This is a genomic window from Mucilaginibacter sp. P4_A11 (assembly GCF_056402535.1).
Genome location: NZ_JBFUHE010000004.1, coordinates 403,700 through 461,370, shown reverse-complemented (window position 1 = coordinate 461,370; position 57,671 = coordinate 403,700). Strand labels below are relative to the sequence as shown.

Genomic DNA, 57,671 nt, shown 5'->3' with positions numbered 1-57,671 from the left:
CCCGGCCTCCTGAAGGGAGGAATGATTGATATTAAAATCCTGCTTTCTGAAAAAGGAAGCAGGATTTTTTATGAGTATCTGTCGTAGGCTTTGTGGTGCCTTATTGCATAAGTCTTCAGCTTAAGCTTAATCAACTATCCTCGGTTTTCTACTTTTAGCGGCACGTGTTTTTAACATTAACTCGCGTTTCCCATAATCGATCACTGCTTTATACTTCATTAAAATATCCCCGCCCAAAACGCCCAGTACCTTCGGATACCCCATTTGGCCATAAGCCACATTAATGGTAGACAGGTCGAGTACAGCTGCTTCAAATTCGGCAATAACTAATTCACCAATGTACATGTCACTTACCGTTGCAGTGAAAGATTCCATTGTATTAGTGCCAAGGCCTGTTGAAAGTTTCTCGCTGGCTAATATATTCATGGTTTCATTGGCCTCAGTTAACGTTGTTTGATCAAAAGCGGTTTTGGAAGCGCCTGTGTCCAGTACCATAATAAAAGCTTTTTCAAACAGTGAAACTTCCACCAACGGGTGAAAACCATCATCATGCAGGTCGATAATGCGGAGGGGGACAGATATGATCATTGTAGATATGCAAATTACAGATGTGCAAAAGTGCAGATTAAAGCAGTGGATTCATATTGCTGTTATTGAAAAAGCGCCAGTAATTTTAAGATTTATAAAGTTCCGATATTGGGAAATGAAACGCTTTTAAAAAAAAGGTAAGCACAACCGGATAGTCCGGTGAATTTTTAAAGTGATAAGGTTTAGGTTTTAAAATCACTACGAGGTAAGTTAATTTAACATCGGCCTTTAGTTTTTTTATAACGCTAAATTAGTTTTAACCTTTAGCCTCCACAATACTGAAAAAGTGGTATATCAAATTGCCCTGAATTTATTAATGGCTTCTACTTTGTTTTGTACCTGTAACTTAACATAGGTATTGCGAATGTGTTTTTTAACAGTGCCTGTAGAAATTTCAAGGTAATCAGCAATTTCTTTATACTGTAGGCCCCGCGCCAGATGATTAAGTACTTCTATTTCGCGCTCTGTCAGGTTTTCGGCGGCGGGGATAAATGGTTTTGCGGTAGCAGTATTAAATGATGCTATTACCCTGCGGGAGATATAAGCGCTCATGGGCGAGCCGCCCGCCGCAATTTCGGTAATTGCATTTCTGATCTCGTCGGCTGATGATTCTTTGAGCATATAACCTGTTGCGCCGCTCTTTAATGATTCAAAGATATTGGTATTGTCGTCGTTTATGGTACATACCAAAAATTCGGTATTGGGCAGTAAGGGTTTGGCCCGTCGTATAAATTCAATGCCCGATATACCTTCAAGGTTTATGTCAACTATAAAAATATCAGGTTGTAGCTGGTTTATCTTTTTTAATACAGCTTCGGCATTAGTGTACGATCCCATTAAACTTACGCCACTCATATCATGAATAATTTGTTCCAGCCCGCGCCGGTAATGTAAATTATCCTCTAACAAAATTATCTGGAGCATGCTTGCAGTAAATATAAAATGCTAATCTCCTAAATTATCCCGGCTTTCTTTATACCTATTATGGGGTATCTAAAGGTTCAATTTGAGGCTAATTGATGTACCCTTGCCTGGCGCAGTGTCAATTTTTAATTCGGCATTTAATCTTTTTGCACGTGCGTAAATATTACGGATACCCATGGTTTCATGTTTGCGAAGGTCTGGATCAAAGCCCCGGCCATCATCCCGGATGCTGATATGTAACCGGTTTTTGTAAAGACCGATTTCAAGAAAAGCGTTTTGCGCCTCCGAATGTTTAACAATATTGTTTAAAACTTCTCTCACAAGGAGGTATACCTGCCGCCTTTTTTCGCCATTTATGGTAATTATAGTTTCGCCAACCGAAGTACTTTCATGAAGACGGATGTTGCTGAAATCAAATATTTTAACGGCTTGTTTATGAATGAAATTTGTAAGGTTACTTACCTCATCGTTTTCAGCATCAAGGCTCCATATAATTAACCTCATTTGGGTTGAAATATCTGTAATGCCTTCATGAATAGCGTCTATTTCTTTAAAAGCGGGTTGATCGGCAACCTTTCGGCTTAGTAATTCGGTCCGCAGCTTAATGCCCGATATGCTTGCCCCCAAATCATCATGTACCTCACTGCTGATACGCTGCCGTTCACGTTGCAGGGCAAGCGCGTTTTCGTAGTCCTTTTTTTGTAAGCCTATGATGGACTGATAATATTTTCGTACCAGTAAAAAAGCCACAACCACAGCACTTAAAACAGCCAAAACCTGTAACCATAGCTGCTGGTACCATAAAGGCATAACGGTAAATTTAAAAATAAGCGGTGAGCTCAACTGGTTAAAACGATCGGCAGCTACCGCTTCTAACTCATAATTACCCGGGGGCAACAGGTCGAACCGCTTTTCACCGGATGGCGCAACACTCCAATTTTTGTCAACCCCTCTGAGCCTGAACCTGTATTGTATTTTACCCATGCTTTTATAGGATAGGGCAACGCAATTAAATACAACAGGTCGCCCGTAGGTGAAGCTGTTTTGAATTCCTGATCTTCCGTCATTAATTAATACCGGGCGGGGTAGGTTGGTGTTCCCTAAATTTTGCGTAACTGCTATTCCCTGATCTGTGGCTATATAGTAATCATGGCCGTTTTGCACTACGTCGGCAACATTATCTGAAGGAAGCCCGTTGCTGGTGTTTAGCAAGCTGATCCGGTAATTTTGATAATTATTATAAAACCTGATAATGCTTACGCCATCTGCTGTACAGGCCCATAATGTATTGGCATCTGTCCATACCAGTTTGCGGATATCGCCTGAAGAAATAATCGGCTTATTAAATTGAACAATTTGTTTCCCAGCCCACAAAAACACCCCCTGAGATTCGGTGCCAATTGCACATACTTCATTATTTGCAGCCAGGCATTTAACAATATTTATCCCGTTTTCGGCCAGTATCCGTATATAGTTAACATCATTAGTGGTTGGTTTTAACCTGTATAAGCCATAAAGTGAGCCTATCAGCATGCTGTTTTTATACCAGGTAAGTGATGTCATGCGTATGGGCTTGAATCTATAACCTTTTAAACGGTTGAGCTGATTTGACAATACGACAACGGATTCTTGTGAGATAAAACACACTGTATCATGTAGATGGGTAATTCCTTTTATAGGGCCATCATATTTTACGGACCCATCAAAATAACTTTCAGAATGCCATAGCGCCGGGTTCTTACCCGAAACATTTAATCTGAATAGGCCATTATCGGTGCCAATCATGAGCCTGTTGCCCGGAATTGTAAGCAGATTGGTTATCCGGTTAAAGTCAGACCGGTTTTGATTTATCGATATGGTGTCTATTGCTGATATCTGATTTACCCCAAGCTTCATATAACTGAGCATGCTTAAAACGTGCCCGGCAAAAAGATAGCCTCCCGCAATGTCCAATCTTAAAACATCTTCATTTGCCAGGCCGCTTTCTTTATTAATGACTTTTACTTCGGGGTTGGTACTTAAAAAGAAGCCTTTGTCATAGCTGCCAAACCATAAGTTGTTTTCCTTGTCTATAAGCGTTGATGTGGTGATGTGGTTATCAAGATAGTTTTTTCGCTCGCCGGTAATATAGTTGATAATGTATGTGCCTTGTTTTACTGTGGTAACGGCAAAAGTTTTTTTACCGGTGAGGTAAACCGAGGTTACATTCCCGGTGAAATAGATTTTATTGAGTGGAATAATCCCGCTTTTCTGATACTGATAAACGTGTACCCAATCTTTAGTTATTAATAACAAATGATTTTGCTGTATTGCCAGCCGGTAAGGTTTGGTATTGTTTTTGGCTGTTTGATAACTTAACTGCCCAGCCGATAGCTCTTTTTGGAGTATATCGATGTCATTTCGAGATAAGGTGATGTCCTCGCCATTCTCGCCATAAATATCCCCGTTTAAATATTGGATGGTGTGCCTTCTTGAATTTAATTCATCAAAATGATATACTTTAGTACTAAGCCTGTAATTTACGCAAAGCTCATTATAACGGTTAAAAAAGAAATTGGCAAAAGGTAATACTGTTACCTTTTGAGGTGAATTAAATTTGTGTATACGTCCGTTTTCATAATAACAAACCCGGTAGTTATTACAGTAAAAAAAAATCCTGTGGTAATTATCCTCAGCTATCCGGAAACATTCATTGCTTTCAAGCCCATCTACCGATGTGAAGTTTGTAAAGCGCTGTCCATCAAATCTGCTCACACCTTTATCGGTAGCTAACCAGATAAATCCCCTGCTATCCTGCATTAAATAATTAACCCTTGAGCTGAGCAGGCCATCAGCAGCGTTATAATTTTTCAGATAGACTACCTGATAGGGGGTGCTGGCATATACGCCCGAAAATAAAAACTGAATTAATATTAAAAGTTTAAAAAAAGGGTTTTTTAGCTGCATTTTATTATTTACGTCGGTTTGATATCGCTGCCGTTTCGATTATGTTCAATGATACGATTGTTAGGGCTTGTCAAGTGATATCATCTGATAAATATAAAAAGGAATGATCATATTTTGAAAATATGATGTTTAAACGTCCTTTTTTGCTCTCAATAATCAGCTGCTGAAGTTTGTGATAGTCATAGGTTTTATTAGAACAAAGCAGCACAATCGGTTTTTACAATTATGCTGCTTGCTATGTATGCCTGCTTATACGGCAAGCGGGTGTTGTTGTGTTGCGCAAACCAAATTAAAAAGGATAGCCAATTGCCAGGTTAAATACGCTGCGGTTAAAGTTAAAATCCCAGCGCGGCTCATTGGCACGGACATATGGCGTGCGAAGTGGGATACCAAGATCAGTACGCAACACCAGCACTGTTAAATCAAACCTTAAACCAAAACCGGCATCGACTGCCAGGTCGTTTAGAAAGCTTTTGGTAAACACTGCACCGGGTTGTGAGCCATTGGAGTGCAGCAGCCAGATATTACCGGCGTCAACAAATAATGCCCCGCGTACTATGCTAAATAGCTTTGGACGATATTCAATGTTGGCTTCCACTTTGATATCGCCCGATTCATCAGCAAGGAACCCGCCGGTGCCCGCACCTGTACTGGGATCAAACGAGCCCGGACCGATAGCTCTTGCCCTGAAACCGCGTAAACTGTTTGGGCCACCGATAAAGAATTGTTGGCTATAAGGTAATTGGGTTGAGTTACCATAAGGCAGGCCGACACCTACTATGAGCCTGCTTGCTATGGTGCTGTTTTGCCCGGTTTTGTGAAAATACCTGAGCTCGTTTTCCAGTTTTACAAACTGGTTAAAAATAGCTCCGAACAATTTTTTAGGCTTTCCGCCTGCACTGTCGGCACCGGTAACCAGGCCGTAAATATTATTTGAAAGGCTGATTTTGCCGTTGTAGTAAATGGTGTTAGTGCGGTAATCTTCATTGGTATTGGTGTAGGTAAAGCTATAGCTTGGGCCGAGGATAAACTGTTTATCAATAACGTGTTTCAAAGCCGGGTTAACCGGAACATTTTTCTTGTTGATGCTGTCAAGATATAATTGCGATACGCTCAGTGGGTTCACAAACTGGAAGTTGATAAGGTTAAGTTCATGCGAACGGTGTTCTGTTTCGCGCCACTGGTAACCAAACGATAAATTAAATGAATTTAGATTATACAGTTTTTGGCGGTTTACGACAGAGTAACCTAAGCTTAGATTAGTATGAGGGATATAGGCATCGGCTGCTTTTGGGTAGATAGGTCCGATAAAGCGCGGCCATGTAAGTGTTGTCTGAATACCGGCCTGGTACACGTTGTAACCGGAGTTTTGCCCGCCTACCTGCACATCGGTACTCCCGAATAAGGTTATTTTTAAAGCTTCAGCACCTTTAAATGCGTTGCGATTAAGCCAGTTGAGGTTTACCTGTGTACCTGTATAGTTGGCCGAAGTGGTGCGACCTAATATATCGAGCGACAGCGATTTCTTTTTGTACTGGGTTAAAAAGTAGTAAACATCAAGTTTTGACGAATCGGCAGATACGTCCTCAAACCTGTTTTTTACAAACTTGTAAGGGCCAAGGTTAATGAAGCGGTTGAGTGAATTGTTATGCGCGGTACGATTGTAAACCTGGCCGGGCCGCATAAGCACTGTATTGGCAAAGGTGTAGGTGTGTACCGTGTTGCGGCGTTCAACAATGTTGTACCATTTGTAAGGAATGGCCTTATCCTTCATCAGTGACGTATCCCTCAATGAGTAACTTGGGTATACATAAATTTTATTGATAGTATAAATATCTTTGGCCCTGCCCGGAGTTTCATTTTTAACGGCCACAAAAATATCAACCTGGTGACCGGCTATGGTGCTATCCACGTGCATGATCAAATCTTCAGGCGAAAAGTAATAAAAGCCTTCTTCTTTTAATCGTGCATCAATGCGCAGGCGTTCGGTTTTAATAATATCAAGGTTGTACTTATTGCCAACTTTTAACAATGTTTTGGCTGATGTGCCTGCAACCGCGGTATCGATGGTTCCTTTACCTTGTGGAAATACTACTTTTCTGATCTTATATCCCGGTCCGGTTACTGCTGTGTAGACCGCTTTGGCAACTTTAGATGTTGGCTTTTTACTTACGGTATCGCCGCTTACCTGTGCCTGAAAATAGCTTTCGTTTTGCAGGCGGTTTTGTAAGATCTTGCTGTTTTGCTCCAGGTTTACTGCTGTTATGAGTACAGGTGGCTCGCCTTTTTTGTTGAGCCAGTGTGCAAGCCCTTTGGTTTTGTTAGTTTTGGTTTTAAAGTACAGCCATAGTTTAAATCTCAAACCTAATATCGAGCTATTGGGCACTGGTCTTAGCAAAGTACCAAGCTCTTCGCTTAATGCACTCTTCTCACTTTTTTTCAGGGTTGAGTCCTTGATCACTACTTCGCCGCCTGTGTACAGTTTTTGGCCGGGCGCCAAAAACTTAGTGGTACTGCAGGCACTCAGTAAAACAGATGATGAAAGCAGTATATATTTTAAATGTTTGGTCATGGGCTTAGTTTGAAGTAGTTTGCGGTTTGTTGTCCTGTTGCTGCTGCATGTTCTTTTGCTCCAGCGCCTTGTCTGCTTCCTGTTGTTTTTGTTTTTCGTCTTTTTGCTGCTGTTGATATTGGCGRCGCAACTTGCGTTCTTCAGGGGTACGTTTGCGGAAGATTTCCCTGAAGCGGTTATAATCAACCGTTAAAGTAAAGCCTACACCGGTTTCAATGATCTGCCCTTGTATCACAATAAATTCGTCGCGGCGGTAAGCACGTAGGGTATAGCGGCCATCCTTACTAAGTTTATAGGCTATAGATACGTCCCCCGCTATGTTGGATGCTTTTTGACCTGGCTGATTGCCCTCCAGGTTAAAGTTGTTGCCAACGCTTACTGTAAGCCGGTCGCTCAGGAAGCGCTTGGATAGGCCCACATTTAAATCAGTACGGTTAGTAGCGGTTCCGGATGAGTAATCTTCGCCAGACGACAGGCCGAAGTTCAGGTCCACACCCGAAATCAGGCTGCCTGCCAAACGGTTCAACTGATCGGATAATAAACTGCTTACGCTGTTACGGATAGTGCCTTCAATTGATGTACCTGCACCCTGGCTTTGCAGCGGGTTATCGCCAATGAAGTGGCCAAGTACCAATACACCTAATACCTGTTTATTAAGTTCATTAGGATCCTGCCGTATCTGGGTCAAACGGGTGTTTACAGTACTTACCACATCTGATGATACAGAATAAGTACTATCAGGCAATACGATATCAAAGCTGATAGTTGGTGTAAGCAGCTGGTCTTTCAGGTTAAGGTTAACGTTGAACGGCAGCTTTTGCTTATACATGGTTGTATTTTGTGCGTCTGGAAGCTGGTTGGCAACCAGGTCAATCGGCGGTACGTTGGCAACGTAAATCGCTGTAAGGTCGATATTGGCACTGGTTGGGTCGCCCGTCCAAACAATGGTGCTGCCTTGCTTAAAGTTGAAGGTACGTTTTACGGTTGCGTAAGCCAGGTTATACGATCCTGAATTAACCACATAGGTACCGGTTAGGTTGATCTTGCCGCTTGGGTCGATGCCGCCATTCAGGTTGGCTTCACCTTTCAGGTGCACTACATCGCCGTTGCGTTCATCAATAACAATGGTAAAAGCAGCGTTTTTATTAACTATAATATTAGCGGATACGTCCAGACCGGTAACATCCGATTTTTTGAGCGAATCCAGTTGCCGCGCCAGCATGATAGAGTCTAATTTAGGTGCATCTTTATCAATAAAATCAACAACGCCTTTTCTATCTTCCACGGCAGGGTCATTAGTGGGCAGTACAAAGGTCATATCAGTTTTATCGTTTACCGTAAGATTGGCATCAACCACAGGTTTAGCCATATTTCCGCGGATCTTGATTCGGGTATCCACATAAAGCTTACCGTAATAAAGTTTATTATCAGCCTGGGTTGAGTTTGTAACTCTGAAGTTGGTGGCATTAATATCCATACCGAAAGCGAAGTCGGTGTAAGTTTTGGTGTAAATACTTCCGCTTACCACTGCTTTGTTGCCTGTTGAATCAACCAAAGTGAAATCATTAAAGCGGATGCCCTCGTTGTTGAACGTGATACTTTCCTGCGGCATCCTGAAGTAGGAGTTAAGCATGGCTACGTTGAAGCCTACCTTGTTAAAGTTGATATCACCCCTTACCGAAGGCGCGGTTGTGGTGCCGGATATTTTAAGGGCACCCGTAATATTTCCCGTGGCGTTACGCAGGCTGCCAAAGCTAAAGCCCTCAATACTCTTCATGCTCAGGTTAACAATGTTCAAGTCGAGATCAAAACGGCTTTCGGGAGATGTATAATAAGTACCGTTCAGGTCAACCTGGTTGCCTTTACCCGTGATACTCATTTGGGCGGCATATGCGTTGGCGGTTTGGTTATTTACCTTAAGGGCGATGTTGCCTACGGTATCTCCCTTAAAATTGAAATCATTTACATTGATGGCCGCTGTAAACAAAGGTGCGGTCTGGAAATTACTTACGGTAGCATCCCCGTTAATGGTACCACCTACCTGTAAGGAATCCTGCTTGGCCATTTTGGTAAGCGCCTCAATATGGAAATTGTTAAACTTGATATTGAGCGGACTGTTAAACTCCTGTGTGCTGCTGTTAACGCTCAGCACCTGGTTGTTATTGGTAATGGTAAAGTTATGTGCCAGAATACCTTTTGTTCCGTATTGTAAAAAGTTATCATCACTAACCGCCCATGGCAGGTAATCAAGCAGCAGTCCATCCTTGTTAAAGCTAAACTGATATTCATCCGGCAGTATACTAAAGGTACCCGCAATGCGGAAACGCTCTTTCTTAGCCGCGTCGCGGATTTGGATACTTACACCCGCTTTATTATCCTGTGCTGCACCGGAGATACTGGTGTACAACAGATCAACAGATGAGCCAACTTTAACTTCATCGACAGAAAAATTATAATTAAGGACGTTGTTACCGGTATTGATATTAAGCGATGCTTTGTTAATGGTGTTAGTACCATAAACCACTTTTGGTATAGAACCTTTAACTACCAGTTCGCCGGTTTGACTGTTGAAGCTGCCATTCAGCAAAACAGGATCAAGCTGTTTCAGGTCGGGCGCAAACTGGGTTAGCAAAGGGGTTTTAACCAGCCGGGCTTCAAACTTAAATTGCTGTGCATCGTACTTAACTACCGGTGCAGGTTTGGTTTTAACCGTTTTGCCTCCTTTAGTTTTAACTGCCACCTGCTGGCCACCTGCTATAGCGGTATTGAAATATTTGTTGATCACATCCTGCATGGCCGGGGCTATCTGGGTAAGCTTGTACTTACCGGCCATATGTGCAGTCATGATAGGCGTTGTTAACCGCAATGTGCTGCTATCGGCACTGGCTGTTGAAATGAGGCTGATGGTATCCATCTGGATCCGCTGACCTTTGTTAACTACCAACAAGTCGGTGGCTTTAATATTGGCGTTCAGGTAATCCGGATCGGCAGTTGGCACATCGGCAACGATCTTACCATGAAAGCGCATGTCATCCGCAACAAAGTGCAGGTTTTTAAGGTTGATGCTATCTACATTTAAAGTGGCTTTAACCGCCGGGTATTTCTTATTCAGGTTGGCTTTAGCATCTAAACTAAAATTAATGTTAGGGTCTTTCATACGGGCAACAGCCGTATATGCGCCATTGCTTGAGGTGCCTTTCATTATAAGGTTTTGATAGCTGTAACCTTTAACATAAGCCTTTGCTACAGTGCCATTAAAAGCTATGCTTGCTTTTTTAGGGTCGAGGTTTGTGCCTTTTAAATTGGCATTCATGGTAATGTGGCCAACCATTTGCGGTTGTTTGGTGAGTGCCCCAACATTAAGCTCGTTAGCCTTAATGCTTGCGGTATAGGTTGCTGTGTTCTTATTTTGCCCGTTCTTTAAAGCAGCTACCAGGTCAACTGCGCCGTAGCTTGAGCGCAGGCCTATTTTGGTGTTGAACGTATACATGCTGCCTTTAAAGTTACCTTTCAGGCTCATTTTTTCGGGGATGCTTACATTCGGCGGGATGCTACCGGCAGGAGCAAGCTTGTATATATCGCTGCGACTGGTGCTGAAGTCGGCGATGTTGACATCAAAGGTCGCCTTATTTACATTGGGCAGCCCTTTCATTTTAGCTGATGCCTTAATGTGGGTGCTGCTAAGCCCGGTTACTTCAAGGTTAGGAATGTCGAGGTTATTCACTTGTCCGCTTACCCTGCCATTGATCTTGAACACTGTGCCCGGCGATGATTTGAAAGGCTCCATGGTGGCCATGGTTGGCATCAGTAGTAAAACGTCTTTCAGACCTAAACGGCTGCCGTCTAAATTGGCATTGATGCCCAGCGCGCCAATGTTTTTGGTGATGGCATCGATAGATGGGTAACGTACCTGTACCGATTTTTGCAAGGTAGTTTGCGGGGTTTCCAGCAGCAGATCGTTCATGTAGGCATTGGTTGGCCCGTACAGGAACGCCGTGTGAAACTTATTGATCTTCAAGCCACTTTTTTCGGTAAAGGTAAAAGAGTTGATCTTGCCCGAAATGGTATCAGTGCTATATGAAATTTCTTCAGCTTCGGCATTCAGGCTGCGGATGTCCATGTGTCCAAAATCCAAACCTTTGGGTATTGCTTTCTGCGCCTCATTATCAAACTTAATATTATCGTTAGTGAAGGTAACTTTACCGATGGTTGCCCTCCATGCCGATTTGGTAGGAGAAGATACCAGTGTATCCAGTTTTTTTACAGCCTTTACAACAGCTTTGACTACTGTTTTGGGTTTGGCTAAACTAAGGCCCGCTTTGGTATCGCTTAGTTCGATGTTTTTAATGCCTACCCTTTGGTTTTTCAGATCGATCTTATCCATCTCCACCAAAAATTTGCTCAGATCTACCTTGGCACCCATCTCGGCACTTTGATAATCGACTTTAATTTTGGAGATATCGATAACACCTAAATTCAGGTCCATGTTTAAAGGTGCAGTAGCGGTATCGGGCGGCGGCGGACCGGTTGGCGTTTGGATGATCTTTGCGTTTACATCGCTCAGGGTAATTTTTGGTATGGTGAACTTCATTTTATCCATATCAAAATCCTTAACGCGGGTATCAAAATGGCCCAGCAAGAATTTCACGTCGTTGCCGGTAATGGCGTCCTTATATTTTAGGTTGATCTTATCGAGGATGATCTTATCAACAGAAAACTTCATGGTTGAAGTAGTATCGGTAGGTTTTACTTCTTTCTTTTGTTCGCCAACAAAAGCCTTCATAATGTAATCGAAGTTGAATACACTATCGGCTCCACGGCTTACGTTGGCGGTAATGCCCTGCAAGTTTATCTCGTTCACCTCAACCTGGCTGTGCAGCAGCTTAAGCATGCTGATATCAACCTTTAGTTTTTCGCCGGCAATGAGGGTGTCTTTTTTCTGGTCTTCAAAATAAACATCTTCCAGTACAAGCAGCTTAGGCAAGCCCAAACTGATATGCCCAATTTTAACTTTGGTATGGATCTTATTTTGTAAAAAAGTTACGGCTTTATCTTTTGCGAAGTTTTGTACGGCAGGTACCTGTATCAAAATTACTACAAGGATAACCAGCAGAACTACACTTACCAGTATCCAAAGTATCGTTTTAAGGGTTATTCGTAGTATTTTTTTCAATTGTATGTGTATTTCAAAGGTGAAGATCGTGATGGTTAATATAAACAAATAACATGCTAAGTATAGCTGTTCGCTGTGTGTTTTGTATAATTTACAAAATGGGGGACCGGCTTAAAAGAAAATTTCACAACGCTATTTTTTAACATTCAATAGCCGAACTTGTTTTAACTCATCAACTTGTTTTAACTTTGTATTTCATAACGATTTTGCTGAAACGGATTAACTATGCCTGATTTTTCTCATCTCCACGTACATACCCAATTCTCATTGCTCGATGGTGCAGCCGATATTTCCAAGCTGTATAAAAAAGCCGCCAAGGATGGGATGAAGGCCCTGGCAATAACCGATCATGGTAACATGTTTGGTGTATTTAAGTTTGTGGCCGAAGCCGGTAAACACAATGTGAAACCCATTGTAGGCTGCGAATTTTATGTGGTTGAAGACAGGCATAAAAAACAGTTCACCAAAGAGAATAAGGACGTACGCCGCCACCAACTGATGCTGGCTAAAAACCCTACCGGGTACAAAAACCTGGTAAAGCTATGCTCATTGGGTTATATGGAAGGGCTGTACAGTAAATGGCCCCGTATTGATAAGGAGCTTATTGTAAAATATCATGAAGGTATCATCGCCACTACGTGCTGTATTGGTGCATCAGTTCCACAGGCTATTTTAAGAGATACGCCCGAAAATGCAGAGAAGGAATTTAAATGGTGGCTTGATTTGTTTGGCGAGGATTTTTATATCGAGGTGCAACGCCACGAGATCCCCGAGCAGCAAATCATCAATAATGTTTTGCTCACCTATGCAAAAAAATATAATGTTAAAGTGATCTGTTCAAACGATTCACACTATGTGGATCAGCAGGACTCGAACGCGCATGATATTTTGCTTTGCGTTAACACGGGCGATATGCAGAGTACCCCCATTGCAACTGATGAGGAAGGTGGTAAAGGCTATCGTTTCGGTTTCCCAAATGATCAGTTTTACTTTAAAACACAGGCAGAGATGGGACAGTTGTTTCATGATTTGCCTGAATCACTGGATAATACCAACGAAATTGTTGATAAGGTAGAGGTACTGAAGCTAAAGCGCGATATCCTGCTGCCTAACTACGTTATTCCCGACGAATTTAAGATTCACAATACACCCGATGCTGATACCCTTAACCAGTGGGAGTACCTAAAGCACCTTACTTTTATGGGGGCTAAGGAGCGTTATATAGATATTAGCCCGGAGACTGAGGAACGCATCAACTTTGAGCTGTTCACCATCCGTACGATGGGTTTTGCCGGATACTTCCTTATTGTGGCCGACTTTATCAGGGCCGGGCGCGATATGGGCGTATTTATTGGTCCGGGCCGTGGTTCGGCAGCTGGATCGGTAGTGGCTTATTGTACAGGGATCACCAATATCGATCCGATGAAGTATAACCTCCTGTTTGAGAGGTTCCTGAACCCCGACCGTAAATCGATGCCCGATATTGACACGGACTTTGACGATGCCGGCAGGCAAAGGGTTATTGATTATGTGGTTGATAAATACGGTAAAAACCAGGTAGCCCAGATCATTACCTATGGTTCAATGGCTGCGCGTACCAGTATCCAGGACGTGGGCCGTGTGCTTGATATGCCACTGGCCGATGTAAGTGCCATGAAAAAGCTTGTGCCCGAAACATTGGGTATCACCCTGAAGGATGCTATTGAGCAGGTTCCAGAACTAAAAGAGATCCTGAACGGGAACGACCTGAAAGCACAGGTACTGCGCGAGGCCGAAAAACTGGAAGGATCGGTACGTAACACCGGTGTGCACGCTGCGGGGATCATCATTGCCCCTTATGACCTTACCGATATTGTACCGGTAGCCACCGCTAAAGATTCGGACCTGCTGGTTACCCAATATGACGGCCGTGTAATTGAAGATGCAGGTGTAATTAAGATGGACTTTTTGGGTTTAAAAACCCTTACCATTATTAAAGACGCCCTGCGGATGATCAAACAGAATCACGGTGTAGTGATAGATATCGACTACATACCGCTTGATGACCTTAAAACTTATGAGCTTTATCAGCGTGGCGATACCAATGGTACTTTCCAGTTTGAAAGTGATGGTATGCAAATGTATCTGCGCGAACTTAAGCCCGATAGGTTTGAGGATTTGATTGCCATGAACGCGCTTTACCGTCCTGGGCCGATAGAGTACATACCTAACTTCATCAGCCGTAAACATGGCCGCGAACCGGTAGTGTTTGACCTTCCGGATATGGAGGAATACCTTGGCGAAACCTATGGTATTACCGTATACCAGGAACAGGTGATGCTTCTGTCGCAAAAGTTAGCGGGCTTTAGTAAAGGCGATGCCGACGTTTTGCGTAAGGCGATGGGTAAAAAGCAGATCGAGGTACTGAACAAAATGGAAGCTCAGTTTATGGATGGTGCCGTTGCCAAGGGTCACCCCAAAGATAAGCTTACCAAAATCTGGACCGACTGGAAAGCATTTGCTCAGTACGCGTTCAATAAATCGCACTCTACCTGCTACGCTTTCGTGGCATATCAAACTGCTTATTTAAAAGCGCATTATCCGTCAGAATATATGGCGGCGGTTTTAAATAACCAGAACAATATTGAAAAAATTACCTTCTTTATGGAGGAATGCCGCCGCATGGGTGTTGAGGTTTTAGGGCCGGACATCAACGAGTCGGACATGGCTTTTGCCGTGAACAAACGGGGGCAGGTACGTTTCGGTTTAACCGGTGTAAAAGGTGTGGGTGACAAAGCGGTAGAAAGTATCATTGAAGAGCGTAACGCCAATGGTCCGTTTGAAACGGTTTATGATTTTGCACGGCGTTCAAACACCCGCAGCGTTAATCGCAAATCGTACGAAAATTTGGTATATGGTGGTGCCTTTGATGGTTTTGAGATTCCCCGGGCCAAATTTTTTGCCAAAACGGAGTTGGGTGTTTTAACTGGTGTTGAACGCCTCATCAAATATGCCAACGATTATCAGAACGTACAAAGCAGTTCACAATCATCGTTGTTTGGCGGTTCGGTAGCATCATACGTGCCTGAGCCGGCTATGCCAGATGTTGAGGAATGGGCACTGATAGAAAAGCTGAAGTACGAGAAAATGGTTATCGGGATCTATTTAACCGGTCACCCGTTGGATAATTATAAAGTTGAACTTAAGCGTTTCTGTAACGCCAACATCAGCGATCTGAAACTGATGCAAAAAGCCCGCTCAGGCGAAGGCGGTGAAGATGTAACAGCGGCGTTTAATGAGCTGCGCCGTCGCGGTGAATTGCGGATAGGTGGCCTGGTATCAAGCGTTCAGCATAAAATGACCAAAACCGGCAAGCCATTTGGCACGTTTGTGTTTGAGGATTATAATGAATCGTACGAGTTTGCCCTGTTTGGTGATGATTATGTAAAGTTCCGTAACATGATGATGGAAGGTTACTTCCTGCATATTAAAGGAAATATTGAAGAGAAATTCCGCCAGAAAGATAACTGGGATCTCCGGATCATGGTGATGGACCTGCTATCAGAAATGCGTGATAAGCTTACCAAATCATTAACTGTTTGTATTGATGTGCAAATGCTTAATAGTAAGCTGTTGGATGATATTCAGCACATGATAGATGATAATAACCAAAAGTACCCGGTAAAAAACTGTAAGCTCCGTTTCCAGATCAAGGACAGGGAAGAGGTTATGCTGGTTGAGCTCTCATCCAAATCATTCAAAGTAAACCCAAGCGATGATTTTATGGCCGGGATCCATAGCTTGACTAATGAAGAGCCGGTGTTGAGTTAGGATATTTCCTACTTGTATATACACCCGTCATTGCGAGGAACGAAGCAATCCCCGATTAGCAGAGCCGCTGTGTAAAGTTCGCGATTGCTTCGTACCTCGCAATGACGCGGTGGAGATGTTCGACTTGCGCTCTCCTTTAACTCGCGCTCGAGTTGTAACGAGTGCGTAACCTGGGTTTGCGTTTGTAACGCAACGGGCGATACAATCACCAAACCATATTAAGCACTCGTTATAAACGAGAGCAAGGATCTTAAAACTGTGTTACACTTCCACTCTCACTACCTCATCATCCTGCTTAATCAAAGTATAACAAGTATAATCAGGCTTGATTACTTCGCCGTTAGCGTTGGTTACAGTCATGTAATGGCTGCCCCAGGTTTCGAGGGTGTAAAATATAGACGATAGTTCCTGGCCGATGGGAGTGAGGGAATATTCAACCCTTGGCGGTACTTCAGGAAAAATATGGCGGGTTACGATACCGTCCTCTTCCAGTTCGCGGATCTGTTGTGAAAGCATCTTTTCGGTCATGCCCGGAATGGCCCGGTTTATTTCGCTGTATCGCTTCTGCCCGGATAATAATTGGTTTATTATACTCAGTTTCCACTTACCGCTGATCACGCTGAGGGCCGCTGCCATCGTACAGGAATGATCAGAATGTCTGTTTTTTGTCATAATGAAAAAGGCGATATAGCGATTGCATCAAACCGGCCCATAACCTACCAAAAAGTATGTTGCACACAAAATGGTGCATTCTTGTGGGGCGCTGTAACCCGGTGTATCTTTGATGTATCAAAACAAAGATAATGAAAAAGTTACAAGGAAAAACAGCAGTAATAACAGGCGGAAACAGTGGTATAGGCCTGGCCACAGCACAGGAGTTCATTGCACAAGGTGCTAAAGTGATCATCACCGGCAGGAACCAAAAATCAATTAATGAAGCAATTGAAATACTTGGTGCCGATGCTCAGGGTGTAATTGCTGATAGCGGCGACATGAACCAGGTTAAACAGCTTGGCGAAAAAGTAAAAGCCATTGCCGAAAAAATTGACATCGTATTTGTTAATGCAGGTATTGGCCAGTTCAACTCAACCGAGCAAATGAGCGAACAGATGTTTGACGATATCATGAACATCAACTTTAAAGGTGCTTACTTCAGCATTCAGCAGTTATTGCCTTTAATTAACGATGGCGGTTCTATCATCCTGAATACTTCAATCAATGCACACATAGGCATGGCTGGCGCAACTGTTTATGCAGCAAGTAAAGCAGCATTACTTTCATTAGCCAAAAACATCTCAGCCGAATTATTACCACGCCGTATCAGGGTTAACTCTGTAAGTCCTGGCCCGGTTGTAACGCCTTTACATACTGCCGATAAATTAGGCTTAACGCAGGAACAACTGGAAGGCATGGGTTCTGAACTTGTAAAACAGATACCTATGGGCCGTTTTGGTTTAGCAGAAGAAATAGCCAAAACAGTAACCTTCTTCGCTTCTGATGATTCAACATTTATAACAGGTGCCGAGCTGATTGCTGATGGTGGTATGGCCACTTTAAAAGGTGCATAAGAATAAAGGGAATATTTATCCGGCTCCTCAAAAATTGGGGTAATGTGAGAATTGAGGATACGGACAATTTATTAACCGGTGACCGGGAGCTGTTGCTTCCGGTCATTTTTTGTTTTGATGAGGAAGAAAATATAGCTGAAGATGCCAATAAATAAGGCGATTACCCCATCAATGCATATACCACCAAATAATAGCGATACGCTAACCAGTCCGCACCGTGAGGAAGGTGTCTGAATAAAATAATGAATAAATATAGCTGTTGATACGATACCTAAAACCCAGGACAATACAGTGCTGCCAATTATAGGTAAAATAATGCGACCATTTATTCTTAATGCCGACAGATATATCTGTACCACAGGTGCTATAAGCCAAATTAATAAGATATACATTTCGCTATAAATTATATTTGAAACCCTTTATCGATGTGCCTTGTAGTATGATAATAAACCAATAATCCCTATCAGCGGAATCACAAAACATACATTTAACAACCCCAATGATATAAAAACGGTACATCCCGTTGCGCATTTAATATCGGCAGGCACGCCATAAAGCGAAATTATAAATGCAAGTGTGGCCAGGCCTGCTGCGAGTAAAAGCGATAAAAGAAAAATTGCATACAAGGGCAAGCTTATTTTATCCTTTATCCGGCGTAATGAAAACTTCCATTGCAGTATTGGTGCAACTAAAATAAGTATGAAAGGGATAATAAACAGTAGCATGTTGAATAGCTGTAATGTTAATTAATACCGCCAATGTTAAAAAGTAACCCGCCCGCACAGTTGTTTATATGCTCTGTAAACAAGTAATTTGTATTATTACGTCATGTCGCAAAGTAGTATTTTGTGGTGCGAATGCGACAAATGGTCATGTTTGTGTTAAGTGGCTTATTGATGATAATATAATTGTCACATTGTCAGTTGTACACTTGTGGCAAGCAATTTGAATAGCATATATTTGTAAATACAAAATTTAAAAAATAGAAATCATGGCTTTAGAAATAACTGATGCAAACTTTGACGAGCTTGTCCTGAAATCAGACAAACCGGTATTAATTGACTTTTGGGCAGAATGGTGTGGTCCGTGTAGGATGGTAGGTCCGGTAGTTGAAGATATTGCAAAAGAATATGAAGGCAAAGCTGTTGTTGGTAAAGTAGACGTTGACAACAACCCAGGTATATCTGTAAAATACGGAATCCGTAACATCCCTGCCTTATTGTTCTTCAAAAATGGCGAAATTGTGGATAAACAAATTGGTGCTGTGCCAAAATCAGTATTAACTGATAAACTTGCAAAACAGTTAGCATAACTCAAATAAGCTTATTTAATGCTACGCACTGTAGTATTAACACAACATATTTTAATGAAAAAGCGTTGCAATTTTGCAACGCTTTTTTTATGCCCTATATTAGCCTATGCCCAAATTAAACGATGATCAGCAAATAAGGCAACTGGCCAATCTTGAATTGCTGGCCCGGCAAGTGGTTGAAGGTTTCATTACTGGTTTACACCAAAGTCCTTTTCACGGCTTTTCGGTTGAGTTTGCTGAGCACCGCTTATACAACAATGGCGAGTCGGTAAAAAATATCGACTGGAAGCTGCTGGCCCGTACCGATAAGCTGTTTGTGAAGCAGTTCGAAGAGGAAACAAATCTTCGTTGTTTTCTTTTGCTGGATACCTCATCATCCATGAATTTCCCGGAAACGGGCACCAATAAGCTGCAATTTTCAGTTTACGCCATAGCATCGCTCATGTATCTGTTCAAAAAACAGCGTGACGCATTTGGGCTTTGTTTATTTTCAGATAAGATCGATTGGATCAGTGCTGCAAAATCAACTACCGCACACCTGTTTTATTTATATGCCGAGCTGGAAAAAATGTACGCCAGCCCTAAAGTAAACACGCAAACCAATATCACCAACGTACTGCACCATATAGCCCAGGAAATCCATCAACGCTCGTTAGTGATTATTTTTAGCGATATGCTGGAGAACAGTCTTGATGCTGAAAAGCAGCAGGCTTTATTTGCGGCTATTCAGCATTTGAAATTTAATAAGCATGAGGTAGTGATCTTTAATGTTACCGACAAACAAAAGGAACTTGAGCTTAACTTCGATAACCGTCCTCATCATTTTATAGATATTGAAAGCGGAGATGAGCTGAAAGTAAACCCGGCCCGAATCAGGGAAGCTTATAAAGCATCGTTAAAAGAATACCGTCACCAACTGGAATTAAAGTGCGCTCAGTATCATATCGATTTGGTTGATGCTGATATTCACGAAGGTTATCATCACATCCTGAATACCTATCTGGTTAAGCGTAATAAGATGATATAGGAAGGTTATATAGAAGCGGGTAAGTATCAGGGAGAACCTAAAAAAACATGATAACGTATAAAATATATTTTAGCTATGGTGCGCGGGGCCGCGTTAGTGATAGTAGCGGATACCGGCCTTGTGGCTAATGCCTGTGCAGTATGAGCGGATAGCACGGGCCGCAGGCAACGCCCATGTTTATAATATCAATTCCCAAATGTGTTTAATAATCAATGCCTTACGATCGCATCATTATAAGGTACGAAGCAATCGCGAACACGGTCACAAGTCATCCATCCTTCAGCTCACCTACGTAAGACTTGCGCCATTTGGGGGGGCACTGCCTCGTGCAATGACGGTTTACTATAAATGTATTTTGTTGAAATAAAAAAAGGCTGTTACCAATTGGAAAACAGCCTATATAGTTAAATAGGGGATCTACTTATAAATAAACTTTGTAAAGGTATTGATACAATGTGAAGAATAAGTGAAGTTCTATTCGCGGTTAAATATGAGATATATGCTGGTCCCCTTATTTTTCACCGAGTCTATTTTTACCCTGATGTTATGAAACGTAGTGATACTTTTTACAATAGCTAAACCAAGGCCATAGCTTTCCTTCTCTTCAGTTTCAAATTTTTCGAAACGGTTAAAAGCATTTTCAATTTGTTGCAGATCCATACCTGCGCCTGTATCGGTTATTTCCAGTATATACACATCTTCTTTCAGTTCGTCGGCGACAGTAATACTTCCTTTGGGTTTGTTGTATTTTATAGCATTGTTTATCAGGTTGAATAACAGGGTATGCATCAGCGGGCGATTGCCCATAATGGAGTAGATGTATTTGATGTTATTGTTGAAAGTGAGGTGCTTTTCTTCCAGACGGTCTTCAAGTTCCTCTTCAATCTCCATAATCACACCAGCTATCATCACCACGTCGGCTTTATCATACTGGTTATTCTCAACTTTTGATATCAGCAGCAAGCTGTTAATAATAGATTTGAGCCGGTTTAATGTTTTCAGCGAAGCATGCATCTTGTTTTCGCTGGCTTCGCTAAGTTCCTCTTGCAATAAAATATTCTCCAGTCGTGAACTGATAATTGATATTGGCGTAAGCAATTCATGCGATACATTGGCAATAAACTGTTTCTCGAGGCTAAACAGGTTGCTGATCTTTTTCATGAGGGTGCTGATACTATCATCAAGTAGTTCGAAATCCTGAGTAGTGGTCTGGATCTTCTCATAATCAAAGTTCATAGGATCATTTACCTTGATCAGTTTGCGGTCGATGATCTTATAAAACGGAGCCAGCAAAAATTTAGTGAACACCAGGTCGCTTACCAGGGTAAGGGCAAGTGCTATTACCAGCGTTAAGAGCGTAAATCTTTTAATGATTGATTTTAATTCTTCAATAGAAGTGATTGAAACTCCGATTTCAAGCAGATAGGTATGGTTATTAAAGTTAAACTGATGGGTTAAAATGCGATAAGTTTGCGTAACCTGGTCGCTGGTGCGGGTCTCGGTGGTAAATCTTGCGCCTTTGGTTTCTGTGGGCTGAAACTCAACGGGCTTAATAATGATGAATTCCTCTTTTAAGATATTATAATCGGTATAGGGTTTTTGATTGGCAAGCTTACTGTTGATTTCCTTTGAAGTAAGGTTTTTAAGCGTTTCCCGTTCATTTTCTTCAAGTCTCAACTCAACATGATTGTACGAAATTTTTTCGATAGAAAGCAGGATAAGCAGGCCCGTAAAAAGTATGATGGCTAACTTGGTTAACGTGTTATAAAGAGCCAGTTTTACCTGTAATTTCATGAGGCTGTTAATTTCAGATGTTGATGCGGTAGCCGATACTCCTCACAGTTTCAAACCAATCGATAGGGATATATGCCGATAGCTTTTTACGCAGGTTTTTAACGTGCACATCCACAAAGTTGGAGTCGGAATTTATTTCCAGTACATCGCCCCAAACGTGCTCGGTGAGGTTGGTGCGCGATATAACCCGGTTTTTATTAAGCACCAGGTAGTTAAAGATTTCAAATTCCTTTTTTGTGAGGGCTATCCGTTCTTCGTTATAAGTAACGGTGCGGTTTTGAATATTGATCTTTAAGCCTTTTACATTGATGTCATTACTTTCCAGGCGGTGTTTGCGGCGGGTTATAGCATGCATGCGGGCCAATAGCTCATTCAGCGAAAACGGCTTTGCCAGGTAATCGTCGGCACCCTGCTCAAGACCCGATACCCGGTCGTCAACAGCACCGCGGGCCGTGAGTATGATCACGGCATCTTCTCGGTTACTCATTCCTTTCAGCATCTTAAGCAGGTCGAATCCGTCGCCGTCAGGCAAACCCAGATCGAGCAGGATAAAGTCATAATTGTTTACGAAGATCTTTTCGGATGCCGATTTTTTGGTGCGGGCATGTTCAACAGTAAAACCTTCGTGGCTTAAAAATTCATCAACTTCAAGCGCAAGGCCTTTTTCGTCTTCAACAATTAGTACGTTCATAATTGCGCAAATTACAAAAAACTATAAATAAGGGTTACAGGATCAGGATGTTCATAGCAGGCAAAGTACTGCAGCAAACATTAACAAAGCATGAAGATAGGTTTTTATAACGGCCTGTAAAGTGTCATTTTTTAAATGTTGCGTTTAAATTAAAAATGCATAAATCAATTTGCAGTTATTGCTGTTACAAACTAAAAGCTACCACTTCATTGTATGAGACTTTCTATCGAACGCAAACCCATCCGAGTAAATCCAGATCCGAAACGTGTAATTGCAAGGTTTTTTTTTAATGGCAACGACCGGGCAAAAGAAGTTATTGAACGCGTAATGCTTATTAGTGAAGAAGATGCTTTCGGCATTGTATCGCCCTTGCTGCAGGAGTACTCCAAAAGGCACCGCAATATTACCCGTGTGCTTAACAGGCATTGCAGCAAGCTTAAACCATTGTTTTTGGAGCTGAATATTGATTTTGATACGCTTACCGTTTATCGTAAACTGCTTATCGGGTCGTATTTTACGCACGAATATTCTATTGAATCGGCAGCTTTCTTCAATCCGTCGATAGTTGAGGATCCTGATCAAACCGAACTGGAAGACGGGCAGCGCCGGGTGATCATCAGTTTTAGGGCAGTAGGCGAGGGGCATATTTCATCAATAACTTTTCGTAGGGCCTGGATAGATAAGGATAACAACATCAGTATACAACCTGCAGGCAGCTATATTGACGAAGCCGAAATTGTGCGGAACGCCGTTTATAATAAAAAGTTGTTTTTTGAAAAGGCGGCCATTACGCAGATCAATATCGATGTAATTGGTGAGCTGGAATCAAAGCTTGATCATCATTTTGAATACGCCAACCTGCGCCGCATCATTATGGATTCGCAAAGGTTACAGGAAAACGACATGAAACGGCTGGAATATGATAAAGTGCTCTGGCTTGCTGATTCCTATTATGAAATTGTTTTTTCGCTTGATACCGATATTTCCGATAGGGTGATCTTCCCGATATCTGAATACGAGCGCAAGGGTATTGAAGATGCCCGGTTTGTGCAGTTTACCAATGATGACGGAAGCAAGGTTTACTATGCTACTTACACAGCTTACGATGGTTCGCTGATCATGCCCAAGCTACTGCAAACAACCGATTTTTATAATTTTAAGATTATGCCTTTATATGGGGCAGGTGCGCAGAATAAAAACCTTGCCCTGTTTCCGCGCAAAGTGAACGGAAAGTATGTGATGATATCGCGCATAGACGGCTGTAATAATTATATTATGTACTCGGATAAAATCAATATCTGGGAAAAGCCGGTGATGCTGCAACAGCCTAAATTTAGCTGGGAATTTGTGCAGATAGGTAATTGCGGCTCACCCATTGAAACGCCTGACGGATGGATCATGATCACTCATGGTGTAGGTCCTATGCGCCGCTATGTACTGGGGGCAAGCTTGTTGAAGCTGGATGATCCTGCAGTTGAGATCGGTCGTTTGAAAGAGCCTTTGCTGATTCCCAACAGTGATGAGCGCGAAGGTTATGTGCCCAACGTGCTTTATTCTTGTGGCGCTATAGTACATAATAACAAGCTTATTATTCCATACGGTGTTTCCGATTCATCAACAGCCTTTGCCGAGTTAAGCCTGGATGAACTTTTAGCTAAGTTGAAAGAAGCTTAAAGCCGAAGGCGGAAAACATAACATCTCCAACCGTCATTGCGAGGTACGAAGCAATCCCCAACTATACAGAGTAACTTGCAAGGCTGCTCTGCTAATCGGGGATTGCTTCGTACCTCGCAATTGTAAGGGTTTAGTAATTCGGAGACAGAATCAGGTTTTTTATTTATATAGTTGAAATTCGCGCCAGTTAAACAAGCTTTCAGTCTTCGCCTTTCTGCTTTTAGCTGGCGTTTATACTGTTGATTTTAAGTCATTTAGCTATCATTTAAATCTCATGATATATTATTAGTTAAAACTTATTCTTCTTTTTTAAGTTAAATAAATATGAAAAAGATAATTTTAAGCTTAAGCATAATGCTTATTTCGCTTGCAGGTTTTAGCCAGGCACTAAAACCTGTAAAGATAGATAGCCTTGTTACGGTTTCATTGCCTACGGGGTTTATCAAAAAGGATACATTAGGTCAACAGATATACCAAGGCACCGGATCATTAGGTAATATACTTGTTTTACGCGTACCAAACGCTAATAACAAACCTTTAAATAAAGAGAAAGACCTAAAGGATGTATTTAAAAACTATATCAATGGTATCCAGAAACAATCTGTTAATGGCAGTGTGATGTATCCGCGCGATACCACCATAGGCAAACTGGAAGGTAAAGTATTTACACTACGGATCGATAACAGCGGTTCAACCGGTGAATCTCCCGAGTTAAGGAACTTTATCCTGCTTTATACCCAGGACGCAACTTATACCTTTGAGTATAATTACCCTGAGCAAAGGGCCGATCTGGCAAAAGCCGAGTTGAAACAGTTTTCGGGCTCTATTCGTATTGCACCTACTTTAGATCGTCGTGACCAGTATTTGTCTGATGCAAAAGGTATGTCGGCCCCGGCCAAAATAGGTATTTATGGAGGCGGTGCCGTTATCGTGCTGATCATAGTATTGACAGTGATCAAACGTAAAAACAGGCAACTGGAAGCAGGGGTTTAATTAACAGCAGGGGCTTTCTTGAATAAATCGAGCAGGCCCCTGTTCCACTTGGCCGAATTAATAAATTGTTTGCTATCAAGCCAGGTGAGCCAAAATATAGTTATAAAAACACCAATAGCCGAGCCCGCAAGCACATCCTCGTAGAAATGCTCGGTTAAATACATTCTTGAATAGCCAACCATTATGGCGATAAACAAGGCTGGGATTCCCCAGCCTTTGTTTTTACAAAGATATGTTATAACAAGTGCCGCCGAAAAAGCGCTCACCGTATGCCCCGAAGGGAAGCTGTATTTTTCTAAAATATAAACACCATCTACTGTATGTACCCTGCTCCATTGGTCGGCAAAATATAACTTGGGGCGGGGGGCAATGTAAATGTATTTTAGGATTTGGGCGGCTATAGATGTGATTGCATAGCTTGATGCCAGCAATAGCCAGCTACGGTAGCTAAACAGCAGCATAACAAGCGATAATACTACTGCTGTGGTGCCATCGCCAATGTCAGTAATGTAGGGCTCAATGGTATCAAGCCAGGGCTGATTCCAACTGTTAACGGTAAAAAAGATAGCCTCCCGGCTGCATAGTAGTTTGATGATCAAACAGGTAGCTAAAACGATCAGGTAAAGGATAAAAAAAGGGCGGATCCTGTACAACACGTCTTTTATTCCTATCTTCATGGTGCAAAGTAAGCATATACTTATTCAATGCAAAAAAATGATTAATTTTGAGATTGATTAGCACTTATTAATTAAACTACATGTCGAAAAGTATCTTTCGTAAAAAGTCAGTAGCAAAAATTTTAAATGATGTTGAGTGTGGTTTCAGTGATAGTGAGCATCCAGGTACAGCAACATCCCAACTCAAAAAAGAACTTAATGTAAAAGACCTAACCCTCATGGGCATAGCTGCCGTTGTGGGGGCAGGGATATTTTCGACCATTGGCGAAGCCTCGTTTCACGGCGGTCCTGCAGTTTCCATCCTGTTTATATTAACCGCCGTTACATGCGGGTTTTCGGCGCTTTGTTATGCCGAGTTTGCCTCGCGCATCCCGGTTGCGGGCAGTGCTTATACCTACGCTTATGCCTCTTTCGGCGAATTAATCGCATGGATCATTGGTTGGGATTTGTTAATGGAATATGCCATCGGTAACATCGCAGTAGCCATTTCCTGGAGCGAATATTTCGTAAACCTGCTCGAAGGCTTTCATATCCACATGCCCAAATTCCTTACGATGGATTATGTTTCGGCTTTGCGCGGGCATGAGCAGGTTCAGGCAGCAGGGGCAAACCTTGCCGATATTAGTGATAGGGTAAAAGCAGAAGCTCTGGCCTGGAACCAGGCACCGGGTATAGGTAATTTTAAACTCATAGCCAATTTACCCGCCCTTTTAATTGTAATCGTCATTACTTATCTGGTTTATATAGGTATCCGCGAAACAAAAAAGGCTACCAATGCCATGGTGGTGCTTAAAATAGTGATAGTGATAGCCGTGATAGTAGTGGGCTTTTTTTATGTTACGCCTGCCAACTGGCACCCTTTTATGCCTAACGGTTTCAGTGGTGTTATGAAAGGTGTATCAGGTGTATTTTTTGCCTACATTGGTTTTGATGCCATATCAACCACTGCTGAAGAATGCGAAAAACCTCAGCGCGATCTGCCTCGTGGTATGATCTACTCGCTGGTGATTTGTACTGTATTATATATCCTGATAGCCCTTGTACTTACCGGTATGGTAAGCTATAAAGATTTGCAGGTTGGCGACCCGCTGGCTTTTGTTTTTGCGAAAGTTGGTTTGCACAAAATAAGTTATGTGATCTCCATTAGCGCAGTTATTGCCACAGCCAGCGTATTGCTGATATTTCAGTTGGGCCAGCCCAGGATCTGGATGAGTATGAGTCGCGATGGTTTATTGCCAAAAGCGTTTTCACGCATCCACCCCAAATACCAAACGCCTGCATTTGCTACTGTGGTAACCGGGTTTGTTGTTGCTATCCCCGCCCTGTTCATGAACCTTACTGAGGTAACCGACCTCACCAGCATAGGTACCCTTTTTGCTTTTGTACTGGTTTGCGGCGGAGTATTGCTGCTCCCGCGCGAGGAAGCGGTGAAAGGTAGATTTCACCTGCCTTATGTAAATGGTAAATTCATTATACCAATTATAACGCTTGTGATTTTGGGCTCAGTTGCCTGGTTTAAACCGGCTGCTCAAGTAGAGATGATGCAGTTTAAAAAGCTTAAAGACCGGAGCGACATTATTGATAATTTGGATAACAATGACAATCTAAGCCTGCTTAAAACCACCAATCAGCTTTACAACACCCATGTAGCCGCCCAGCCCGATTCGGCTAAAAAATATTTTAAGGATATAGAAGAAGATAAATTCAATACCGCAGTAAGGCAAACAAATGATATCAGCGATGCTAAAAAATATAGCCTTGGTATTAATGGTTTCCTGTATAATTTCCCTAACTATCTTTTCTTTATCCTTATCATCATTATAGCGGTTTACAGCTTTATTAAAAACTTCTCGCTAATTCCGGTTTTAGGGCTCATGAGCTGTTTTTACCTCATGACTGAGCTTGGCTACACCAATTGGCTCAGGTTTTTGATATGGCTTGTAATAGGCCTGGTGATTTATTTCACCTACAGCTATAAAAACAGCGTGTTAGGCAAGGAAACTAAAACGGCATAAATATCATGTGGACCTGCCCCTTATGCGAACGTGAATTTACTGCCACTAACCAGGTGCATTCATGCCGCGACAGGGAGCTTTCAGAAGCCTTAAGCGGAAAATCACCCCATACTGTGGCCCTGTTTGACCATTTGATTGATGAATACTTGCAGATTGGTGAAATCAAAGTTTGCCCTACCAAAAGTATGATAGCTTTAGGGGCAAGGGTAAACTTTGCTTATATCACCCAATTAGGTAAAAACTTTATCGACGTTGTGTTTCCCTTTAAACAGGTTTATGATGATAACCTGTGCTTCAGTAAAATAAAACAGGTGCCCGGTACTGATCAGTATAATCATTACTTCAGAATGTATTTTAGGGAAGATATTAATGAGGAAGTGCGGAAGTATATGCAGATGGCCCGGGAGATAAGTTTGTGAAAAATTACCGCAGGTTGTTAATTAAGTTTTGTCATTGCGTTAAGTGATAGCATGGCATTTGCATGTGGGCTCTGAAGGAGAGGCGGTTCGGCGAAACGTGGGCCACGTGAGTAAATAGGCGGCTATTTAATATAATAATCAACTGCCTCAATGATCACATCACAAGCTTTCCTGATTTCATCAGGTATAATAATAAGCGGAGGGGCTAAACGCATAGAATTGCTACAATGCAGGAACCAATCGGTTATTACGCCATTTTCAATACAACGATCAATTATTTTTTTGTTGAGGTCGAAGTTTTCCAGTTCAATGGCCATCATAAGCCCTTTACCACGTACCTGTAGTATAGCTGGATGTACAAGCAATTCACGAAAAAGGGCTTCTTTTTCGGCTACGCCCGACACCAGATCGTTATCCAGCAGATACTCCAAGGCAGCTAAACCCGCCGCACAACATACCGGGTGCCCGCCAAACGTAGTAATATGACCAAGGATTGGATTTTCCTTCAGTGCATCCATGATCTGATTTGATGAAATGAACGCCCCTATCGGCATCCCACCGCCAAGTGCTTTTGCTAAAAGCAAAATATCAGGAACAATATCAAAATGCTCAAAAGCAAAAAGCTTTCCGGTACGACCAAACGCCGCCTGGATTTCATCCAGTATCAGCAGCGTACCCATTTCGGTACAACGCGCTCGTAAGGCTTGCATGTAGGCGAGATTCGGCACACGAATGCCAGCCTCACCCTGGATGGTTTCAATGATGACACAGGCCGTTTCTTCGGTGATCAGTTGAAGATCATCCGGGTTATTAAAACGGATAAAATTTACACCCGGCAATAAAGGACGGTAAGCCTGCTTAAATTCCTCATTGCCCATAACGCTCAATGCGCCGTGTGTGCTGCCATGATATGAGTTGAGGCAGGCAACAACCTGCTGCCGCCCCGTAAAGCGCTTAGCAAGCTTTAAAGCCCCTTCAACAGCCTCGGCTCCCGAGTTGGTAAAATATACGGATTGCAAATTATCCGGCAATACAGCAACAAGCTTCTCAGCAAAGCGCACCTGCGGCGTTTGTACGTATTCGCCGTAAACCATCAGGTGCATGTATTTATCAACCTGCTGTTTTATCGCATCAATAACATAAGGATTACTGTGGCCTAAACTGCTCACGCCGATGCCCGAAATCAGGTCGATATAGGGCTTGCCCTCCGTATTGTACATATAAATACCTTCGGCGCGCTCAAATTCAAGCAATAAAGGAAAGTTGGTAGTTTGAGCATTGTTGGCTAAAAAAAGCTGGCGAAGAGTTGGCATGTTGTTAAGTTGTATTCAAAACTGTTAAAATCCAAACCGTCATTGCGAGGTACGAAGCAATCGCGAACTATACAGAGCGGCTCTGCCAATCGGGGATTGCTTCGTACCTCGCAATGACGAGTAGGAGAATCCAGTCCTCAATGACATGTGATTAAATTTACCGACAAAGATAAACTAAAACAGACGGACGAAAATCCATCTGTAAATGTTATTCGAAATACTTTTGATTTTGTAGAGACTAAAAATAACTAATCTCTAAACTCCAACCTCTGCCCCCTAATTCCCCGCTCTTTCACTGCGTTCGCTGAGTTGTTTGATGAGTTCGTCGTTAAACTCCTGCTCGCTTTTGTACAGGATGCTTACCTTCTCGGGAGGAAGGATCTTGGAGAATGAATCGCGGTAACGTTTACGGATTCCTACCAGCTGGCTTTCGTAATAAATTTCTTTGTCAATTTGCTCGGTGCCGTTGGTTGAAGAGGTAGAGTTGTTTAAACGTTTCAGGATGCGCACAGCAGTAAGTTCCTGCTGATACTGATTGTAGAGCGGCCAAAATTTAGTGCCCTCTTCATCTGTAAGATCAAGCTGGCGGCTGATATACCTGTTACGGGCTGCCTCAAGTTTTTTACCCATCGCACCTTTTTTATTACCATTGGGGCGAACGGGGTTAAGCTCGGGCCTTGAAGGCGTTTGAGCCGGAACAAAGCGGTTAACTTGTCCCACAGCTTCATAGCCTATTGCCATAACAAATAATACAATACAAATATGCCTGATCAGTTTACTCATTAAATGTTTTCCTCTGTTAATTATCTATATAATCCGACAGATCTTCGTCTGCATTACTTGTGTTGCTTTTTTGATTAGCATCTATCAGTGTACGGGTATCGCTTGCGTCCATATGCAACTGAAGATAGCTTTTTATTTCATCAACAGGAACTGATGATACCTGCTCATGTAAATAAGAGTGGTTATGATCCGATGGTTGCAAATCAGCCCTGAAAATAACGCCCACACCAAGTATTAAGGCAAAACAAGCGGCTGTAGCATACCTGATGGTAGGCGACAACCAAAGTCTTCTTACCATGCCTTTTTTCTGTACAGGCTTAGCTTTGTTGATGCTTACAACGTTGTCCAGTTCCTCTACTTTTTCAACCTCCGCATTAACTGTTTTATCCAGGATGCGCTGGCTAAGCTGATCGAAATAGTTTGCAGGCACTTCAAAACCCTCATGCTCGGCGCTCATGGCTTCCTCTACCGCTATACGGCTTTGGATGTTGGCGCTTAATTCCTCAAAATAATGTTCAGGAACGGTAAAGCCTTCATCACCAATGGCCTCCTCCACCGCAATGCGGCTTTGGATGTTGCTGCTCAGTTCGTCAAAATAGTTTTCGGGAACCGTGAAACCTTCGTCGCCCATAGCCTCCTCCACCGTTATACGGCTTTGGATGTTGCTGCTAAGCCGGTCAAAATAATTTTCGGGCACCGTGAAACCCTCGCCCGCATTCATGGCTTCATCCACCACAATACGGCTTTGAATGTTGCTGCTAAGCTCATCAAAATAATTTTCGGGAACGGTAAACCCCGAATCACCGGCGCTAAAAGCACTCTCAATATTTATACGGCTCTGGATGTTGCTGCTTAGCTCGTCAAAGTAATTTTCAGGTACCGTGTACCCTGCAGATGGATAGTTCTTTAATCCCTCAAGCCTTATGCGTGTTGTAATGTGCTGCGCTAACTCATGGAAATAGCCTTCAGGCACTGCGAACGGGTTAGTTTTGCTAACCTGTTTCAGCGCGATGAAATCATCCAGCCATTCCCTATTGTCCATATCGCTTTTCATACACAACTATAGATTGGTATCTTGCTAAAAGGTTTAACGTAAATTAAAAAATTAATCGTGACCAAGCAAATGAGCCTCTATCTTCTTGACTGCCAGGTGAAAAGAGGCCTTTAAAGCCCCTACGCTGGTACCCAAAACCTGCGACATTTCTTCATACTTCATGTCTTCATAGTATTTCATATTGAAAACAAGCCGTTGTTTTTCGGGCAGGGTAATCAGTGCTTCCTGTAGTTTACGCTGCGCTGCGTCGCCATTAAAATACGTTGAGTCGGCCAGTGTATCAGCCAGCTCATAAGCAACATCATCCAACGAAACATTATTTTTTTGCTTTTTCTTATTCAAAAAAGTAATGCATTCGTTGGATGCTATCCTGTACATCCAGGTGTACAGTTGCGCGTCGTTTCTGAAACCGGCAAGGTTTTTCCAAACCTTTACAAAAACATCCTGAACCAAATCATCAGCATCGTCATGATCAACAACCATGCGCCTGATGTGCCAGTATATTTTTTGCTGGTATTTCTTCAACAACAGGTTAAACGCCTCATTCCGGGTTTTTTCGTCCTGGAATTTGCTTAATATCTCTGAATCTTCAACCTGTACCGACATTTTTAGAATTTTATTAATGTTAAAGGTTTATTAACCTTTTTTGTTTTTTCTTTCTATCACCTTTTTAACAGCGGCCACAATATGCTCGGCATCTAAACCGTATTTGGTCATCAGTTGTTCAGGCGTACCGCTTTCGCCAAAGCTGTCATTAACAGCTACGTACTCCTGTGGTGAAGGGTTGTGTACCGCAAGTACCTGGGCAACGCTGTCACCTAAACCACCAAGGCGGTTGTGCTCTTCGGCAGTAACTACGCAACCTGTTTTAGCAACCGATTTCAAAATAGCCTCTTCATCCAGCGGTTTAATAGTGTGGATGTTGATGATCTCAGCATCGATACCCTGTTCAGCCAGAATTTCGCCGGCCAAAATAGCCTGCCATACCAGGTGTCCTGTAGCAAAGATACTTACATCAGCACCTTCATTCACCATCCATGCTTTACCAATTTCAAATTTTTGATCAGGATCGGTAAAGATAGGAACAACCGGGCGACCAAAACGTAAATAAACCGGGCCATCATACTCAGCAATAGCAACAGTAGCAGCTTTGGTTTGGTTATAATCGCAAGTGTTGATAACGGTCATGCCTGGTAACATTTTCATCAGGCCGATATCTTCCAGGATCTGGTGGGTAGCACCGTCTTCACCCAAAGTTAAACCAGCGTGTGAAGCACAAATTTTAACGTTTTTGTTTGAATAAGCTACCGATTGACGGATCTGGTCATAAACCCTGCCGGTTGAAAAGTTTGCGAAAGTACCGGTGAAAGGGATTTTACCGCCAATGGTCATACCGGCAGCAATACCGATCATGTTAGCTTCAGCAATACCTACCTGTACAAAACGCTCAGGGAATGCTTTAATAAAATCGTTCATTTTTAACGAACCGATAAGGTCGGCACAAAGGGCAACAACCTGGTCGTTTTTCTGGCCTGCTTCCAGCAACCCGGCACCAAAGCCCGAGCGGGTATCTTTTTTATCTGTGTAAGTGTATTTTTTCATTGTTCAAACTCCCTCTGCTTCCGCGAGGGAATGGCATTAAATCGTGATAAATTAAACTGATGTTTCTTAACTCCTCCGCCAGCGGGCAGAGGCCGGGGGTACTAATAATCGCCCAGTGTCTCTTCTAACTGATCTAAAGCCAGTTTAAGCTGCTCATCATTTGGCGCAACACCGTGCCATTTGTGGCTGCCCACCATAAAGTCAACACCGTACCCCATTTCAGTATGCATCAGGATCATGATCGGTTTGCCCTGACCTGTGCGGCTTTTTGCTTCTTCAAGCACCCTAACCACATCGGCCATATCGTTACCTTTCATATCCAGTACATCCCAGCCAAAAGCTTCCCATTTAGCACGAAGATCGCCTAATGAAAGTACTTGTTTGGTTGGGCCATCAATTTGCTGACCGTTAACATCAATAGTTGAGATCAGGTTATCAACGTGATTGTGAGGAGCAAACATCGCTGCTTCCCAGATCTGGCCTTCCTGGATCTCTCCATCGCCATGCAGGGTAAACACCAATGATTTATCACCGTTTAATTTTTTAGCCAATGCCGCACCGATAGCTACCGATAAGCCCTGGCCTAATGAACCCGAAGCAATACGGATTCCCGGAAGATGCTCATGTGTAGTTGGGTGACCTTGTAAACGAGCATTCAGTTTACGGAAAGTTGCCAGTTCGGCTTTATCAAAATAGCCTGCATGTGCCAGTGTGCTGTAAAACACAGGCGAAATATGGCCGTTTGACAGGAAGAAAATATCTTCGCCAACAGCGTCCATATTAAATTTAGGATCGTGGTTCATTACCGAAAAGTAAAGTGCGGTAAAGAAATCGGTACAGCCCAGTGAGCCGCCCGGGTGGCCTGATTGACAGCCATGTACCATGCGTACAATGTCGCGCCTTATTTGTGACGCGGTTTTTTCTAAAGTTTGTAAGTCTGCTTTCATTAATGGAATTTAGGAGCTGCTAAAGTAGCTATTTTGATTGTGTTTTTAACACTTAATTTACAAGATCAAGTACCTGTTGAGATGAGTTCTTTGTATCAACCTTACTGATCACGTGCGTAATAACTCCTTCTGCATCAATTATAAATGTGGTACGCGCGGTACCCATGTATTTTTTGCCGTACATGTTTTTTTCAACCCAAACGCCGTAAGCTTCAACAATTTTAAGCTCATTATCGGCTATAAGGGTAAATGGCAGGCTGTATTTGGTTTCAAATTTTTTGTGCGATTTTTCATCGTCGGTACTTACACCTATAACCTCAAAACCCTTGCTTAAAAGCGATTGATAGTTATCCCTGAAATCGCATGATTCGGCGGTACAGCCGGGGGTATCATCTTTTGGATAAAAATAAAGGATCACATTTTTGCCTTTGTAATCGGCAAGGGATACTTCTTTACCGTTTTGGTCTTTAGCGGTAAAGGCGGGGGCTTTATCGCCTTCTTTTAATGTTGTCATGGTATGAGGTACTTATCTGTAAAAATCGGCGGCAAATTCCGAAAAATTATTCTTGTTATCAACTAACACCAGCTTAAACACGTGTTTACCGGGCGCAATATCGCTATTAAAGGTGTAACTTAATATTTTACTTTTATAATCATGCTCCATCAGCACCCACTTGCCATCAATGGTGCCGGTATAGCTTTTAATCCCGGATAAATTATCGCTCATCCTCAAATTGATACTTCGGGCAGCTTTCATGTTGCTGCCGTTTTTGATATTAAGCGGATGGATGACCGGCGGTACGCTATCTACCTTGATATAATAATCGCCAAAGGCGCTCACCTGCGATATCACGTAACCATCTTTAAAGTAACCACCCTGGCAGCCTCCCCACGAGCTTACAATAACCGCCTTATCCGTATATTTACCCAGATCAACATCGGGTTTGATCCAGATCTCGTAGCTGTCATGAATGGGCGTTAACCTGTTATGGATATGATGCATAGCAGAATAAGCCCCCGCCGGTTTAGCGGATGCCGAATATTGAAAATCAAGATCATCATACAGGTTGCCCGGCATAATGATCACCTTAACTTTATCATTGCTAAACTCACTTCGCTTATCGTAGTAAAACATCGTCCCGGTTGGTTTTACAGCCTGCGGGGTGGTGAACGGAGACGATTTAACTTTGAGTTTCAAGGATGATGTATTGCCTGCCACATCCTTTACAACGTATTCCACATCATGCGTGGCATTGTCATCAAAAGTAATGATGCCGTTATTTACCGACTGCGGGTATAAAGAAATCCGGCTCCCGGGAAGGATGAAACATTTCTGCATCCACCTGCGCGATGATTCAAAGGCAGGATAATCAATATAGGCATTGATGGCATGGGTTTGATCGAAGGCGAAACGCTCAACCGCGAAGGTGTACACGGTTTTGCCATCCAGTTTTAGTTCGATAGAATAAACTCCGTTATGGTTAAACGAAGTGCTGTTCATATCGGTGGTATTAATGCCGAAGCCGATATTACCGCTTAGTTCCAGCGTTTGCGGTTTAATGAGGTGATAATTACCTGCCGATCCGGTAACGCCTAAAAACTCCTTGGATGTCTTTTCGCTAAAAGGTCGCCCGTTAAGGTGATAAATGCCGATAGAGGTAATGGTAGGCGGTACTTTATCGGGGATGGTTAAGCCAAACAACTGCGCATTGATGGTTTCCTCCGTTTTACTGTCCCTGATCTCAAAATGCACATGCGGCCCGGCCGATGCGCCGGCATTACCCGATATAGCCACAACTTCATCCTTTTTTACGGGCACCTGGGTTGGCGTAAGGTTAAAATCAGCCTCGTAGGTTTGATGCTCGTACTGGTATTTTTTTACAAGATCTATAACCGCCGGACTAAAACTTTCCAAATGACCATAAACTGTGGTATAACCATTTGGATGGGTAATGTAGATTGCACGTCCGAAGCCGCCAAACTGTACGCGTACCCTTGATATGTAACCTTCGGCGGCAGCATGTACGGGATAGCCGGTGCGCTGATTAGTTTTAAAATCGAGCCCGGAGTGGAAATGCGCAGGCCTTAATTCGCCAAATGAGCCGGCGGTAGTGGGTGGTGTAAGATCAAGCGGGTACCTAAAATAATTTTGCGGATACTGCCTGCTTTGTATAATAGTTTGTGCAAATGTGTTTGAATAAAGCGCCAAACACATTGCACCTGTAACCAATAGTTTTTTGATCATGTTTATTTAACGTAAAAATCGAGCATTTTTTCATCCTCAAGGTACCCCTCAAGCCTGTCTCCGATTGTTACTTTTGATACACCCGGTGGGGTGCCTGTAAATATTAGGTCGCCCTTTTTAAGGGTAATGTATTTTGAAACAAATGCGATGATGCTCTCAAATGAGAAAAGCAGGTCGCGGGTGTTACCCTGCTGGCGGATTTCGCCGTTGATATCCAGCTTAAAGTTGATATCATAAACCGATTCAAACTTGGCCTTAGGCACAAAATTGCTAATAGGCGCCGAACCATCAAAAGCTTTAGCCAATTCCCAGGGTAGACCTTTTTCCTTATGGCGGGCCTGGACATCGCGGGCAGTAAAATCAATTCCTAAACCAATTTCCTCGTAATAGTTAGCCGCAAATTTCTCGCTGATGTGCTTGCCTTCTTTGCTGATTTTTAAAACCAATTCTATTTCATGGTGAATATCTTCCGAAAAATCGGGGTGGTAAAAAGGCTTGTTCTCTTTCAGCAAAGCCGTTTCGGGCTTCATGAAGATAACCGGTGTTGTGGGTACCGGGTTATTGAGTTCTTTGGCGTGTTCGGCGTAGTTGCGGCCAATGGCTATAATTTTCATAAATGAACGCTATAAACGCCAAAGCTAAAAAATTTGATGGGTTTGGGGGAAGGTTTATGAGCTCGTATTAATTATTTGACGTAAATAAAGCATGTCATTGCAAGGAGCGGCGTGGCTAAAAGCACCCGGGGCGACGTGGCAATCTCGTAGCTATACAGGGCGGGCATGCATTGCGACGAGATTGCCGCGCTTGCAATGACATAGTTTTAGCTATTCCGCTGTCCGAAGTCTCTGACTTCGGATGACTATGCCTGTAGTCTTCAGACTACAGTTGGGGTATGTAGTTGCAAACTACATACATATTAAATTCGAAGTCAGAGACTTCGAACAGCTGTTTTTGTTTATATCGTTAATTAATAACCGAAATCCTTTTAATAACCGATTCTGTCCCGGCTACTACGCGTACAAAGTAAAAGCCGCGAACCAATTTATTACTGATAGGGTAATTCAGATTATGATCACCAGACTCAACCCTTTGCGAAAACAGGGTAGAAATATCATTGCCCAATACGTCCATTATTTTAATGGTTACGTTGGTATTACGCGATATAGAGTATTTGAGGTTGATTTGATCTGTTACAGGATTAGGGTACAATTGTACATCGCTTAATAATTTATCATCCGGCCGGGAAACGTTAATTTTAACGTTTGAAGTAACGGCCGGCTTTAAAGGCGGAAGCGAAAGATGTAACCCATTTTTTAAATAGGAGGTTTTAGCCTGCTTAGTTTTACCCCTAAGATATGAGGTATCAGACTTTAACGTATGGCCATCAACAACAAAGGCAAAGTTCATGAAAATTGCCATCGCAATCATCAAGACCCATGCATAGGTGTAAACAGAAGAATATGTAAAAGTTCGCCTCATTATTTAGTATAATTCTACAAAAGTATAAATAATGCCCTCATCCCATTAAATAATAATGTTTTTGTAAATCTTTTTAACAAATTTTAACAAAATGTGTAACCTTATTGTATGGTAGACACATTATTTCCTTATACGTTTAATCAGTATAATGGTTTAACCAAAAAAATTAATATTTTTGCCATCTCTAAATCATAAAAGTGTCAAATCATAAAGATCTGCATAAACTGTCGGCCGCTGGCTTCCTGATCAGTTTAGGAATAATTTACGGTGATATTGGTACCTCCCCATTATACGTATTCAAGGCCATAGTTGGTCAACGTCAAATTTCAGAAACATTAATTCTTGGAGGCGTTTCACTCATTTTTTGGACATTAACCCTGCAAACCACTTTAAAATACGTGGTGATAACTTTAAGGGCCGATAACAAAGGTGAAGGTGGTATTTTTTCGCTGTTCTCCTTAGTTCGGCGCAAAGCAAAATGGCTTATTGTGCCTGCGGTTGTGGGCGGCTGCGCCCTCCTTGCCGATGGTATCATTACCCCGCCAATTACCATATCATCGGCTATTGAAGGTTTGCAAACGTATTACCCCAACTTGCCAACGGTGTATGTGGTAATGGCCATTATTACGGTACTATTCATCATACAGCAATTTGGTACGTCGCTGGTAGGTAAGGCATTTGGGCCTATAATGTTCCTGTGGTTTACCATGATGGGCGTTTTGGGTATCACTTACATTGTGCATGATCCATGGATTATCAGGGCGCTTAACCCATATTATGCGTTCAAGTTGCTTACATCAAGCTCAAGCGACGGTGCGTTTATTATATTGGGTGCTGTGTTCCTGTGTACTACAGGTGCTGAGGCTTTATATTCAGACCTTGGCCATTGCGGTAAAGCTAACATCCGCGTAAGCTGGGTATACGTTAAAATATGCCTGATCTTAAACTATTTAGGTCAGGCGGTTTGGTTGCTACAGCGTAACGGCCACACTATGGACCTTAACACCAACAATCCTTTTTACCAGATCATGCCAACATGGTTCCTGATATATGGTATTGGTATTGCTACCGTGGCTGCTATCATTGCCAGCCAGGCGCTTATATCCGGATCATTCACGCTTATTGCCGAGGCTGTAAGGCTTAACCTTTGGCCAAAAGTGAAGATCAATTATCCATCCGAGCAAAAAGGACAGCTATATGTACCCAGCGTTAACTGGCTGCTTTGGGCAGGCTGTTTAGGTGTGGTGCTGATCTTTAAACATTCGGATAAAATGGAGGCCGCTTATGGTTTAAGTATTACAGTAGCCATGCTCATGACCACCATACTGGTATCCAAATTCCTGAAACGCAAAAAGGTACCCAACTATATCATCAATACGTTTTTGGTGGTTTACCTGCTTATTGAAGGCACTTTCCTTACCGGTAACTTACATAAATTTTTAGATGGCGGTTGGTTTACTTTATCAATAGGCTTTGTGCTGTTCACTGTAATGTGGACCTGGCATACCGCCCGTAAGATCAGGAACCGCTATGTTAAGTTTGTTGAGATCGAGGATTATTTCGATATCATTAAAGAGTTAAGTCTTGACGAAAGCGTACCTAAATACGCTTCGCAACTGGTGTACTTAACAAGTGCTAACTTCAATTCAGAAATTGAATCAAAAATTGTTTACTCCATACTGCAAAAGCAGCCCAAGCGCGCCGATGTTTACTGGCTGGTACACGTTGACGTAGTAGATGAACCATACAAACGTGAATATGAGGTTGATCACCTGGTGCCAAACAAACTCATCCGTATTGACTTTAAACTCGGTTTCCGTGTTGAACAGCAAATAAACCTGCTGTTCAGAAAAGTGGTGGAAGACCTGGTTAAAAAAGGAGAGGTTGATATTACCAGTACTTATAAATCACTGAACAAACACAAAATTGTGGGCGATTTCCGCTTTGTGGTAATTGAGAAGATCTTCTCCCGTTCGCACAACCTGTCATTCGTTGAAAGGTTTATTATGGATTACTACAAGCAGCTTAAAAAAGTGAGTTTATCTGAAGAGCGCGGCTTTGGCCTCGACCTGAGCTTTGTAACAGTAGAGAAAGTTCCGTTGGTACTCGCCATACCCGAAGCAATCGAAATCCATAGGGTTAATTAAAGCATCCTTTAAATATTTAAAGCCTTCCGGAAAACGGGAGGCTTTTTATTTACGGCCAATTCTTAGTCGTTGCGAAGGGGGATGACTAAGCAATCACTTGCTATACAGCCGGATTGGCAATATGCCATACTTTCAGGTTCTCTTGCTGATGAACCCGAACTAACAATACCGTGAACGAACGACGACTGTATCCGTTTTAGCAGGCTTATCGAAGTAGAGGCAGTCGAAAAGCTTGGCGATAGCAGGGCCAGTCAATGCTGCATTTTCTTCCGTAACTTCTCTGTTATATAATGCCTGAATTTTAGTTTGAGTTAAATTGGTATGGTTTATGCATTTATAGCAATGTCCATAAAAATAATGCTTCTGGTGTACTGAAAGCAATAAATCAGGTCAGTTCTGCATGTTTTTATGGTCACCATGCTTTTACAATTAATTAAAATTTTTTGTAAAAGAAATTAATACAAAGCATCTATACTCAATCTACTTATGAAAATAGCATATATATCCACTTATCCCCCGCGCGAATGCGGTCTTGCAACATTTAATAACAATTTAATGCGGGCCATCGGCTCAAACTTTCCCGACAGGCAAGCGCTGGCTCAAACCGGCTTTGTTGTTGCCCTTAATGATTCGGAAAATATACATGAGTATGAATACCCGGAGGAGGTAAAATATGTTATCCGTCAAAATCACCAAAAAGATTATATCCGTGCGGCCAACTATATTAACACCAGTAATGCCGATGTGTGCATTATGGAGCATGAATTTGGGATCTACGGTGGTGAGAGCGGTATTTATATTTTGCCGCTGATCAATCGCCTGGAGAAACCTTTGATCTCTATTTTACATACCGTATTAAAAGATCCAAGCTATGTGCAGCGGATCATCATTCGTGAAATAGCCGAACAATCATCAAAAGTTGTGGTGATGAGCAAACGTGCGGTTGAGTTTCTGACCAGCATTTACGAGATCCCTGCCGATAAGATCCAGATCATAGAGCATGGCGTACCTGATGTAGAAGCACCCGCAGAAAACCCTGTTAAAAACTTGTCGTCATTTAAAAACAAACGGGTGATGCTCACCTTTGGTTTGCTGAGCCGTAACAAAGGTTTGGAAACCGTAGTAAAAGCGTTGCCTAAAATAGTTGAGAAACATCCCGATGTAATGTACGTAGTGTTAGGTAACACACACCCGGGAGTTATCAAAAGCTCGGGCGAGGAGTACCGTGATCACCTAAAATCGCTTGCCGCTCAATTAGGGGTTTCAAAAAACCTTGCGTTTATCGCCAAGTTTGTATCGGAAGAAGAATTGGTAAACTACCTTACCGCCTGCGAGATCTATGTAACACCATATTTAAACGAAGCGCAGATCACCAGCGGTACATTATCCTACGCGGTGGGCGCGGGAGCAGCGGTAGTATCAACACCATATTGGCACGCTACCGAACTGCTGGCGGATAAACGAGGTCGCCTGTTTGATTTCAAAAACTCAGATGCATTGGCCGATACAGTTATCGAACTGCTTGATCAGGATCGCGTATTGAAGGAATTAAAAGAAAATGCTTATCAATATGGTTTGCATTTACGCTGGCCGGTAATCGGTGCCGAGTTTATTAAAGTAGCACAAGAATCTCTCGTTAGATATGATTTCAGCGACAAGATCCTGCGCAACAGTATTGTTGATCCTGAGATCCTGCCAAAATTCAGCTTGACCCACGTATTGCGTTTAACTGACGATACCGGGATTGTACAACATGCCAAATACGGGATCCCGAATTTAAAAGAGGGGTATTGTTTGGATGATAATGCCCGCGCCCTCATCATGGCGCTCATGGCTTATCAACGTAACGGAAGCCGGGAAGCATTTGAACTATTACCGATATACCTGAGTTACATCCACTATATGCAAACTGATGATGGTAACTTCCGCAACTTCCTGAGTTTTGACAGGAGGTACCTTGATGAGGTTGGATCGGAAGATTCATTTGGCCGTACCATTTGGGCGTTAGGACATTTGATCGGCTGCGCGGCGAGTAATTCGTACCGGGAGTTTTCGCTGGAGATCTTTCATAAATCAGTACCCCATTTTGCTGCGCTCAAACATTTAAGGGGAATGGCTAATACCATAATCGGTGTCAGCTTATACCTGCAGGTTTATCCCACGGATGAGGGCATGGTGAAGATCTTAGCCGACCTTACCCAGCCATTGATCGATGCCTATAACAATACCCAGTCTGACGATTGGCAATGGTTTGAGGAAAAAATGACCTATGATAATGCCATTCTTCCGTTGGCCTTGCTGCATTCGTGCGAGATCACCGGTAATGAAGAAGCCAAAAAGATCGCGATGGCGACTATGGCTTTCCTTGATCAGCTTACGCTATCAAACGGCTATTTAAGTCCTGTAGGTAACGACGGCTGGTATTACCGTGGAGGTACATTCCCCACGTTTGATCAGCAGGCTATTGAAACCATGGCTATGGTACTGATGCATTTCCAGGCTTACCAGATTTTCAGGGTGCCTCAGTATATTGAAAAAATGTTCCTGAGCTATAAATGGTTCCTGGGCGAAAATACTTTGCGCGCACCGCTGTATGATCATGAAACCAAAGGTTGCTGTGATGGCCTGCTTCCAGGTGGAATTAACCGTAACCAGGGAGCTGAAAGTACGCTGGCTTACCTGATATCGCACCTTACTGTGCTGAAGGCCTTTGAGCTGGAATACGAGTACAATAAATACGGTCAAAAAATGCAGACTTGCTAAATGAAGGTAGCGATATTAGCCCCTGTTGCCTGGCGCACACCGCCCAGGCACTACGGGCCCTGGGAGCAGATAGCATCAAATATAGCCGAAGGTATCATTAAGCTTGGGGCAGAAGTAACACTTTTTGCTACTGGTGATTCGATAACCGCGGGTACACTTGATGCCATTTGCGCCGCTGGTTATGAGGAAGACAGAACACAGGACGCTAAGGTGCTGGAATGCCTTCACATCAGCAACCTGATGGAAAAGGCAGCTGAGTTTGATATCATCCATAATAATTTCGATTTTCTGCCGCTTACCTATTCGGGATTGATTAAAACGCCGGTGATCACGACTATACATGGTTTTTCATCGTCAAAGATCATCCCGGTTTATAAAAAATATAACAGCAGGGGCCATTACGTTTCCATCAGCAATGCAGATCGGAGTGCTGAACTTGATTATTTAGCCACAGTATACAACGGACTTGATACTCGTGATTTTCAGTTTTATGAAAAGCCGGATGAATACCTGTTATACTTCGGCCGCATCCATCCTGATAAAGGAACCGCAGAAGCAATAGACATCGCCAAAAAAAGCAAACGAAAACTATTGATAGCCGGCATAGTGCAGGATGTCAACTATTTTAAAGAGAAGATAGAACCGCAGTTATCTGAAGAGATTGAATACATTGGTCACGCAGGTCCCGATAAACGGCGGGAGCTTTTAGGAAAAGCCTACGCTTTACTACACCCTATCAGCTTTGAGGAGCCTTTTGGCCTGAGCGTAGCCGAAGCTATGCTTTGCGGTACACCGGTTATCGCTTTTAACCGGGGTTCGATGCCCGAGTTGATCAAAGATGCGCAGACAGGCTTTTTAGTAAATACGGTTGATGAAGCAGTTGACGCTGTTGATTGGCTGGACCAGATCAGCAGGGCTGACTGTTATGATTGGGCAAAATCGCAGTTTTCAAGTGAAAAAATGGTGAGTGATTATTGGGCGTTGTATAAAAAGATATTGGGGCAAAAATAAAACGCTGCCGCGGGTTTAGCGAAGCGTAACCCGTGGTATAACATGATTTGGGCTTTCAGCCCAAGTAGATAAAGCTGAAAGCTTTAACCATAGCCAACCAGGCAGATAATTAAAACCATGTCATTGCGAGCACAGCGTGGCAACCGCATGCTATACAGAGCGGCCTTGCTTCCGTGCGATTGCCACGCTGCGCTCGCAATGACATATTTGACGAGGCGCTTTTGTTAGCGAAAATCTTAATTCAACTTATCTAACTCCGCCTTAACAAACTCAGCCAACTCTTTTACATAAGCGGCGCTGAAATCAAATTTGATCCCAGCGGTTTCGTAAATTTCCTTGATTGTTTTGGTATAGCCAAGCTTAAGGGCATTAAGGTATTGCTGCAGGCCTTTTTCAGGGTTTTCCTTATAGTTTTTCCAAACAGCAATTGCACCTAACTGTGCCATACCATACTCAATATAATAAAAAGGCACCTCGAAAATGTGCAGTTGTTTTTGCCACAGGTTAGCTAATGCTTCGCGATGTTCGCTCCAATCGGCAAAGTTTGCGCCGAATGGTTCAAAGATCTCGATCCATGCAGTTGTACGGTCGGCATCGGTATGATCAGGGTTGGTGTAGATCCAGTGTTGGAATTGGTCTACTACCGCTACCCAGGGTAGGGTTTTCAATACGTCAACCAATTGATCGCGTTTGGCACGTTTCAGGTCTTCCTCATTATCAAAATACACATTCCAGTTATCCATCGAGATCAACTCCATCGACATAGAGGCCAGTTCGGCCACTTCAGACGGGCAATGTTTAAAATCGTTCAGTTCCAGGTCGGCGGTTAAGAAAGTATGAACAGCGTGGCCGCCCTCGTGTACCATAGTGGTCAAATCTCGGAAAGTATTCGCCGAGTTCATGAATATGAACGGTGCACCGGTTTCGGCCAGCGGATAGTTGTAACCACCCGGAGCTTTACCTTTACGGCTTTCCACATCAAATAAGCCGTTATCTTTCATAATCTCTAAACGCTCGCCCAAATAGCGGTTGATATTGCTGAAGCACTGGATTGATTTTTCGATTAGGTCCTCGCCATTTTGAAATGGTTTAAGAGCTGGTTTGCCCGAAATGTCCACATCCATATCCCATGGCTTAAGCGCTGGTAAGCCCAAAGCCACACGGCGTTTCTCGGCCTGAGTTCTAAGGATTGGGACTATTTCAGTCTCAATGGCAGCGTGGAAAGCGTAGCAATCCTGTGGCGTGTAATCAAAGCGACCTAAAGCCTGGAACATATAATCGCGGAAGTTTTCAAAGCCGGCATTAGTTGCTACTGTATGGCGAAGCTTACGCAGATGATCGAAAAGCTCGTTTAGTTTTTCTTTGTCCTGCAAACGACGGCTGGTAATCTTTTCCCAAACTTCCTGGCGTTTGGCGCGATCGGTACCCTTTAAAAATACGGAGGCCTGTTCTAAAGTAAATTCCTTATCATCAATATGGACAGACATGGCACCGGTGGTCGACTGGTATTTCTGCTGCTCCACCTGGATCTCGGTTTGTACAGGAATGTTTTCCTCGCGGAAAAGCTCCAATGCTTTTTTTACCGCACGGAGGAAGATGAAATATTTCTCGCCGTCCAGTTGGTCAACATATGCGCTGGCAACCAATTTTTTATTCAGCTCGTTGCTGAATGGCGCAATTTTAGGCTCAATTTCGGTAGCAAAATATTGGAATTTTTGCAGCAGTTCTTCACTGGTGGTATCACAGGTCATGCGGATATAGCGCCAGGCAAAATCTTCTTCTAAAGCTGCCTCAAGTTCACTTTTATCGCGCAGCCATTTCTCCAGTTCTTCAACTGAATTAATAGGGCGATCAAGTAGTTCTTTATAAAAAGGTTCAAGCGTTTCCCATTTAATATCAAGGGATGCCGGGATATATGTTCTTGTTTTTTTGTGGATCATGATTTTTAGATGTGCAGATATGCTTATACGCAAATGTGCAGATTATGGGTGGAGATGTGCAAATAATAGATGTGTAAATGTACACTAATTTGACAAACCGAAAGGATATCCAATAACGTCATTGCGAGGTACGAAGCAATCCCAAACTATACAGATCGGCTCTGTAGGTCGGGGATTGCTTCGTGCCTCGCAATGACGTTTTTTTGTTTTTAAACAGTTCCTTACAACTCCATACTTACGACTTATAAGGTGTCTTCGATATTTTGGTTATGCCATCCTCGTAGCTTGTTGGTTTAAAATTGAATGCTTTTTCAAACTTGCTGCTATCAAAAATATAATCGTGATCGTATTGGTAATACATCTCCACAGTACCCATTACCACTTTTTTAAACAAACCAAACATCCACAGCATTACTTTATTAACACTTGTATATTTTGGCTCAACTTTATAAACCCTGGCGGCAATATCCAAAAACTGTTTACCGGTGATGGCTGGCGGGGTGGGGAGGTGCCAGATCTGGTTGCCGCTATCGGGATCTTGACCAAGCATGAACATGGCTTTACCTGCATCGGGCACATAAATAAAATTGTGTTTACAATTAGGATTGCCTATCCATTGCGCGTTTTGCTTTTTGGCGTAATTGCTCAACACCATCATGTCAATAAAGCTGTTGATCGGGGCACCATAAAAATCAGGTGCGCGGGCAATGGTTGCGTTGATGTTGCCTGCTTTAACTTCGTCCATCAGCATATTAGCAATGCCGGCACGGATCTCGCCTTTTACGCTGCTGGGTTTGTAAGGTGTATCTTCGGTCATAGCCCCATTAACCAATCCGTACATGTAAACATTATCAAAAAATATCAAACGGGCACCTGTCGCCTTGGTAACGTTGATCACATTTTGCATGATAACCGGCCACTGCGCCCGCCAGATGTCTTTGTCATAAACCAGGCCCGCAACAAGGTAAATCACTATTGATCCTTTTGCTGCCGCCAGTACTTCGTCGTAATTGAGCAGATCGGCTTTTTGCCAGGTTACTTTTTGGTTGTTATTTGTGTCAACCGGTTTGCGGCTAACCAAACGGATGGTTTCGTTATGATTGATTAACTCTTTGGTGAGGGCGTTCGCTACCGGACCGCCGGCTCCTAATATAGTATGCATGATCTTTTTCGTTTTGTGTATAACAAAGGTAGGCGGCCTTTGTAAATCAAAACGTTAACAAAAGATAAGGAATTAGGAGATTTCGGAATTCGGATGTTCGATTGCGGAATTAGTTGGATTTTGAATTTTTACTTAGCTTTCTGCTTTCAGCCTTCTGCCTTTAGCTTTAAGCCTTCGGCTTTCAGCTCCCCCCTAAGCGCTTATCTTCATGATCCTTCTTCTGATCCGAGAAAGTGAAACCGGGGTAATGCCTAAGTAATTAGCAATGTAATGCTGAGGGATGCGGTATAGCGCTTCGCCGCCTGTTTGTAAAAGATCGCTGTAACGCTCTTCGGGCGATTGGGTGATGAAAGCGGTAATGCGCTCTTCGTAGCAAATGAGATAATGCTCAGCCGTTAACCTGCCGAAACGTTCCATTTTAAAGCCGAGCAATTGATTCATGCAGGCTTGCTGTAAACCTTTGTGGCTTAAATTCACGATTACCGAATCTTCCAAAGCCTGGATATAGTTTGCCGCTGGGGTACGGGTCAAGAAGCTCTTGTATGAGCTCAGCATTTCATCTTCAAAACTGAAATAGCCTGTTATTTCCTCGCCGTCCTTAACATGGTAGTAGCGTACCGCACCTTTTACTACCAGGCCGATATGATCGCACACTTTGCCGGCCTCTACGTAAAACCTTTTCTTTTTTAAGGTATCTACAGTTAAGTATTGCGACAAAGCCTGCCACTCTTCGTCAGTAAGCGGAACATATTTTTCAAAATATTCCCGAAACTTTTGGAGGGCGCTTAGTGGATCCATATCCTATCGAGCAAGAACAATACGGCAAATACTACGCTGGCAATACCGTTGGTTGTCATGAAAGCGAAATTAACGCGGCTCAGGTCGTTTGGTTTTACAAGCAGATGCTGGTAAATCAGCATGGCGCAGAAGAAGGCGATACCGATATAATACAGGAAGCCAACGTGAGTTTCAACAGCCGGCATCATGATAAATATCGCCGAAAGCACATGTAAAAAGGTGGATAATCTTAAGGCATTTACTTTACCCAGATAAGCCGGGATTGAGTGTAGATTTTTGCTGCGATCGAAATCTTCGTCTTGCAGGGCATAAATAATATCAAAACCGCTTACCCAGCACAATACCGATAATGAAAAGAATATAGGCGTAATAGCAAATTGCCCGGTAACCACCAGGTAAGCACCGATGGGGGCAAGGGATAAGCCCAATCCCAATACCAGGTGGCAAAGCGCCGTGAAACGTTTGGTTGCGCTATAACCCATCACCACAAATAATGCTACCGGCGAAAGAAAAAAACAAAGCCTGTTAATAAACCATGTTGCCGTAATAAACAGCAGACAATTGATAATAACAAACGTTAAAGCAGCCCGCGGACTGATCCTTCCTGCCGGAATATCACGCTGTTTGGTGCGTGGATTTAGAATGTCGATATCCCTGTCCAGATAGCGGTTAAATGCCATAGCCGAGTTACGGGCAAAAACCATACACAGCACCATTAAAACTAGTTTCAGCCAGTCGAAATGATATTGAGTGGTGGTTATCGCCAAAAAGAAGCCGATAAATGCAAACGGCATGGCGAAAATGGTATGGGCGAAGGTTACTAAGGATAAGTATTTTTTCATGGTTTTATTATACTCAGGCCGGAGGGTTAAACAACGGCACTTCAAAGTGCTGATTTATATTACTTATAAATGCCAGGATCTCTTCACGACCCAACTGTGTTTCTGATGATGTGATAAAAAATTGTGGTACCTCATCAAAAGTGGCCAGCATTGCTTTGCGAAATTTAGCTATGTTTTGATCTGTTTTGACTGAAGACTGTTTATCTGCCTTGGTAAATACCAATACAAATGAAAGGCCCTTTTCACCAAGCCAGTTACAAAATTCAACGTCTATCTTTTGTGGCTCAAGGCGACTATCAATCAACACCATTACACATTGCAGGCTTTCGCGTTTATCTAAATAAGTATGAATAAACTTGTTCCAGTTAGCTTTATTTGTTTTGGATGCACGGGCATAGCCATAGCCTGGTAAATCCACAATATACCAGTTTTCATTGATCAAAAAATGATTGATCAGCTGCGTTTTACCGGGAGTTTGTGATGTTTTGGCAAGGCCCTTTTTACCGGTTAAGGTATTGATAAGGGATGACTTGCCCACATTTGAGCGCCCTATAAACGCGTACTCCGGTTTTACCGGTGGAGGCAGTTTACTAATCTGGGTATTGCTGCAAATAAAGTCGGCCGATTTTACGATCATTCTGCAAAGGTAGTATTTTTACTTTATGCACTCACTGTGGTAAAATGCCTACGTAAATGGCGTTTGCTTATTTATAGGCTTGTTTTACAATAGGAAAACAAAAAGTAACGCAATAATAGTTAAATTTGATGTTTAAACATGTAATATAATGAACGATTATAAAATACCCGCCCAAACCCGAATTGGTCACGTACATTTAAAGGTAAGTGATCTGCAGAAGTCGCTTGATTTTTATTGCGGTTTGTTAGGCTTTGAGAAAATGGTAATGTATGGCGATCAGGCCGCTTTTATCTCGGCCGGCGGTTACCATCATCATATAGGTTTAAACACCTGGCATAGTAAAGGCGCTTCACCGGCTCCGGAGTATGCACCCGGTCTGTTCCATACAGCTATTTTATACCCCGAAAGAAAAGACCTCGCAATTATACTTCAAAGGTTGATTGATGCCCGTTATAACATCACCGGTGCATCTGATCATGGTGTATCTGAAGCCATTTATTTGAACGACCCTGACCAAAATGGTGTTGAACTTTATTGGGATAGGCCAAAAGAGCAATGGCCTGTTGATCATGAAGGTGATTTGACCATGTTTACCCGCCGGTTAGATATCGAGAATTTACTGCAACTCGCTAATTAACAGGTTTTAGCAAACAAAAAAACTCATTGCGGGTTATATATTCAACGGGGGATCAAAAGATTTTTTCTTTCCCGATCATTGGGAGGTGGAACGGCGAAGCAGTCCACTGCCGGCGATATTGCATGGTTGCCTGCTGTTAAAGATTGCTTCGTACCTCGCAATGAGTTTTTAAAAAACTGTTATACGCGGGTACGAAGCAAAAAGTTATAAATTTTATAACTCCTTTATTTTGATGTTTCTGAAATAGGCTTTGTGCCCGTGATCCTGCAGGGCAATCAAGCCTGTTTTCGCAGTACCATAGTCAGGATAATCTTTCCATTTACCTTCGGCTTTTTTCTTTTTCCATTCGTCGGTCCAGGCTTCAAAAGCTATGATCTTTTTACCATTGAGCCAGTGTTCAACATGACCGTTGTTAAAAACAATTTTACTGGTATTCCAGGTACCTACCGAGGCTACTTTTTTCAATGAGTTAGGCAGATACATGGCATAATCGCAGCCTGTTTTTTGCCAGTCTTCCAATTTTTCAGGCCAGCCGGCATCATCAATGATCTGGTATTCGGGGCCGGTTTCGTAACTGGCATGGTATTTCGGGTCTTCAACCACATGGTACATCACGCCGCTGTTGCTGCCTTTATCTATTTTCCATTCCCATGAAAGCTCAAAATTGGTGTAGGCTTTATCGCTCACAATGTCACCACCGGTATCACCCTGTGCTGCACCAAGGCAAACAAGCGAACCGTCAATAATGGTCCAGTTTTTTACCGGGCCTTTTTTGTTGAAGCCATGCCAGCCTTTCAATGTTTTACCATCAAAAAGGTTTATCCAGCCACCTTTTGCAGGGGTAGCCTGTTTAGCAGGTTTAGGGTCATGAACCGGGATCCCCGACGTTTGCACGCAAACTAAACCGGCTGCCGCCAGTATCAACCCAAGTTTTTTAAACTGTTGTTTCATAATAGGGTATTTGCTATGATGTGTTATTTTTTAATTAGCTGCATTTTTTCAGGGTCCCAGAACATCGGACTGTTGTTGTAATAACTATCATTACATAGCAGGGCAGGGGCTGCCGCGCGATAGCCGAATATAGCATCTTCAGTTACTTTCCCCTTGTTGCGGATAGCCGTAAAGAAATTGTTCATATGATCATACGGGCCGCCGAGATAACCTTTATCGGCATCATAGGTGATTTCTTCAGGAGGAAGCATTTTTTTGCGTTCGGCATAACCGCTTCCTGCTTTTTTGAGCTTATCGAGATAAAACGGATCATCAGATGCTAAAACCTTGTTGCGCTTTAAGGTCACCTTATCCCAGGTAATATCCATGGAGCCTTCGCTGCCTACAAGTTTAAGGTATGTAGTACCGCTGGTGCCATCCACAAAGTTGCACCTTAAAGAAAGGTTAAAGGCTGGGTGTGCTTGTGTTTTACCATAATCAAAAGTGCCTAAAAGCACATCGGGCACTTCGCGGCCATCGTTCCAGAAACGTAAACCGCCTGATGCATATATCTTATTAGGGCCAACAGAATCGGTTATAAAATGCAGGCTTGAGAACAAGTGAACGAAAAGATCGCCCGCCATGCCTGTGCCGTAGTCAGTATAGTTTCTCCAGCGGAAAAAGCGTTTCTCATCAAACGGGCGTTTTTTAGTATTGCTGATATAGGTTTCCCAATCAACAGTTTGGGGCGAGGCATCTTCAGGGATCGGATACTGCCAAACTTCAAGCGGCGCACGCCGTGCCCAGAAACCTTCGGCATAGTTCAGTTCGCCAATAGCACCGCTTTTTAACAGTTCATGCGCTTTTTCATTACCCAATGATGATACCCCCTGGCTGCCCACCTGGAATATCATGCCTGTTTCTTTTTGGGCTTTGATCACTGCGGGGCCTTCTGTAATCGCGTGTACCATGGGCTTTTCGCAGTACACATGTTTACCGGCGTGCATGGCATCAACAGAAATTTGCTGGTGCCAGTGATCGGGCGTGGCAATGATCACGGCGTCAACATCTTTACGGTTCAGGATCTCTTTATAAACCCTGGTGGTAAAAATGTCAGCACCCCAGCGGGTTTTGGCATCTTTAAGCCTGCCGTCGTACAAATCGCACACGGCTACCAGTTTCACACCGGGCACCTGCAGGGCGGTGATGGTATCCTGTGTGCCCATGCCGCCTGCGCCAATGAGGGCGAGGTTTACCTGGTCGTTAGGGCTGTTGCCCACGAGGCGTTTCTGGATAGAAAAAGTTTTGGCCTGGCTTTGGCTGGCTAAAAGGCCCGATCCGGCAGCTACAGCCGCGGTTGCAGTGGTTAGTTTTTTAATGAAACTACGGCGCGAGGATTCTTGTTCGTCTTTCATAAGATAAGGAAACAAATTTTAAATGTGATTTGCCGGGATGTACCGGCTGTAATTGGTTTTTAAAAATAATGAATTGACTTAACATTTACATAATTAGGGCAACTTAATATCGGCGCAACAACTCATTGAAATATACAATCACTATCTTTGCCCGCGATGAGCAAAACCATAACACCGTACCATGACGAGCAGGCTACCAAAAAAGAGCAGGTGGCAGATATGTTCAACAATATATCAAAAACATACGATTTTCTGAACCATTTCATGTCGCTTGGTATTGATATCATCTGGCGTAAAAAAGCCATCAACGAATTAAAAAACGACAAACCGAGGCTGATCCTGGATGTTGCTACCGGTACAGGCGATTTTGCTTTTGAGGCTTTATCTATCCTGAAACCCGAAAAAATTATCGGTGTTGATATTTCAAGGGGAATGCTTGACATCGCGGAGCAAAAAATAGCTAAGCGTGGTTTAGGTGATAAATTTGGCGTAAAACTTGGCGATTCAGAAAAATTACCATTTGAGGGTGCGGAATTTGACGCGGTAACGGTTGCTTACGGCGTTCGTAATTTTGAAAACCTGGAAAAAGGCCTTGCTGATATCAATCGGGTACTTAAACCGGGCGGAAAACTGGTGGTACTTGAGTTTTCAAAGCCCAAAGCATTCCCGATAAAGCAATTGTATAATTTTTATTTCAGCTATATCACCCCAGGTATTGGTAAACTATTTAGTAAGGATGCAAGGGCTTACAGTTACTTGCCGGAGTCGGTAGCAGCTTTCCCTGACGGACAGACTTTTGTTGCCTTGATGGATAAAGTGGGTTTTAAAAATACCAAATCCAGGCCTTTAACGTTTGGTATCTGTTCAATATACACCGGTATTAAATGATTATAAACCGTTACCTGATTGTAGTTGTACTAATTTTTAGCAGTAATTTATTGCTTGCTCAACGTGTACCTGCATGGGGTGGCGGCGCCGATCAGCAGGATCTGAGTTTTGGTTTTAGCTTTACCTATGTAAGCACCGATTTCAAGATCATCAATCAACCCAGCTTTCGTAATGCTTTTTTAGATGAGAATGGTGTGCAGGTTAAAGGTCCGCTTAACAGCATCAGTTCAAAAAGTACACCGGGTTTCGGCGTAGGTTTTTTAACCCGCTACAGGATCACTGAGCATTTGGAGGTGCGTACCACACCATCATTAATTTTTGCCGATAGGGCCCTGCATTATTCTTATGTAGATCCATCAGAAGATGTTGATAAAAAAGTTCAAACCACTTCGGTAGATGTTCCCCTGCAATTAAAATTAAAATCAGACAGACTGGGCGATTTCAGGGCTTACGTTGTAGGCGGCCTGAAATATACCCAGGCTATAGGCTCCAAGAAAAACGCAGATGCTAATCTTGATCTTTCAGAAAAGCTGGTAAAAAATGTGGGTGGTTTTGCTTCGTATGAGGCAGGCGTAGGTTGTGATATCTATTTCGAGTTTTTTAAGCTCTCGCCCGAGATCAAGATCTCCAATTCATTAGGCAACGTGCTGATGCGCGAAAATAATCCTTATTCGGCACCGCTTAGCAGATTGGGGTTGCATACCATTATGTTCAGTTTGATTTTTGAGTAGAGGCTGCTGATTGTTTTCTCGCAAAGGCGCTAAGACGCAAAGCTTTTTTACTTTCTTGACTTTCTTGCGCTCATTTATGATGAGTGCTTAAATGGGTTTGCGTTTTTAACGCAATAGATGATAAATCCTTCCTTACAAAAACATCCTTACCCACAACCGACAAAATTTCAAACTAAAAAACATAATTTCGCTGTTTAGAGTTATCAAACCTATGAGTAAAATTGCTTTAATTACAGGAGCTACTGCCGGCATTGGCGAGGCATGCGCGCACGTTTTTGCCCGCGAGGGATATGACCTGGTATTAACCGGTCGTCGGTTGGAGCGGTTGGAAAAACTGGCCAGGCACCTGAATGATAAATATAATGTAGAGGTTGCAGTTTCATCATTTGATGTACGTAACCGTGAGGATACCATCAGCAACCTGGAAGCATTACCCGAAAAATGGAAAAAGGTAACCATACTGGTTAATAACGCCGGTTTAAGCCAGGGACTTGATCCTATTCAAAAGGGTAATATTGATGATTGGGAAACCATGATTGACACCAACATTAAAGGCCTGCTATACGTAAGCAGGGTGGTATCTAACTGGATGATTGCAAATGGTAAAGGCCATATTATAAACCTCGGTTCAATTGCCGGTAAAGAAGTTTATGCCAACGGAAATGTATATTGTGCTACCAAACATGCTGTTGATGCATTAAATAAAGGTATGCGGATTGATCTTTTACCTTATGGCATTAAGGTAACAGCGATACATCCGGGAGCTGTAGAAACCGAGTTTTCGGAAGTGCGCTTTAAAGGTGATAAGGAGAGGGCTAAAAAGGTGTATGAAGGTTTTGAACCATTGCAGGCCGATGATATAGCCGAAACCATCTGGTTCATTGCATCGCGGCCTGCACATGTTAATATCAACGATATCCTGATCATGCCAACGGCGCAGGCAAATGCCGGTACGATATTCAGGGGGTAGATGGGAAGTCCGAAGTCCGAAAGTCGGTGAAGTCCGAAAGCCGGAAAAGATAGAAGGGGCTTATATATTATCAAATTGAAAAGAAAAACTTTCGGACTTTCCGACATCGGACTTCCGGACTAACATAAAACATATGTCATTAATTACACAAATAGACCAGGACATTAAACTGGCCATGCTTGCCAAGCAGGCAGATCGTTTACAGGGATTACGCGCTATCAAATCGGCTTTGCTTTTAGCTAAGACGGAAAAAGGCGCTGCCGATGAACTTACCGAAGAGGCAGAGGTCAAGGTTTTGCAAAAGCTGGTAAAACAACGCAAGGAGTCGGCTGATATTTATAAAGAACAGAACCGCGACGACCTTTACCAGGTTGAGATAGCCGAAATGCTTGTTATTGAAGAGTATCTTCCGCAGCAAATGAGCAAGTTTGAAATTGAAGGGTACCTGGAAGAACTTATTGGCAGGATAGGTGCAACATCCGTAAAAGATATGGGCCGCGTAATGGGTATGGCCAGTAAAGAACTTGCCGGCAAGGCCGATGGTAAAACAATATCAGAGGTGGTTAAACAGTTATTGGGTTAAGCTTTTAGCATTTAATTATTACTAAGCTTTTTAAACACTAATGTTGAATTAATGTTAAGCTATTTAATAAAAGCTTAACATTACTACATTGATAAATAATTGCTATACTTGCTAAATGTCGTTCGTAATAAACTAATTTTACAGCGGAATAACGGGAATTTGTACTGAAAGCGATTTTGGTATACGATAATTTTGAAAATTAATTTTTAATATTTTATATGGAGTTCGTGCTTAAAGAGGAACACGGTTTTAGTTACATCGATGAGGGCGAAGGAGAGGTGCTGTTACTGCTGCATGGTTTAATGGGGGCTTTGAGCAATTGGGATGGTGTTATTAATGAGTTTAAATCAAAGTACAGGGTTATTATCCCAATACTACCTGTTTATGACATGCCGCTGATCAGTACAGGGGTAAAAAGTTTATCGAAATTTGTTCATAAGTTTATAAAGTTTAAAAAGCTTAGTAATATTATTTTGCTGGGTAACTCGCTTGGCGGGCATGTGGCCTTAGTATATTTAACCACACATCCCGAAAACATAAAGGCGCTTGTTTTAACCGGTAGTTCGGGATTGTATGAAAATGCCTTCGGAGGTTCGTTCCCGCGCAGGGAAAGTATTGATTTTGTACGCGAAAAGGTGCAGTTCACTTTTTATGATCCGGCTATAGCCACTGATGATCTGGTGCAGGATGTGTTTCAAACCATTAACGACAGGCACAAGGTGATCCGTTTGTTAGCTATGGCTAAATCGGCCATCAGGCATAATATGAAAAAAGATCTGCATAAGATCACTATTCCGGTATCTTTGATATGGGGACGTAATGACAAGATCACCCCGCCAGAGGTAGCCGTTGAATTTAATGAACTGCTGCCCGATTCAGAGCTGCACTGGATTGATAAATGCGGTCATGCCCCTATGATGGAGCACCCTGAAGAATTTAATGTTTTACTTAAGCAGTTTTTAGCTAAATTAGAGACCAAAGTAAATGTATAAATGATAGCACTTGACCTGATAGCTGACTCGATACCGCCGGTACACACTTCTGATACCATTCAGAAAGTGCTTGACCGTATGGTGGAGTTCCGTCTCAGGCATTTGCCTATTGTTAACGAAGAGCAGTTTTTAGGCCTGGTTGCCGAGGATGACCTGATTGGCGAAAATGACTATCAAACGCCTATAGGTGCACTTGCGCTTTCTTTGGTTAACCCATACGTGCTGGAAGAACAGCATATTTATGATGTTATTCGCCTGTTTTATGAGCAGCAGCTTACCGTTGTTCCGGTGCTTGACGCCAAAAGCAATTATCTTGGCCTGATATCCATTAATGCTATAACAGAATATTTTGCTCAAATAACTTCGGTATCGCAGCCGGGCGGTATTATAGTGCTGGAGATCAGCAATAAGAATAATTCGCTGGCGCATATGGCGCAGATAGTTGAGTCAGACAATGCACAAATCCTGAGTTCCTATGTTCAGTCCTTTCCCGATTCGACCCGGATGGAGGTTACACTTAAAATCAACAAGCAGGATATTTCGGCCATAACCGCCAGCTTTCTTCGGTACGAGTATGATATCAAGGCCACCTTTAATCATACCGACATCAACGATACCACCCGTGACAGGTATGATTCACTCATGAATTACCTTAATTTGTAGTCTTAAGTTCTAAGTCTTAAGCAGGATCCACTATATTATCTTATTGACTTTGAGACTTAAGAACGATGACTTCATACTTAAGCCTCAGCACTCAAACCAAATTATAAGCTTGCGCAAACCGCACGGCATCATAATGGTTCTTTAACCGCAGCTTGTTCTTAATGTTTTTACGATGTGTTTCGGCTGTGGCCGGGGCTATGAATAGTTTTACGCCAATTTCGGCCGAACTCATGCCCATAGCAATATATTTCAGGATCTCTTTTTCACGCCGGGTAAGTGTTAAAAACAACAGGTTGTTTTTTCGCAAAAACGAAATATCATCCATAAGCCGGTTTACTTTGGTGGTGATATGATGAACGGGATCAAGTCTGCTGGCTATGGTTAACAGATGTGTGGCATCGCCCCTTTCGTTACGTGCAAAGATTTTGGTATTGCTAACAAATAACTGCCATTCGGCGTTGTCAGGTACACGTACCTGCTGAAAATACGATACCTGCTCCTGTGTTTTACTTTTTATTAAATGCAAAATTTTAGGAACATACTCATTACTGTCTTCAGTATTAAAATATTTAACATAATAAGCTTCAGGGCCAATGGCCTGCAGCGCATCAAGCGTGGTACCCAATGTATTAAGGCCTACACTGTTCATATATACAATTTGCAGGGTTTCAACCTCATGAATTATTAAAGCAGAGGGAAGTTCATTAGCAATTAATTGTATATTGGATAGTTTTTGGGTAAAAGTTTGATCCATTTATTAATAACCGTTGTTTAAATCTTTTTAAGGCATGGCAAAGTAGTTAAAATTAATTATTTTACCTTGGAGTTATTTATCTGTTAAAGCAATTAAGTTGGTTTTATTCAGATATTTAGGCAAACAATAGCAAATGGTTTGGCATTATAAAGGTATGTGTTGCTCCGGCGCCTATCATGGTATTTAGGCTATGCCGGTATTA

47 protein-coding genes are annotated in these 57,671 nt (G+C 42.7%); 18 read left to right on the top strand and 29 right to left on the bottom strand.

The window, feature by feature from the left end; translation table 11 throughout:
- Positions 1 to 126 precede the first annotated feature (126 nt).
- From AC1DUD_RS11170 to AC1DUD_RS11150, 5 genes are all read right to left on the bottom strand, one after another.
- Complete coding sequence (locus AC1DUD_RS11170) at positions 127 to 588, bottom strand: aspartyl protease family protein (RefSeq protein WP_477374600.1); 462 nt, start codon at positions 586 to 588, stop codon at positions 127 to 129.
- A gap of 294 nt (positions 589 to 882) precedes the next feature.
- Positions 883 to 1,512: a response regulator gene (locus AC1DUD_RS11165; protein WP_477374598.1), complete on the bottom strand. Its 630-nt coding sequence runs from the start codon at positions 1,510 to 1,512 to the stop codon at positions 883 to 885.
- A gap of 69 nt (positions 1,513 to 1,581) precedes the next feature.
- A complete protein-coding gene (locus tag AC1DUD_RS11160; RefSeq protein WP_477374596.1) occupies positions 1,582 to 4,458 on the bottom strand; it encodes a sensor histidine kinase in 2,877 nt (958 codons plus the stop codon).
- A 289-nt stretch (positions 4,459 to 4,747) separates the two neighbouring features.
- Complete coding sequence (gene tamL / locus AC1DUD_RS11155) at positions 4,748 to 7,030, bottom strand: translocation and assembly module lipoprotein TamL (protein ID WP_477374594.1); 2,283 nt, start codon at positions 7,028 to 7,030, stop codon at positions 4,748 to 4,750.
- A 4-nt stretch (positions 7,031 to 7,034) separates the two neighbouring features.
- Complete coding sequence (locus AC1DUD_RS11150) at positions 7,035 to 12,203, bottom strand: translocation/assembly module TamB domain-containing protein (RefSeq protein ID WP_477374592.1); 5,169 nt, start codon at positions 12,201 to 12,203, stop codon at positions 7,035 to 7,037.
- Positions 12,204 to 12,428: 225 nt separating this feature from the next.
- Here AC1DUD_RS11150 and dnaE point away from each other — a divergent pair, with 225 nt between their 5' ends.
- Positions 12,429 to 16,013, top strand: coding sequence for a DNA polymerase III subunit alpha (gene dnaE / locus AC1DUD_RS11145; RefSeq protein ID WP_477374590.1), 3,585 nt, complete (start codon positions 12,429 to 12,431; stop codon positions 16,011 to 16,013).
- A gap of 261 nt (positions 16,014 to 16,274) precedes the next feature.
- Here dnaE and AC1DUD_RS11140 read toward each other — a convergent pair whose 3' ends face one another.
- Complete coding sequence (locus AC1DUD_RS11140) at positions 16,275 to 16,649, bottom strand: winged helix-turn-helix transcriptional regulator (RefSeq protein ID WP_477374588.1); 375 nt, start codon at positions 16,647 to 16,649, stop codon at positions 16,275 to 16,277.
- A gap of 167 nt (positions 16,650 to 16,816) precedes the next feature.
- Here AC1DUD_RS11140 and AC1DUD_RS11135 point away from each other — a divergent pair, with 167 nt between their 5' ends.
- Positions 16,817 to 17,581, top strand: coding sequence for an SDR family oxidoreductase (locus AC1DUD_RS11135; RefSeq protein WP_477374586.1), 765 nt, complete (start codon positions 16,817 to 16,819; stop codon positions 17,579 to 17,581).
- Positions 17,582 to 17,652: 71 nt separating this feature from the next.
- On the opposite strand, the gene AC1DUD_RS11130 is transcribed toward AC1DUD_RS11135, so the two are convergent.
- Both AC1DUD_RS11130 and AC1DUD_RS11125 read right to left on the bottom strand, forming a co-directional pair.
- Positions 17,653 to 17,973, bottom strand: a complete 321-nt coding sequence (locus AC1DUD_RS11130; protein WP_477374584.1) for a hypothetical protein — start codon at positions 17,971 to 17,973, stop codon at positions 17,653 to 17,655.
- A 27-nt stretch (positions 17,974 to 18,000) separates the two neighbouring features.
- Positions 18,001 to 18,306: a hypothetical protein gene (locus AC1DUD_RS11125; RefSeq protein WP_477374582.1), complete on the bottom strand. Its 306-nt coding sequence runs from the start codon at positions 18,304 to 18,306 to the stop codon at positions 18,001 to 18,003.
- Between the two features lie 266 nt (positions 18,307 to 18,572).
- Between AC1DUD_RS11125 and trxA the strand changes: the two genes are divergently transcribed.
- Entirely contained in the window at positions 18,573 to 18,893 is a 321-nt protein-coding gene (trxA, locus tag AC1DUD_RS11120) for a thioredoxin (RefSeq protein ID WP_022831961.1), read from the top strand.
- Between the two features lie 106 nt (positions 18,894 to 18,999).
- Positions 19,000 to 19,920 carry a DUF58 domain-containing protein gene (locus AC1DUD_RS11115; RefSeq protein ID WP_477374579.1) on the top strand — a complete coding sequence of 307 codons (921 nt, stop codon included), beginning with the start codon at positions 19,000 to 19,002 and terminating at the stop codon, positions 19,918 to 19,920.
- Between the two features lie 474 nt (positions 19,921 to 20,394).
- Here the strand turns inward: AC1DUD_RS11115 and AC1DUD_RS11110 are convergent, their stop codons facing one another.
- Positions 20,395 to 21,714, bottom strand: coding sequence for a sensor histidine kinase (locus AC1DUD_RS11110; protein ID WP_477374577.1), 1,320 nt, complete (start codon positions 21,712 to 21,714; stop codon positions 20,395 to 20,397).
- Positions 21,715 to 21,727: 13 nt separating this feature from the next.
- The gene (locus AC1DUD_RS11105; protein ID WP_477374575.1) at positions 21,728 to 22,405 is read right to left on the bottom strand and encodes a response regulator transcription factor; all 678 of its coding nucleotides are present in this window, start codon (positions 22,403 to 22,405) and stop codon (positions 21,728 to 21,730) included.
- Between the two features lie 213 nt (positions 22,406 to 22,618).
- Here AC1DUD_RS11105 and AC1DUD_RS11100 point away from each other — a divergent pair, with 213 nt between their 5' ends.
- Together AC1DUD_RS11100 and AC1DUD_RS11095 are read left to right on the top strand one after the other, a co-directional pair.
- Positions 22,619 to 24,079, top strand: coding sequence for a glycoside hydrolase family 130 protein (locus AC1DUD_RS11100; RefSeq protein WP_477374573.1), 1,461 nt, complete (start codon positions 22,619 to 22,621; stop codon positions 24,077 to 24,079).
- A gap of 324 nt (positions 24,080 to 24,403) precedes the next feature.
- Complete coding sequence (locus AC1DUD_RS11095) at positions 24,404 to 25,072, top strand: hypothetical protein (RefSeq protein WP_477374571.1); 669 nt, start codon at positions 24,404 to 24,406, stop codon at positions 25,070 to 25,072.
- Here the strand turns inward: AC1DUD_RS11095 and AC1DUD_RS11090 are convergent.
- Positions 25,069 to 25,749 (bottom strand): phosphatase PAP2 family protein, encoded by a 681-nt coding sequence (locus AC1DUD_RS11090; RefSeq protein ID WP_477374569.1) that lies wholly within the window; start codon positions 25,747 to 25,749, stop codon positions 25,069 to 25,071. The two genes, AC1DUD_RS11095 and AC1DUD_RS11090, sit on opposite strands and share 4 nt — an antisense overlap.
- A gap of 80 nt (positions 25,750 to 25,829) precedes the next feature.
- On the opposite strand from AC1DUD_RS11090, the gene AC1DUD_RS11085 reads away from it, so the two are divergent.
- Positions 25,830 to 27,764, top strand: coding sequence for an amino acid permease (locus tag AC1DUD_RS11085; protein WP_477374567.1), 1,935 nt, complete (start codon positions 25,830 to 25,832; stop codon positions 27,762 to 27,764).
- A 5-nt stretch (positions 27,765 to 27,769) separates the two neighbouring features.
- Positions 27,770 to 28,183 (top strand): DUF5655 domain-containing protein, encoded by a 414-nt coding sequence (locus AC1DUD_RS11080; RefSeq protein ID WP_477374565.1) that lies wholly within the window; start codon positions 27,770 to 27,772, stop codon positions 28,181 to 28,183.
- A gap of 122 nt (positions 28,184 to 28,305) precedes the next feature.
- Here AC1DUD_RS11080 and AC1DUD_RS11075 read toward each other — a convergent pair whose 3' ends face one another.
- The 10 genes from AC1DUD_RS11075 to AC1DUD_RS11030 form a co-directional block, all read right to left on the bottom strand.
- Complete coding sequence (locus AC1DUD_RS11075) at positions 28,306 to 29,496, bottom strand: aspartate aminotransferase family protein (protein ID WP_477374563.1); 1,191 nt, start codon at positions 29,494 to 29,496, stop codon at positions 28,306 to 28,308.
- A gap of 276 nt (positions 29,497 to 29,772) precedes the next feature.
- On the bottom strand, positions 29,773 to 30,279 hold the full coding sequence (locus tag AC1DUD_RS11070) for a hypothetical protein (protein ID WP_110587236.1): 507 nt from the start codon (positions 30,277 to 30,279) through the stop codon (positions 29,773 to 29,775).
- Positions 30,280 to 30,295: 16 nt separating this feature from the next.
- A complete protein-coding gene (locus AC1DUD_RS11065; RefSeq protein WP_477374561.1) occupies positions 30,296 to 31,333 on the bottom strand; it encodes a hypothetical protein in 1,038 nt (345 codons plus the stop codon).
- Positions 31,334 to 31,384: 51 nt separating this feature from the next.
- A complete protein-coding gene (locus AC1DUD_RS11060; RefSeq protein WP_477374559.1) occupies positions 31,385 to 31,939 on the bottom strand; it encodes an RNA polymerase sigma factor in 555 nt (184 codons plus the stop codon).
- A gap of 30 nt (positions 31,940 to 31,969) precedes the next feature.
- On the bottom strand, positions 31,970 to 32,935 hold the full coding sequence (locus AC1DUD_RS11055) for a transketolase family protein (protein ID WP_243482168.1): 966 nt from the start codon (positions 32,933 to 32,935) through the stop codon (positions 31,970 to 31,972).
- A gap of 101 nt (positions 32,936 to 33,036) precedes the next feature.
- The gene (locus AC1DUD_RS11050) at positions 33,037 to 33,882 is read right to left on the bottom strand and encodes a transketolase (protein ID WP_090531971.1); all 846 of its coding nucleotides are present in this window, start codon (positions 33,880 to 33,882) and stop codon (positions 33,037 to 33,039) included.
- Between the two features lie 52 nt (positions 33,883 to 33,934).
- Positions 33,935 to 34,396 (bottom strand): thioredoxin-dependent thiol peroxidase, encoded by a 462-nt coding sequence (gene bcp, locus AC1DUD_RS11045; RefSeq protein ID WP_330862693.1) that lies wholly within the window; start codon positions 34,394 to 34,396, stop codon positions 33,935 to 33,937.
- 12 nt (positions 34,397 to 34,408) lie between these two features.
- Positions 34,409 to 36,127: a M23 family metallopeptidase gene (locus AC1DUD_RS11040; protein ID WP_477374556.1), complete on the bottom strand. Its 1,719-nt coding sequence runs from the start codon at positions 36,125 to 36,127 to the stop codon at positions 34,409 to 34,411.
- 2 nt (positions 36,128 to 36,129) lie between these two features.
- Positions 36,130 to 36,741: a fumarylacetoacetate hydrolase family protein gene (locus AC1DUD_RS11035; RefSeq protein WP_477374554.1), complete on the bottom strand. Its 612-nt coding sequence runs from the start codon at positions 36,739 to 36,741 to the stop codon at positions 36,130 to 36,132.
- Between the two features lie 349 nt (positions 36,742 to 37,090).
- The gene (locus AC1DUD_RS11030; RefSeq protein WP_477374552.1) at positions 37,091 to 37,606 is read right to left on the bottom strand and encodes a T9SS type A sorting domain-containing protein; all 516 of its coding nucleotides are present in this window, start codon (positions 37,604 to 37,606) and stop codon (positions 37,091 to 37,093) included.
- Between the two features lie 197 nt (positions 37,607 to 37,803).
- Between AC1DUD_RS11030 and AC1DUD_RS11025 the strand changes: the two genes are divergently transcribed.
- The 3 genes from AC1DUD_RS11025 (at position 37,804) to AC1DUD_RS11015 (ending at position 43,527) form a co-directional block, all read left to right on the top strand.
- Entirely contained in the window at positions 37,804 to 39,753 is a 1,950-nt protein-coding gene (locus AC1DUD_RS11025; RefSeq protein WP_477374550.1) for a KUP/HAK/KT family potassium transporter, read from the top strand.
- A 486-nt stretch (positions 39,754 to 40,239) separates the two neighbouring features.
- The gene (locus AC1DUD_RS11020; protein ID WP_477374548.1) at positions 40,240 to 42,516 is read left to right on the top strand and encodes a glycosyltransferase family 4 protein; all 2,277 of its coding nucleotides are present in this window, start codon (positions 40,240 to 40,242) and stop codon (positions 42,514 to 42,516) included.
- Positions 42,517 to 43,527: a glycosyltransferase family 4 protein gene (locus AC1DUD_RS11015; protein WP_477374546.1), complete on the top strand. Its 1,011-nt coding sequence runs from the start codon at positions 42,517 to 42,519 to the stop codon at positions 43,525 to 43,527.
- A gap of 236 nt (positions 43,528 to 43,763) precedes the next feature.
- On the opposite strand, the gene AC1DUD_RS11010 is transcribed toward AC1DUD_RS11015, so the two are convergent.
- The 5 genes from AC1DUD_RS11010 to yihA form a co-directional block, all read right to left on the bottom strand.
- Positions 43,764 to 45,467 carry a M3 family oligoendopeptidase gene (locus AC1DUD_RS11010; protein ID WP_477374544.1) on the bottom strand — a complete coding sequence of 568 codons (1,704 nt, stop codon included), beginning with the start codon at positions 45,465 to 45,467 and terminating at the stop codon, positions 43,764 to 43,766.
- Between the two features lie 235 nt (positions 45,468 to 45,702).
- A complete protein-coding gene (locus tag AC1DUD_RS11005; RefSeq protein WP_477374542.1) occupies positions 45,703 to 46,629 on the bottom strand; it encodes an NAD-dependent epimerase/dehydratase family protein in 927 nt (308 codons plus the stop codon).
- A 192-nt stretch (positions 46,630 to 46,821) separates the two neighbouring features.
- Positions 46,822 to 47,427 carry a Crp/Fnr family transcriptional regulator gene (locus AC1DUD_RS11000; protein ID WP_477374540.1) on the bottom strand — a complete coding sequence of 202 codons (606 nt, stop codon included), beginning with the start codon at positions 47,425 to 47,427 and terminating at the stop codon, positions 46,822 to 46,824.
- A complete protein-coding gene (locus AC1DUD_RS10995; RefSeq protein ID WP_477374538.1) occupies positions 47,415 to 48,269 on the bottom strand; it encodes a UbiA-like polyprenyltransferase in 855 nt (284 codons plus the stop codon). The genes AC1DUD_RS11000 and AC1DUD_RS10995 overlap by 13 nt, the downstream gene beginning before the upstream one ends.
- 13 nt (positions 48,270 to 48,282) lie before the next feature.
- The gene (gene yihA / locus AC1DUD_RS10990; protein ID WP_477374536.1) at positions 48,283 to 48,906 is read right to left on the bottom strand and encodes a ribosome biogenesis GTP-binding protein YihA/YsxC; all 624 of its coding nucleotides are present in this window, start codon (positions 48,904 to 48,906) and stop codon (positions 48,283 to 48,285) included.
- Between the two features lie 148 nt (positions 48,907 to 49,054).
- On the opposite strand from yihA, the gene AC1DUD_RS10985 reads away from it, so the two are divergent.
- Positions 49,055 to 49,543: a VOC family protein gene (locus AC1DUD_RS10985; RefSeq protein ID WP_477374534.1), complete on the top strand. Its 489-nt coding sequence runs from the start codon at positions 49,055 to 49,057 to the stop codon at positions 49,541 to 49,543.
- A gap of 213 nt (positions 49,544 to 49,756) precedes the next feature.
- Here the strand turns inward: AC1DUD_RS10985 and AC1DUD_RS10980 are convergent, their stop codons facing one another.
- Positions 49,757 to 50,494, bottom strand: a complete 738-nt coding sequence (locus AC1DUD_RS10980; RefSeq protein ID WP_477374532.1) for a 3-keto-disaccharide hydrolase — start codon at positions 50,492 to 50,494, stop codon at positions 49,757 to 49,759.
- Between the two features lie 23 nt (positions 50,495 to 50,517).
- On the bottom strand, positions 50,518 to 51,888 hold the full coding sequence (locus AC1DUD_RS10975) for a Gfo/Idh/MocA family protein (protein WP_477374530.1): 1,371 nt from the start codon (positions 51,886 to 51,888) through the stop codon (positions 50,518 to 50,520).
- Positions 51,889 to 52,044: 156 nt separating this feature from the next.
- On the opposite strand from AC1DUD_RS10975, the gene ubiE reads away from it, so the two are divergent.
- The 6 genes from ubiE (at position 52,045) to AC1DUD_RS10945 (ending at position 56,715) form a co-directional block, all read left to right on the top strand.
- A complete protein-coding gene (gene ubiE, locus AC1DUD_RS10970; RefSeq protein ID WP_477374528.1) occupies positions 52,045 to 52,776 on the top strand; it encodes a bifunctional demethylmenaquinone methyltransferase/2-methoxy-6-polyprenyl-1,4-benzoquinol methylase UbiE in 732 nt (243 codons plus the stop codon).
- Positions 52,773 to 53,507 carry a type IX secretion/gliding motility protein PorT/SprT gene (gene porT, locus AC1DUD_RS10965; RefSeq protein ID WP_477374525.1) on the top strand — a complete coding sequence of 245 codons (735 nt, stop codon included), beginning with the start codon at positions 52,773 to 52,775 and terminating at the stop codon, positions 53,505 to 53,507. The genes ubiE and porT overlap by 4 nt, the downstream gene beginning before the upstream one ends.
- Positions 53,508 to 53,718: 211 nt before the next feature.
- Positions 53,719 to 54,477 carry an SDR family oxidoreductase gene (locus AC1DUD_RS10960; protein WP_477374523.1) on the top strand — a complete coding sequence of 253 codons (759 nt, stop codon included), beginning with the start codon at positions 53,719 to 53,721 and terminating at the stop codon, positions 54,475 to 54,477.
- Positions 54,478 to 54,610: 133 nt separating this feature from the next.
- The gene (locus AC1DUD_RS10955) at positions 54,611 to 55,060 is read left to right on the top strand and encodes a GatB/YqeY domain-containing protein (protein ID WP_429264914.1); all 450 of its coding nucleotides are present in this window, start codon (positions 54,611 to 54,613) and stop codon (positions 55,058 to 55,060) included.
- Between the two features lie 218 nt (positions 55,061 to 55,278).
- On the top strand, positions 55,279 to 56,052 hold the full coding sequence (locus tag AC1DUD_RS10950; protein ID WP_477374521.1) for an alpha/beta fold hydrolase: 774 nt from the start codon (positions 55,279 to 55,281) through the stop codon (positions 56,050 to 56,052).
- Positions 56,053 to 56,715 carry a CBS domain-containing protein gene (locus AC1DUD_RS10945; RefSeq protein WP_110587219.1) on the top strand — a complete coding sequence of 221 codons (663 nt, stop codon included), beginning with the start codon at positions 56,053 to 56,055 and terminating at the stop codon, positions 56,713 to 56,715.
- A 91-nt stretch (positions 56,716 to 56,806) separates the two neighbouring features.
- Here AC1DUD_RS10945 and AC1DUD_RS10940 read toward each other — a convergent pair whose 3' ends face one another.
- Complete coding sequence (locus AC1DUD_RS10940) at positions 56,807 to 57,469, bottom strand: response regulator transcription factor (RefSeq protein WP_477374518.1); 663 nt, start codon at positions 57,467 to 57,469, stop codon at positions 56,807 to 56,809.
- Positions 57,470 to 57,671 lie beyond the last annotated feature (202 nt).

Bases quoted from the DNA above. Each gene is read 5' to 3' on its own strand.
- AC1DUD_RS10985 (WP_477374534.1), top strand. From the start codon at position 49,055: ATGAACGATTATAAAATACCCGCCCAAACCCGAATTGGTCACGTACAT.
- AC1DUD_RS11140 (WP_477374588.1), bottom strand. From the start codon at position 16,649: ATGGCAGCGGCCCTCAGCGTGATCAGCGGTAAGTGGAAACTGAGTATA.
- AC1DUD_RS11035 (WP_477374554.1), bottom strand. From the start codon at position 36,741: ATGAAAATTATAGCCATTGGCCGCAACTACGCCGAACACGCCAAAGAA.
- AC1DUD_RS11060 (WP_477374559.1), bottom strand. From the start codon at position 31,939: ATGTCGGTACAGGTTGAAGATTCAGAGATATTAAGCAAATTCCAGGAC.
- AC1DUD_RS11105 (WP_477374575.1), bottom strand. From the start codon at position 22,405: ATGAACGTACTAATTGTTGAAGACGAAAAAGGCCTTGCGCTTGAAGTT.
- AC1DUD_RS11080 (WP_477374565.1), top strand. From the start codon at position 27,770: ATGTGGACCTGCCCCTTATGCGAACGTGAATTTACTGCCACTAACCAG.
- yihA (WP_477374536.1), bottom strand. From the start codon at position 48,906: ATGATCGTAAAATCGGCCGACTTTATTTGCAGCAATACCCAGATTAGT.
- AC1DUD_RS11160 (WP_477374596.1), bottom strand. From the start codon at position 4,458: ATGCAGCTAAAAAACCCTTTTTTTAAACTTTTAATATTAATTCAGTTT.
- AC1DUD_RS11010 (WP_477374544.1), bottom strand. From the start codon at position 45,467: ATGATCCACAAAAAAACAAGAACATATATCCCGGCATCCCTTGATATT.
- AC1DUD_RS10975 (WP_477374530.1), bottom strand. From the start codon at position 51,888: ATGAAAGACGAACAAGAATCCTCGCGCCGTAGTTTCATTAAAAAACTA.
- AC1DUD_RS11040 (WP_477374556.1), bottom strand. From the start codon at position 36,127: ATGATCAAAAAACTATTGGTTACAGGTGCAATGTGTTTGGCGCTTTAT.
- AC1DUD_RS11020 (WP_477374548.1), top strand. From the start codon at position 40,240: ATGAAAATAGCATATATATCCACTTATCCCCCGCGCGAATGCGGTCTT.
- AC1DUD_RS10945 (WP_110587219.1), top strand. From the start codon at position 56,053: ATGATAGCACTTGACCTGATAGCTGACTCGATACCGCCGGTACACACT.
- AC1DUD_RS11100 (WP_477374573.1), top strand. From the start codon at position 22,619: ATGAGACTTTCTATCGAACGCAAACCCATCCGAGTAAATCCAGATCCG.
- AC1DUD_RS11130 (WP_477374584.1), bottom strand. From the start codon at position 17,973: ATGTATATCTTATTAATTTGGCTTATAGCACCTGTGGTACAGATATAT.
- AC1DUD_RS10955 (WP_429264914.1), top strand. From the start codon at position 54,611: ATGTCATTAATTACACAAATAGACCAGGACATTAAACTGGCCATGCTT.
- dnaE (WP_477374590.1), top strand. From the start codon at position 12,429: ATGCCTGATTTTTCTCATCTCCACGTACATACCCAATTCTCATTGCTC.
- AC1DUD_RS11015 (WP_477374546.1), top strand. From the start codon at position 42,517: ATGAAGGTAGCGATATTAGCCCCTGTTGCCTGGCGCACACCGCCCAGG.
- AC1DUD_RS11110 (WP_477374577.1), bottom strand. From the start codon at position 21,714: ATGAAATTACAGGTAAAACTGGCTCTTTATAACACGTTAACCAAGTTA.
- tamL (WP_477374594.1), bottom strand. From the start codon at position 7,030: ATGACCAAACATTTAAAATATATACTGCTTTCATCATCTGTTTTACTG.
- AC1DUD_RS11050 (WP_090531971.1), bottom strand. From the start codon at position 33,882: ATGAAAGCAGACTTACAAACTTTAGAAAAAACCGCGTCACAAATAAGG.
- AC1DUD_RS11085 (WP_477374567.1), top strand. From the start codon at position 25,830: ATGTCGAAAAGTATCTTTCGTAAAAAGTCAGTAGCAAAAATTTTAAAT.
- AC1DUD_RS10950 (WP_477374521.1), top strand. From the start codon at position 55,279: ATGGAGTTCGTGCTTAAAGAGGAACACGGTTTTAGTTACATCGATGAG.
- AC1DUD_RS11170 (WP_477374600.1), bottom strand. From the start codon at position 588: ATGATCATATCTGTCCCCCTCCGCATTATCGACCTGCATGATGATGGT.
- trxA (WP_022831961.1), top strand. From the start codon at position 18,573: ATGGCTTTAGAAATAACTGATGCAAACTTTGACGAGCTTGTCCTGAAA.
- AC1DUD_RS11125 (WP_477374582.1), bottom strand. From the start codon at position 18,306: ATGCTACTGTTTATTATCCCTTTCATACTTATTTTAGTTGCACCAATA.
- AC1DUD_RS11030 (WP_477374552.1), bottom strand. From the start codon at position 37,606: ATGAGGCGAACTTTTACATATTCTTCTGTTTACACCTATGCATGGGTC.
- AC1DUD_RS10940 (WP_477374518.1), bottom strand. From the start codon at position 57,469: ATGGATCAAACTTTTACCCAAAAACTATCCAATATACAATTAATTGCT.
- AC1DUD_RS11070 (WP_110587236.1), bottom strand. From the start codon at position 30,279: ATGAGTAAACTGATCAGGCATATTTGTATTGTATTATTTGTTATGGCA.
- AC1DUD_RS11005 (WP_477374542.1), bottom strand. From the start codon at position 46,629: ATGCATACTATATTAGGAGCCGGCGGTCCGGTAGCGAACGCCCTCACC.
- AC1DUD_RS10960 (WP_477374523.1), top strand. From the start codon at position 53,719: ATGAGTAAAATTGCTTTAATTACAGGAGCTACTGCCGGCATTGGCGAG.
- AC1DUD_RS11065 (WP_477374561.1), bottom strand. From the start codon at position 31,333: ATGAAAAGCGATATGGACAATAGGGAATGGCTGGATGATTTCATCGCG.
- AC1DUD_RS11135 (WP_477374586.1), top strand. From the start codon at position 16,817: ATGAAAAAGTTACAAGGAAAAACAGCAGTAATAACAGGCGGAAACAGT.
- AC1DUD_RS11075 (WP_477374563.1), bottom strand. From the start codon at position 29,496: ATGCCAACTCTTCGCCAGCTTTTTTTAGCCAACAATGCTCAAACTACC.
- AC1DUD_RS11055 (WP_243482168.1), bottom strand. From the start codon at position 32,935: ATGAAAAAATACACTTACACAGATAAAAAAGATACCCGCTCGGGCTTT.
- porT (WP_477374525.1), top strand. From the start codon at position 52,773: ATGATTATAAACCGTTACCTGATTGTAGTTGTACTAATTTTTAGCAGT.
- bcp (WP_330862693.1), bottom strand. From the start codon at position 34,396: ATGACAACATTAAAAGAAGGCGATAAAGCCCCCGCCTTTACCGCTAAA.
- AC1DUD_RS11115 (WP_477374579.1), top strand. From the start codon at position 19,000: ATGCCCAAATTAAACGATGATCAGCAAATAAGGCAACTGGCCAATCTT.
- AC1DUD_RS11090 (WP_477374569.1), bottom strand. From the start codon at position 25,749: ATGAAGATAGGAATAAAAGACGTGTTGTACAGGATCCGCCCTTTTTTT.
- AC1DUD_RS11165 (WP_477374598.1), bottom strand. From the start codon at position 1,512: ATGCTCCAGATAATTTTGTTAGAGGATAATTTACATTACCGGCGCGGG.
- AC1DUD_RS11000 (WP_477374540.1), bottom strand. From the start codon at position 47,427: ATGGATCCACTAAGCGCCCTCCAAAAGTTTCGGGAATATTTTGAAAAA.
- AC1DUD_RS11095 (WP_477374571.1), top strand. From the start codon at position 24,404: ATGAAAAAGATAATTTTAAGCTTAAGCATAATGCTTATTTCGCTTGCA.
- AC1DUD_RS10995 (WP_477374538.1), bottom strand. From the start codon at position 48,269: ATGAAAAAATACTTATCCTTAGTAACCTTCGCCCATACCATTTTCGCC.
- AC1DUD_RS10980 (WP_477374532.1), bottom strand. From the start codon at position 50,494: ATGAAACAACAGTTTAAAAAACTTGGGTTGATACTGGCGGCAGCCGGT.
- ubiE (WP_477374528.1), top strand. From the start codon at position 52,045: ATGAGCAAAACCATAACACCGTACCATGACGAGCAGGCTACCAAAAAA.